We start from the raw sequence: 57,671 nt of genomic DNA, 5'->3' as shown, positions 1-57,671 counted from the left end.
CCAGCCGCAGCAGGGCCCGGCCAAAGCCGGCGACGAGGGCGGCGGCGTCATCGACGAAGGTGGTGGCGATATCGACAGCAAGGGTTTGCATTTTCCAGGTCTCCGGGTTAGATTGAACAATGTTCACATGAGTAGCTTGAAAATGAACAATGTTCAAGAAGAATCGCTGCGCGACCAGAAAAAATTTCGGCGCCGGCTCCAGATCGTCGAAATTGCCCGCGGCATCATCTCAGCTAAGGGGCTGAGATCATTGAAGGTTCGGGATGTTGCCGAGGCGGCCGGCTGCTCGGTCGGCAGCGTCTATAACGAGTTTGGCGACTTCGACGGGGTCATTCTGACGGTGAACCGGGAAACGGTTCAGGCGCTCACGGCCCGGCTCCGTGCTGTTCCCGCCGAGGATCCGGTCCGCCAGCTTTATGGGCTCGCCGAGACTTATCTCGACTTCTTCGCCGCACACGCCAATTTGCTGCGTTCCCTGTTCGAGCATCGGATGGAGGACGATCGCCCCTATCCGGACGACATCCTCCAGATGGTGATGGATGCGTTCGCGCTGATGCATCCGCCCCTGGTGCGGCTATTGCCGGATGCGGACGACGTGAAGATTGCGCTGCTGTCGCGCACGCTGTTTTCCGCCGTGCATGGCATCATCTCGCTCGGCCTCGAGGAGCGCATGGTGGCCGTGCCGTCGCAGATGCTGCGCCAGCAGATCGAACAATTCGTCGACACCCATCTCGCAGGACTTGGAATTCCGCCCCTGCGGTGACGATGCCATTACCCTCGTGCAGCGACCGCTTCGCGCGGGCGTGGCGCAACGACGACAACGTCCGATCGCCCGTTCTCGACCTGAACGCGGTTGCGGCCCTTTTCCTTGGCGCGGTAGCAGGCCGCATCCGCGCGTCGCATCGCATCCTCGAGCGTGATGTTGCCGTCGGCGATGCAGGCGACGCCGATGCTGGCGGTCACGGCAAAGCAACGGTCGTCCCAGGCGAAATTGAACAGCTCCAGCGACCGGCGCAGACGCTCGGCGATGTCGACGGCATCGAAGGGCGAGCATCGCGGCAGGATCAGGCCGAATTCGTCGCCGCCGAGCCGGGCCACCAGATCATGCGCATGCCGGTCCTGCTGCAGCAGGCGCGAGACCTGGCAGAGCAGGCGGTCGCCGGCGAGGTGGCCGCAACTGTCGTTGACGCTCTTGAACTGGTCGAGGTCGAGCAGGATGAGGGCGAGCGCACCCGCTGCGGCATTGTCCAGCTCGGCTTGCAGGCGCGCCTCGAAGGCGCGGCGGTTGGAGAGGCCGGTCAACCAATCATGCGATGCCTGCCAGGCCAGGCGCTCCTTCTCGGCATGCAAGGCGTCTTCGAAGGTCTGCCGTTGCCGCACCAGGCGCCGCGTATGCCAGATCAGGAGCAGGATCAGCGCCGCAGCCGTGATGATGTTGATGCCCGTCAGCGTCAGCTTGATCGCCCGGGATCCTTCGCCGAGGACGGTGGAGAATTGCTTGGCGTGCACCGTGAACTGGGCATTGAGCTCCGATAGCCGCGACGACAGGAATTGCAGGCGGTCGTCGTCCTGAATGGGACCTTTCTTCAGCTCGGATCGGATGACCTCGCCGAACACGCTGAGCTCCAGCAGCATGGGATCGGTGGCGGTCCATTCCCTGATCGCGTCCTGGAGGAAGCTGACGCGATTGAAATAGCGAAACAGCCAGATCAGTCCCGGGACGTCATCGGGATGGTTGCCGCCTTGGAGAAAGCCGACCTGGCGGCCTCGACGTCGACCGGATCGCGTTCCAGCGCCCAGCGCGCGAACTCATCGCCGATGGGGACGGCGAGTGAAGCCTGATATTGCGCGAACTGGCTCGGTTCGCCCGAATGCAGATAGAGATTGAGGAAGTAGACCGCGTTCTTCTGCGAGCGCGACCAGAGTGCTTCGCCGGCGACATAGGCGCGGACCGACGACATCACCTCGAGACTGAATCCGGCGATCGCCGCCTGCAGCACGACGACCATCACGAAAGGCGAGACGAGCTTGATGACGTGAAGGAGGTTGCCGCCCTCCGCCGACGCCGCTGTTCTGCGAAACACACCAGTCCCCAAGTCGATCGACGCGCCCGGCAGGGGCGTTGCGCCTGCAACGCAAAGTAGACGAGATGGTTGCTTAACTGGACCTGAAAAGTGCGAGGGATTGTGACGGAGGGTGAAGGTAATGTGACGTGGATGCGCGCAGATCGTTTCAAATGCCGCGAAATCGGAGCTGATGTGATATCGCGAACCAATGCCTTGTCATTGCGAGCGCAGCGAAGCAATCCAGCCTGCCTCCGCGGCATCATTCTGGATTGCTTCGTCGCAAGAGCTCTTCGCAATGACGACGTAGCGGCGGACGGGCGCTACACGCTCTCCGTGGACGTGTGTCCTACACCAGCACCGGCTTGCGTACGCGACCGGCGTCGCCGAACACGCGCAGATAACGCTCGATTTCCGAGGGCAGGCCGGTCGCCTTCTCCGGATTGTCGGAGAGCTTGACGGCCGGACGGCCGTCGACTGATGAGACCTTGCAGACCAGCGAGATCGGATCGAGGCTGATCGAGCCGTCCGGCGTGCAGCCGACGAAATCGTTGGTGAGGTTGGTGCCCCAGCCAAAGGAGAGCCGCACGCGCCCTGCGAAGTGGCGATAGGTGTCCTCGATCGAGCCGACGTCCATCGCGTCGGAGAAGACGAGCAGCTTGTCCTTGGGGTTGCGACCCTGCTTCTGCCACCAGGCGATGATCTCCTCCCCAGCCTGGATCGGCGGCGCGCTGTCGGGGCGGAAGCCGGTCCAATCGGCGACCCATTCCGGTGCATCGCGGAGGAAGGTCCTGGTACCGAAGGCGTCGGGCAGCGCGATCAGGAGGTTGCCGCCGTAAGTCTGACGCCACTGGTCGAGAATGCGGTAGGGCGCCCAGCGCAATTCCTCGTCGTCCCTGGCGAGCGCGGCGGCCACCATCGGCAGCTCGTGCGCGTTGGTGCCGATGGCTTCGAGATCGTTGTCCATCGCGAGAAGCACGTTGGAGGTGCCGATGAAGGAGGGGCCGAGGCCTTCCTTCACCGCCTCGACGCACCAGCGCTGCCAGAGGAAGCCGTGGCGGCGACGCGTGCCGAAGTCGGAGAGCCGCAGGTTCTCGAGCTGGCGCAGCCGTTCGACCTTGGTCCACAACTTGGCCTTGGCGCGGGCGTAGAGCACGTCGAGCTCGAAGCGGCCGCGGCCCTTCATGGCCGCACGCGAACGCAGCTCGTTGAGGATCGCAAGCGCCGGAATCTCCCACATCGTGGTGTGGGTCCAGGGCCCGTGAAAATGCAGCTCGTACTGGCCCTCGACCTTGCGCAGCTCGTATTCGGGAAGGCGGAATTCCGCCAGCCAGCGGATGAAATCCGCCGAGAACATATGGGTCTTGCCGTAGAAGGTGTTGCCGGCCAGCCAGATCAGCTCCTTCTTGGTGAAGCGGATGGTGCGGGCATGGTCGAGCTGGGCGCGCAGCTCGCCCTCGTCGATGATCTCCGCAAGGCGCACATGGCGCGAGCGGTTGATGACCGAGAAGGTCACATTCTGACTCGGGTAATCCTCCCGAATCATCTGCAACATCAATAGTTTGTAGAAGTCGGTATCGAGCAGGCTGCGGATAATGGGATCCAGCCGCCAGCTGTGATTGTAGGTCCGGTTCGCAATGTCAGTCACTGTCATGGGGGGATTTTAGCGCGGCTCCCCCTGCGCAACTAGTGGGTTTGGGAAAGGCAGTCTTGCGGAGCGCGGCGCCTGATATCAGGACATGAGAACGGCAGGTCAGAACGTGGCGGCCGTCGCCGCGACGGCCTCGAGTTGGCTCCTGACCCAGCGGTGGGCCGGGTCCTTCTGGTAGCGCTGGTGCCAGACCATGAACATCGGCAGCTCGGCCAGGGTCTTCGTGCGCGACGCCAGCGGGATCGGTGTTTGCGTAAAGCCACGCATTACGCCGGACGCGAGCAGGCTCGGCATGCTCGCCAGCATCTGTGAGCCGCGCAGGAACGACGGCACGCCGGAGAAGCTCGGCACGGAGATCGCGATGTCGCGGTGGAGCCCGTTCGCTGCCAGCCGGCGGTCGAAGTCGAGCCGCTCATTGTCGGTATAGACCACGGTGATGTGACGCGCCGCGAGATAAGCGCTGCGGCTGGCCGGCGCTGCGCGCGCTTTGGGATCGTAGTAGCAGACGTAGTGATCCCTCAGCAGCCGCTTCTGCACGATGTCGACGCCCGACGGCGGCAGCGGCGTGATCAGGAGGTCGCAGCGGTTTTCGCGCAGCATCGCGGGCGAGGGCGATTGCGAGGGGATCACGCGCAGGTTCAGGCTCTTCACTTGTGCGGCGACGTGATCGAAGAACCGCGGCAACAGCAGGTCGCGCTGGAAGTCGTTGGCGGCGATCGTCAGCGACAGCTGTGCGCGGGGCGGCTCAAAGCTGACGCCGCCGGCGAAGCTGCGCATCTCGTCGATCAGCGCGCGTGCCTTGCCGGCCAGTGCCTGCGCATGGGCCGTCGCAACGATGCCACGGCCGGACTTGGCGAACAGCGGATCGCCGGCGATCCGCCGCAGCTTGTTCAACCCGTGGCTGACGGCAGACTGGGTGAGGCCGAGCCGCGTCGCTGCCGCCGTCACCGAGCCTTCCTCCAGCACCGCCAGGAACAGCTCGAGGGCATGGCCGTCGAGCGCCAAATGATCGATTTCCTTCATGCAATTCATTATAATTCATCTATTTATTTTGAGAATAGGCTGGCTCATGCTCTCCCGATAAGCCGGCCCGATTCCGGCTCCCAGGGAGAGACAACGCCGATGAATGCCCAGGCGCCAGCCTTGCGGGATCCCCGCCTCAATCGTCCCGAGCCCTTGACGCCGCCGCTCGGCGACGGCGGCTTCTTCCAGCGCGACCGCGCGATCCATCCGCCGGCGCATGCGCCAGGCTACAAGTCCTCGGTGCTGCGCTCGCCGCGCCAGTCGCTGCTGTCCTTGGAGAACTCGATCTCGGATATCACGGGGCCGGTGTTCGGCCACAACGATCTCGGCCCGCTCGACAATGATTTGATCCGCAACTACGCCAAGGACGGCGATCCCGTCGGCGAGCGCATCATCGTCCACGGCCGCGTGCTGGACGAGACCGGCCGGGGCGTTCCGAACACGCTGGTCGAGTTCTGGCAGGCCAATGCCGGCGGCCGCTACCGGCACAAGAAGGACACCTATCTGGCGCCGATCGATCCGAATTTCGGCGGCTGCGGCCGCGCGCTCACCGACGACACCGGCTACTATTACTTCCGCACCGTGAAGCCGGGCCCCTATCCCTGGCGCAACTACGTCAACAGCTGGCGCCCCGCCCATATCCACTTCTCGGTGTTCGGCTCGGGCTTTGCGCAGCGGCTGATCACGCAGATGTATTTCGAAGGCGATCCGCTGATCCCGGTCTGCCCGATCCTGACCACGATCCCGGACAAGGACGCGCTCGACCACCTCGTGGCGCCGCTCGACCTCAACGCCTCGACGCCGTTCGACTCGCTCGCCTACCGCTTCGACATCGTGCTGCGCGGCCAGCGCTCCACCTATTTCGAAAATCGCACCGCGGGGAACTAACGCCCATGCCGCAACCGCTCAACTATCTCAAGGAAACCGCCTCGCAGACCGCCGGGCCCTACGTCCATATCGGCCTGATCCCGGCCATGGCCGGCTTCGACATCTTCGAGAAGAACTTCTCCAACGTGCTGGTGAGCCCGAACACCAAAGGCGAGCGCATCACGCTGGAGGGCAAGGTGCTCGACGGCACCGGCACGCCGCTGCGCGACGTGCTGCTGGAGATCTGGCAGGCGAATGCGGCCGGCCGCTACAACCACCCCGCCGATCGCTCCGCCGGCGCGCTGGAGGACGAGTTTCGCGGCTGGGGCCGCGCCGGCTCCGACTTCGACAGCGGCCTCGTCACCTTCGAGACCATCAAGCCGGGCGCGATCACCGACAGGACGGGGCGCAAATGCGCGCCGCACGTCAACCTCTGGATCGTCGCCCGCGGAATCAACATCGGCCTCAACACGCGGCTCTATTTCTCGGACGAAGAGGCGGCCAACGCCGCCGATCCCGTGCTCAACCTCATCGAGCAGCCGGTGCGCCGCAAGACATTGATCGCAACCCGCAGCGAGCGCGCCGGCAAGGTCGTGTATTCCTTCACGATCAATCTGCAGGGGCCGGAGGAGACGGTGTTCTTCGACGTGTGAGGTGCCGGGCGGCCGTCCTCCGATCATTCCACCCGGTCGTCGCGCCTGATCGTTCCGCGCGCGAGGAATTGCGGTGGCTGCCGCATTTCGCGCGATACCGGTCGATCGGGTGGATCGCGCCCCACTTTTGGTTTCAACTCCACCAGATCGATGAATATGTCCGCCTGCCGGCGCAGGTCGTCGGCGATCATGGGCGGCTGAGTGGAAAGTGTGGAGACGACGGTCACGCGGACGCCGCGGCGTTGCAAGGCTTCGACCAGCGAACGGAAATCCCCATCGCCCGAGCACAACACGATCTGATCGACGTGCTGGGCAAGCTCCATCGCGCTTACGGCGAGGTCCACATCCATGCTGCCCTTCACCTTGCGGCGGCCGGTAGCGGGGTCGACGAACTCCTTGGCGAGTTTGGTGACGACGGTGAAGCCGTTGTAGTCGAGCCAATCGATCAAGGGGCGGATCGACGAATATTCCTGATCCTCGATGATGGTCGTGTAGTAGAAGGCCCGTAACAGCGTAGCTCGGCTTTGAAATTCACTGAGCAGGCGTCTGTAGTCGATCTCGAAGCCGAGCGCCTTGGCGGTGGCATGGAAATTGGAGCCGTCGATAAAGAGCGCGCTCTTCCCAAGCGAAGACATTATGCACAACTCCCCAGGTTCGGCACGAAAGCCGACCGTCCAGCCGAAATGGCGCGGCGTATCGGCGGGAATAACTGAAGGCGCCGATGGCTTTGCTGAAAAGGCGGCGCAGACGACCGGACAGGGGTGGCCGCCTTGCGCCGAGGTTAGGGAGGTTCCATGCCACCAGCGCCAGGGCGCCGAATGCTGTGACGCTAGGGCGAGGGCGTGTCCCGCTCAATTGTACGGAGGTAAAGCGCCTCTATCCAAAGGATGGGGCGCTATATACGAAGGTAAGTGGCAACGAGAGACATCGCGGATCCCAGGCGCGTCGATCAGACGTGCCCTGATCCTTTGTCCGGTGGTTCAGCCTTCGCCGCCATGGAGCCGGGCGCGAAAGGCGCGCGGTGAGACCCCCGTGGCGGCGGCGTAGACCCGGCTGAAATAGGCGGGGTCCTCGAAGCCGAGGGCGTAGGCGATGGTCGAGACCGGCAGGTTGGTGTAGACGAGGTTGCGCCGCGCCTCCCGGATCAGTCGGTTGAGGATCAGATGCGAGGCGGTGTCGCCGGTCGCCGCCCGCGTGATCCGGTTGAGATGCGTCGGTGTCACCGACAGCGCCTCGGCATAGTCGGCGACGCTCCAGCGCTCCAGATGATGCTGCTCCAGCAGCGCCTCGAAGCGGCGGAACAACCCGCTTTCCGCGGTGCCGTTGCCGCCGCTCTCGCCCGTGAGCGCGCGGGCCACGAGCCCGATCATGGCCGACGACAAGGCGCGGAGCACATGCGCGCGGCCGAAGTCGCGCGCGGCGTGCTCGGCGAAAATCTGCTTCATCGTGGCGCGGATCTGCGGCGTGCCGCGCACCACCGCCGACCGCGACAGCGCACCGCGCAGGCCCTCGGCGGCGAGCAGCGCTTCGTCGAGGATCTCCGCGGCGATGGTCAACACCCAGCCTTGCGTGTCGGGCTCGAAGCGGAAGCCGTGGACGTGGCCGACCGGCACGTTGACGATCTGCATCGGCCTCAGCGGCACCACGCGCCCATCGAGCGTCGCCTCGCCGCCTCCGCGCTCAATCAGCAGCACCTGGTGCAGCCGGGCATGGCGGTGCACGGCCAGCGTCCAGTCGTGCAGCACCGAACGCGAGGCGATCGTCTCGCAATGCACGACATCGGGCAGATCGCCGGACTCGCCGAACAGATTGTAGACCCGGATGGCCGGGGCGGGGGCCGCGCTTCTCATGTTCGAATAGTACAAGACAAAGGCGAAACCCTCCATCGGCTTGCGCCTTAACGTATGCAAAAAAATGCCGACGGGAGGACGCAAAAATGAAAGTTCAGGTCTGTATCATCGGCGGCGGGCCGTCCGGGCTGTTGCTGTCCCAGCTCCTGCACCTCAAGGGCATCGACACCATCGTGCTGGAGAAATACAGCCGCGACCACGTGCTGGCCCGGATCCGCGCCGGCGTGCTCGAGCACGGCTTTGCGAAGCTGATGCGCGAAGCGCAATGCGGCGAGCGGATGGACCGCGAGGGCGAGATCCACAACGGCTTCGAGATCGCCCATGACGGCGTGCTCTCCCACATCGACCTGCACAGGCATTCCGGCGGCAATTCGGTCCTGGTCTACGGCCAGACCGAGCTGACGCGCGACCTCTACGAGGCACGCGACCGGATCGGCGGCAAGGTCGTGCACAATGCCGAGGACGTCACGCCGCACGATCTGACGTCGGATCGGCCCTATGTGACGTATCGCTCGAACGGGCAGACGCTCCGCGTCGATTGCGACTACATCGTCGGCGCCGACGGCTTCCATGGCGTCAGCCGCAAGTCGATCCCGAAGGACGTGCTGCGCGAATATGAGAAGGTCTATCCGTTCGGCTGGCTCGGCGTGCTGTCGCGCACGAAACCGGTATCGCCCGAGCTGATCTACGTGAAGCACGAGCGCGGCTTTGCACTGTGCTCGCTGCGCTCGCAGGTGCTGAGCCGCTACTACATCCAGGTGCCTTTGACCGACAAGGTGGAGGATTGGAGCGACGATGCGTTCTGGGCCGAGCTGAAGCGCCGCCTGCCGGACGAGGTCGCCGGCCGCCTGATCACCGGCCCGTCGATCGAGAAGAGCATCGCGCCCTTGCGCAGCTTCGTCGCCGAGCCGATGAGCTATGGTCGCCTTTTCCTCGCCGGCGATGCCGCGCACATCGTGCCGCCGACCGGCGCGCGCGGATTGAACAGCGCGGCGTCCGACATCTACTATCTCTATCACGCGCTGCTCGCGCATTATCAGAGCGGCGACGATGCCGGTCTCAAGGGCTATTCCGCCAAGGCGCTCGCGCGAATCTGGAAGGCACAACGCTTCTCCTGGTGGATGACGATGATGCTGCACCGCTTCCCCGACCGGATCGAATATGAGGATCGTCTGCAGCAGACGGAGCTCGACTACCTGCTCTCGTCCGAGACGGCGCAGCGTCTGCTTGCGGAGAATTATACGGGGCTGCCGTTCTGAATTCTGAGGCGAGCGATGCGGACGTTCTCTTCCTTCTCCCCTTGTGGGAGAAGGTGGCGCGAAGCGCCGGATGAGGGGTCTCTCTCCGCGGGCTTATTGAGAGAAGCGCGCGCGGAGAGAGACCCCTCACCCGTCTCGCCGCTACGCGGCGAGCCACCCTCTCCCACAAGGGGAGAGGGCAAGTACGCCCGCGGTTGACGTCGCTACTTTCCTTCCAGCGTGTTCACCGGCGTCCACTCCGGCGGCGGCGGATTGGCAGTCAATGCATTTGCGCGTTTTGCGAACAGCGCGGACGCCGGATCAACTTCCGCCACTCCCTCGAACGCGTCGGCCGCCTTGGCAAACTCCCGTGCCCGCCAGCACGCCAGCCCTTCCGCATAGGCTGCGGCGACCTTGGCCTGCTCGGCGCTTTCCGCGCCGGTTTCCGCCAGCGGCTCGAACACCCTGGTCGCCTCGCCGCGTCCCTGCACCCTGATCGCATCGAGCTCGCGCCAGGCGAAGCTATCGCCGGTCTGCGCCATCGTGGTTTCCGAGGCCATGATCGCGGTGCCGTAATATTTGTTGGCGCCTTCGAGCCGCGAGGCGACGTTCACGGTGTCGCTCATCACGGTGTAGTTGAAGCGGCGGCGCGAGCCGATATTGCCGACCACGGCTTCGCCGCTGTTGAGCCCGATACGGTGCGACAGGCCGTGACCGGCGAAGGCGGGATGGCCTTCATTGAGCTCGGCCAGCGTCTCGTGGCACTTCAGCGCAGCACGCACCGCATTGCGCGCGTGGGCGGGATCGTCGGCCGGGGCGCCGAACATGGCGACGATGGAATCGCCGATATATTTGTCGACGTAACCGCCATGACCTTCGATGATGTCGGTCATGGCGGACAGATATTCGTTCATCAGCGTCACCAGCTCGACCGGCGTCATCGTCTCGGCGATCGACGAGAAACCGCTGAGGTCGGAGAAGAACATGGTGACGTTGCGCATCTCGCCGCCGAGCGCCGGCATCTTGCCGGAGGCCACCATGGTCTCGATCACCTCGGGCGCCAGGTAAAAGGCAAAGCTCTTGCGCAGGAAGCGCTCGTCGCGGTCGGCCAGCACGAAGCGATAGCCGATCATGATCGCGAGCGCGGCAAGGCTGGCGAGCGCCGGCTCGGTCAGCGGCAGCGCCAAGGCATGGACGAATGCGCCGACGGCAGCGACCGCGTAGGCGATCGTGAGACCGAGCCAGGCGATCAGGGCGCCGCTCGGCGCAAACACGCCGGCCGCGCAGGCGATGACGGCCGCGAACGCGATCGTGAGAAGGGCGCGCGAGGGAAAGCCGAGCTCGGTCACGGCATCGCGCTCGATCAGGTTTCGGACCGCAGCGGCGTGCACGAACACACCGGCGACGTCGCTGCGGGGCTTTTGCGCGGTGCCGGCGGCCGCGGGCAGGGCACATCGCGCCGACGGCGTTCCGTCATAGCCGCCGGACAGGCGCATCGAGGTGAGCTTGCGGTCCTCGAAGTTGAGGACGGTCCCGAGCAGCACGACCTTGCCCTCGAAGGCGCGCCGGAAGAAATCGCGGTCGTCTTTTTCGACGCAGGCGCGCAGATCGGCAAAGGAGAAGGTCGGAACGTCGCGGCTGAGGTCGCGGAAGTTGAGCGTCAGCGTGTTCGGTACAGTGCTCGGGATTGCGTAGCCGGACAGCCCAGCCGCGCCGGATGGCGCCATCTCGACCTTCGCGCCGAGCGCGCGGGCGGCGAGCTCGGCCGCCATTGTGGGCACCGGCTTGCCCTCGATCGAGAAGCTGAGCGGCATCCGCCGGATGACATCGTCGGCGTCGGTGTGGACATTGAGCGCGCGGACGTTGTTTCGCACCGCCAGCCGCTGCGCACGGTAGGGCATTTCCGGATGGTCGTTGCTCAGGATCTCGCCGAGCACGAGCTTGCCGTTGTCGGAGATCTGCCGCAGCGCGATCAGGTAGTCCCGGTCAAATCCGCGCATCCGGGCGCCGAGCGGCGCGTCGCCAAAGGGAATCTCGGATTGCTCGATCGAGTTCTTGAAGATGACGTCGAAGCCGATCACCTTGGCGCCGCCGTCGCTGATACTGCCGAGCACCCGGCCGATCTCGCGCGTCCAGGTCTGCGTCGGCGATCCCTTGAAGGGCGGGGTCTCGTAGGTTTCGCCGTCGATCGCCACGACGACGACCGGCGATGCCGCGGGATCGCGGCGCTCGCCGATGAGCTTGCCGCGTAGCGCGGTGAGTATGTCGAGCGAGAGGCCTTGCAGCGTCTGCAGCGGCGGGGACGTGAAGATCGCGCCCGCAAGGAGCGCGATCAGGATTGCCGCAACGATGTCCCGTCCCCCGATCCGCCGCATCGCCCCGTCGCCAGGTCCGCCTATTCGAGCCGCAGCAGGCGGCCGATGATCGGGGTCGGCGAGGAGGTGGCGCTGGCGTCGATCTGGAAGGTGTAGCGTTTGGCACCGAGAATGGCGAGGTAGCTGCCGCCCGGGGTCAGTGTCTTTCCGGCCTTGGCGAAATCATAGAACTTGCCGCCGCCGGTCATGGCGTCGCGCTTGAGCGGCACGCTGATCGTGGGCTCCTTGCCGTCGGTGCGTTCGATCACCAGCGTGCCGCCGGCTTTGGCCTGCACCAGTGGCGAGACGCCGTAGAGCGTCGGCAGCTTGGCCGGTCCGCCCTTGGCGTCCGAGCGCACGGTGCGGAAGGTCGTTGCGGCGCTCTGGTTCGCCTCGCGCTCGGACAGTTTTGCCGCATTGGTATCGCAGGGCACCTTTTCCCGCTTGACCTCGCCCAGCTGCACGGTGCTCTGCTCGGCGCCGACCAGGACGACACCTTCGCTGATGGTCTCGCGCTGGCAGGATTTCAGGTAGCTGAGCGTGATGCTCGCCTTTGGCCCGAGCTTGATGATCTTGCCTGGCGCCACGTAATCCATGAACGCGATGCCGTCGACCTTGCCCTGGACGTCCTCGACGATCGCGGCGGGAGTCTCCGCCCAAGCGGGGGCCGCAAGGCAGAATGCGCCGACACAGGCGCCGATCAGGCTTTTCATGGGAATTCTCATCCAATTCGACGATGCTCTGGTGCCCGTCCTGGTTCGATGCCTAGCAGCAGGGCGCCGGGGCAAGTGTGACCAGAATCACTCTCAGGTCTTGGTGCCACTTTAGCAGGAACAGGTTCAAACCGGCGACCGGAGAAAAATGGTGCCGCGGCAAGATGTTGGCGGATCGATCGGGTCAGGCGGTCGGGACGCGGGATGGCGCGCGTCTGACGAGCTCGCTGCTGCACGCTCTATATCGGGAGCGGGAGGGGCCGCGGCGACCGGCAAGGGACCTGTCCGCTGACCGCCGGCGATCTCGACCACCTCGTCCCAGCGCAACAGGAAAGCCTCGACGCAGCCAGGATCGAACTGTCGCCTGGCGTTCTCGACCAGGTAGCCGCGCGCGGCCTCGAGCGGCATTGGCTCCTTGTACGGCCGTCGCGTCGCGTCGAAGTCGTGGAAACGGCTGACGACGGCATCGAATTGTTTTGACGTCGCCGCCGCCGCGTGCGGCCGCAGAAATTTAACGGATTGATTTTGCAGGGCGTTAACCGTGGCGGAATGCTCGTCGTGTCGGTCATTGTCGCGCCTCAAGCTTCGTTGCAAATACACGTGGAAATTACGGGTGGATGTTTCCATGCTGAAAGAGGGCAAATACGCGGCGTGGTTCAGAACAGCGCACGCGCAAGGCACCGGCATCGTGCATCTGGCCCAGGGACGGATCTCGGGCAGCGACAGCTTCTTCAATTATGGCGGCTCCTATCAGTTCGACAACGACCGGCATTTCACGGCCGTCCTGACCACACGGCGACATGCCGACGGGCCGCCGACCGTGTTCGGGCTGGACGAGGTCGAGGTCGAGCTCTCCGGCGTTTACAGCGGGGCGATGGCGACCTGTTCGGGAACGGCCCGCCAAGCGCCCGACGTGAGATTCGAAGCGACGCTGATCTACAGCCAGGAAGAGGCGCCGGCTCCTGACCCCCGGGGCGCGGTCGTGAAGCTCAAGGCCGACAAGCTGCCCAAGAGGCTCGACAGCCGTTCACGGCCGCGGCATCCGTTCACGACGGGCGCGCCCAAGTGACAGTGGATCGGCAACAAGCTGCGCCGGTCCACCCGGCTCACGTCTGCGCCGCGCTTAGCATTGCGTTGACGTTGTTGGCTCGAATTCGCGCTGCAGAAACTCCGCCTTCAGAAGCGAGAGCTATCTAGTCTGCGATAGATCAAGCGTGGTGGAAGAACATGCCTCAAATCTGGATGACATATGACGAGCTCGGCGCGCTTTGCGGCTGCGATGCTGTGGAGGCGAGGGACCGCGCGATCCATTTGTCGCTCGATCGTCGCAGGAGTCGCGACGGTGCCACGCGCGTCAAGCTCGATCTGGCGCTGACGGCCAAGTTCTTTGCATCCGTCCGCGAGGCGGATTTCGATCTCGACTGCGCCATTGAAGCGCTGCACGACACCCACCGGAAGATGGCCGAGCTCCTGGTTCCCTCCGAGCGTCACACGAGGCGCGGGGCGGCCTGAGCCGGCGCGTGATGCGCTTGCGATGGCTAATTCCCGCGAGCGTTGTCCCGAATCAGCATAAGCTCTGCGGTGGAATGTCCGGCAGTCCTCGGTGTTTTCATCGCGGGACCAACGAAATCCGCAGGAGGAAGTGCATGAGCAAAGCCGTGTGTCGACGGTCCGTGGCACTGTTGGGGGCATTGGCGCTGGTCGGAGGCGTCAGCGCGACGAGCGGAACGGCAGGTGCGGAGGTCGTGAAGCTGCGAGCGGAGCTCAAGGGAAGCAATGAAGTGCCGCCGAATAGCTCGACCGGGTCGGGCAAGGCGGAGGCGAGCTACAACACCGAAACGAAGGTCCTGACCTACCTCGTCACCTTTACCGGGTTGACGGGACCGGCGATAGGGGCGCATTTTCACGGCCCCGGCGAGGCCGGGAAGAATGCCGGCATCGCCCTGCCGTTCAAGACGGCGCAAAGCCCGATCGAAGGCAGTGCAACCCTCACCGAGGCGCAGGCGGCGGATCTGTTGGGCGGAAAATGGTACGCGAACATTCACACGGCCGCCAACCCAGGCGGTGAGTTGCGCGGCCAGATGATGAAGTAAGGACCGGGTCGCCCGGTCGCTCCGCCGAGGCCATGCTCGCCGTTTCAGGCAGGTGGTCTGGGCAGGAACGCCAGGATCATCTGGGCGAGCATGACGCCCACGGTGCCGCCCGCCGCCTTCTGCAGCACGTCGAGAAAGCCTGGATCGCGATCGGGTATCAACGCTTGCATCAGCTCCAACCCCATGGCGACTGCGATGACGAGCGAGCAAGCCAGGCTAAACCGTCCCGGCAGCAGGAACGACAGCAGGAAGCCGAGCAGGCCATAGGCGCTGAAGCGCTCGATCACGACGATCCAATAGGCCTCGTGGTGACCCATGAGCGCAGGCCGGCCCGACAGCTTCGCCAGCGTGGCATAGGCGATCAGCGCCAGACAGATGCTTGCGGCTGCGATGAGGTGGTTCCTGCGCATGGCGCCAACATACAAGGTTGGTCGCCGCTCCGGTTCGAAAGCCGAAAACATCGTTAGAAAGTATCGTTAAAGCCTCTGGGGGCCGGCCAGTCAGGCCACCAAAGCCTTAGCACCGGATGTCGCCGCATCCGGCTGCGCAGCCCGACGCGATTTGATGAGCTCATTGAATTTGGCGGCGGGCAGGGGCGGCGCAACCAGATAGCCTTGACCTTCCTCGACGCCGGAGGCGAGCAACGCGCGGAGCTGCTCCTCCGTCTCGATGCCTTCGGCGACCACGCTCATATTGAGGTCTTTCGCGAGCGCCACCAGCATCTCCACGATCGTGGTCGTCGATGCGTCCACCGTGATCGTGTCCACGAAGAACTTGTCGATCTTGATCGTATCGGCGCCGAGGCCCTTCAGCCGCGACAGTCCGCTATGGCCGACGCCGACATCGTCGATGGCGACGCGGAAGCCGCGGTCCCGCAGCTCGGCCACGACCGAAGCGGCGCGCGCGAGATCATCCAATTCGTCGCGCTCGGTGATCTCGACCACGATCTGGCGCGCGGAGACGCGTGCCGTCAGAACCGTGCGCCGCAGTGTTTCGACGAAGCCGGCGCTCAGGAGGTGCTTGGGGACGACGTTCAGCGACAGCTTGAAATTCTTGTCGGCCCTGAGCAATGGCCTGAGCTCGGTGAGCGCCGATCCCAGGATCTGCCAGGTCATCGCCTGGATGCGTCCGCTGGATTCGGCGAGCGGAATGAAATTCATCGGCGGGACCACCGAGCCATCGCGGCGCAGCCAACGCGCCAGAATCTCGCAGCCCTTGATCCGACCTGTCCGGAGGTCGAAGATCGGTTGGTAATATGGCTTGAATTCGCCGGCTGTCAGCGCCCGGTCGAGATCGGCCACTGGCCCTTCCATGCGGCGGTTGCGTGCCAGCAGGATGCCGAAGATCGCGCCAAGTCCGAGCGCCACTGCAAGCGTTGGCCAATAGGCCTCGGTGTTCCAGTTCGACAGCACCGCGTGCTCGAGCCGGATCGTGGCATGAAGCGGGAGCCGAGCGGACGCTCGCTCGAAGCCGATCGGCGCCGGCAGAGACTTGCCGGCCTCGGTCTGGAATTCGCCGAGCTTCTCGCCATTGCTCAAGGCGAGGATCACCTGGCTGTGCGCGCGCAGCTCGGCCGGCATGATGTCGAACAGGCTGGCATTGACACCGACAATGGCGACCAGGGCGGAGTTGCCATTGACGTCCCTGAGCACGCCCAGGGCGTCGCCGCCGAACTGCTCCACGCGGAACAGGGAAAGCGTCTTGTCGCGCGAAGGCAGCATGTCGCGGCGATCCACCCATCCCTTGTCGAATTCGAGCGTCTCGGAATAGGCCGAGCAGATCACCGAGCCGTCCGGCTTGACGAGGCGGACGTCCTTGATCGCCGAGCGCTGGTAGACGTGCAGGCGGATGGCTTGCAGCGCCGCCGGCTCGCAGCTGGCGAAATTGCGCCGCGCGAGCTCGTCCAGGCTGCCCGCAGCGAAATCGACCGCAAGCTCCGATCGGCGCAGAACCACCTCGGTGAGCTCATTGAGCTGATGCGCCTGGTGCTGGCGAATAACGGCGCCAGCGGCGAAATGACCCGCCAAGGCGAACGCCATCGTGCTCGCAAGCACGAGTGCCACAAACGGGAGGTCTGGTCGCAGCACTCTCATCCGGCTCAGGCGAAAACAGGGCGGGGCGGAAATTCAAGCAAGGCGTGGAGATTGATCCTAGCCAGCGGGGGCTAAGATAGGGTTTAACGGAAAGACCGGCCCGAAGGGCCCCACCTGAGCAGTGCCCGGCCAATGGTCTGGCGGCTCGGGGTCAGAAACAAGCATGGAAAGTTGAGCAGTATGATCAGGACGTTAAGTCTCGTGATGGCGTTGACAATCGGGAGCTCTCTGGCCTCGGCGCAGGGGACCAAAGACACGCCATCGGGCACGCAATCCACCTCCGCGACGCGCAGTGGCACGGGCACGAATTCCGGATCCGACACGATGGGCGGCGCCTTCAAGGGAACGGGGACGCCCAGCTACGGCACCAGCCCAGGGATGGGGTCCCAGAAGAGGACGCAGAATTAAGTGTGGCGGCTGGCGGGGCACCGCCGGCAACCCGCTCAATCCACCTCACCGTCCAAGACGATGGCGGACCGGAACGACCCCGGGATAAGGGCGGCTGGCCCTATCGATGCGGGGCCGTTGGACTGCAGCGGCCGTACATGAAGCCGAGGCGAGCGCCGGCACTTCTAAGATCAGCTCTTCTTTGCCGGCTTCGACTTCAAGGAAAGACCAAGCCGCAACGCCATGCGCTTGATCGCATCGGGCGAGCGCCCGAGAGCTTTCGCTGCCTGCTCCAGCGAGGTTGAAGACTTGGCCAGCTCGATGAGCCGGCGATCTTCCTTGAACGACCAGGGCCTGCGCGCCATAACCGAAATGATCCTCTCGTCGACACAACGACAAAGCCGCCAAGCGGACCCATGTTCGCTCGACGGCTTTGCTTGGGTGGGGCCGGGCTTGGGGGAGCCCGGTGCGAGATGGATAAGCAATCGCCGAAAGTTCGCAACAAACAACGCGGGTTAAGCTAACCTCTCAACCTTACCGCGATGAAGTTGGTGCATGGCGCTCCGTAGAAGCACGGATGCTTCTTCAGCGGTCTCGTCCGAGAGGCCGCTCCATACGTTCGAGAACGTTTCGCAAGACCTATCGTGCAGATCGCAACTGTGCCCGATGACAGCGCATCCGGCCGCTTCGTTCGAGGCTGCCGCCGCCGTGAACACGGGTTAACATCGCGGGCTGGATATCGCCCCCGAACGATGCGAGATTTCGTCATCCTCCGGGCTCGTGGTTCTCGCGACGGCCAAAATTCAAGCACCACGTTGCACAAACTTCATCTTCCTCTGACAAAACTTTCAGCGCCGATGATCTTGAAGTCGTCAGAACATCACGTTGAAATGTACCGGGAGGAGCGTTCCGATCATTGGGAACATTCCAAATGTTTGCAATTCTGGTTCTGATTTCGATTTTTGCAGCTGGCTTTTGCTGCGGCTACGGCGTGCGGGCATGGCGCTCGCGCAGGCGATCGGCACGATATCGTCTCTATGCACCCTACACGCCGGCAGCGATGGGCGCCAAGCAGAGTGAGCATCCATCGTAGGCACACAGCCATGTGAGCGCACACTGATCCTGCCGTGCGGCCGGGTCGGATAACCATGCGCAGTTAGGTTAACGTGGTGCGGCGCTTGAGAGCTTCGGAAAGGCAACCTAGAACGTAGCAATTCATGGTGAGAGTTTAGCCGCCTGTATTTTCGCGGCTCGCATAGGTGGGCGTGAATGGCGTATTTGATTGCTTTGCTGGGCGCGACTTGCGTCCTCGTTTTGATCGCGTTTGTTCGTGGCTTTGAGCGGCGGCTGAAGGATCGTCCGGGGCCTTGGATCATGAACGTGGGCCCTGCGAATGACTGATCAAAGGCACAATGCGCCGCGCAGATATTTCGTCAACCCCCGGGGGCATCGCGTTCTGATCGGCCTGTCTCCGGAAGAGACGGCGGAGTTCGAAGCGCTGGATCTCGCATCGAACGAGACAGGGCAATTTACATCCGAGGTCCGCGCGCGAAAAGGAGCCGCTGCCGACGGCGAGATCCGCTGGCACGAGCTGTATTCCAAGCACGCGGGAGCTTGGCGGGCATGGATTGCACAAAGCCAGACCGCACGGGCGCCGGATTCAGGATTTGTTAACTACGACTGACCGATGGTACCCGCCTGGATCTCGTATGTGGGATGGCCCGGATGTTTCAGCTGTTCCTGAGAGCGCGCGCACACAATCTTCTCGGCTCCCGCCGCGAGGACAAAACCTTCAAGGCCCGCTCGGCCGAGCGTGATGCGGAGACCGACCGCGGGCGGATCGGTGCCGTTTTGGCCGCGATCGAAACCGCCTTGCAGGAGGCGGAGAGGGAGCAGGCCGGGCTCAACCGGCGTGTCGACGATGCGCTTGCGCGTGCCTCCGTCACCTTCGGGAACGGCACCGACGAATATCTCGAGCGGGAGCCGCTCGACAATCATCATCAGGATCTCTTCGCGGCCGACATCTCGAACGGCCAGCGCCGGCTCAAGGAATTGGCGAGCAGCATCGCCCACTTGAAGTTCGTCAAGACGGCAATGCTCACGCGCTTTCCGGATTTCAAGCCGCCGCAGCTGAACAGCTAGGAGCGGTGATATTTCTGCGCGCTCTGCGGCCGTGCTTCGAGACGCGGCTCTGGAGCATGGTCCGAACAAGTGCGCAGTCACAATTCAGCGCGCTTTGCCGTTTGGCGCCTCGTTCCTTTTTGGTATGGTCCGGCAAGCATTCACCGAGTGAAGGAGCAACGACGTGCCGGTCAAGAATTTGCGGACATTGGTTGGGCTGGCATTCGCTTTGACATTGGCCGTGCCGGCGACGGCGTCGGCCATCACTGCCGAAGTGGCGCGGGCATGTGACGCCGCGGTGGCCAAGGCCTTTCCGCCCAGGCAGATCGGCAACCCCGCAGCGGGGAGTGCCAAGGGAACGGGCAAAGACCAGCGCGAGTACTTCCAGAAATGCGTCGCCAACAACGGCAAGGTCGACGACATGCCGGCGGATGCGCCAAAGGACAGCAAGCCGGCCAAATAGGAAACAAAGGCTGCGTTATCGCCGCGGCGGCGGGCAGGGCGAGTAGAACGCGCCGTTCGCCGCATTGATGCGCTCGACGCATTGGTTGGGATCGGTGATCGTCCCAGCGATGGTGAAGTCATAGCCCATGCCCCTGACCACCACGATGTAGCGGCCGGGCGCGAGCGTGAAGCCGTCTTGCTCTGGTTGCAGCAACAGCATTCTCGACTGGTCGTCGATCGGACCTACCTTGTAGGGGTAGGACATGCTGCGGATGACCCAGGAATCGCCGGCGCTGACCATGGTGGCTTTCCCGCTGGCATCGACGCCCATCGCTCGCGAGACTTTTGCGATCACCCGAACTTCGGTCCCGCTGGCGTCGATACCCCCGTCGGGCCTGAACACGATGAATTTGACGTCGCCGTCCATCAACGTGGTCGCGCTCGGCGTGTTGATGGCGGCCGAGATCGCGACCCGCCGGTCCGGAATTTTTCCGGGAACCGGCTTCAGCTCGTGGAGCTGGCCCTCGCTCAAGGCGTAGACGCCGAACGTCGTTGGCAAAGGCATCGAGGGGTGCGCCGCCGGCGCCGGCTCCTTTGCGCTCTCCGGGATTCGTTCAGCGGTCTCGCTGGCCGAGGGAGTCGGAATCGCGGTCAGCTGAGGCTCCGGGCCCTTGGCCGAACGTTCGGGCTGCGCCATCTGCGACGATGCCGTCAGTTGTGCCTTCAGCCGCGGCCAATACACGACCGCGGTGCCGGCGCCAGCAATGAGCAGGAGGATCGCGGTCAATCGAACGAGAGACTTGAAAGCGCCGCTCCGTTTGGGTTGGTCGGGCGATCCTGGCGGTGCGGCAGGACGCCGCGGCGTCTCGGCAGCCATCGGAATGGCTGATGACGCCGAGGCAGCGAGCGTCGGAATGGGCGGGGGGACGGGAACGTTCGCCGGTGGAGAATTCGCCACGGGAACCGAGGCATCCCTGGTCGGTGAAGACTTCTCGCTTCGCTCAAAGGCGCGTTCGACCTCTCGAATGGCGCGTTCGAGGACTTGCTGGAGCTCTCGCGCTTCCCGCGCATCGGCGTGGGTGAATTGTTCCAGAAGCTTGACGCGAGCCAGCTCGTAGACGACATCCCGCATCTGCCTGGGGTCGCCGGAGACTTCGCGGATCCGCTCTGACAACAGGCGGACGAGCCCGGCCTTGATCTCTTGCGCCTGCGAGGCGTTGGCTGCGGTGTCGCCGGTCTCGGTCATCAAGAGCGATCAACTAGCCCGGATAGTGCTGTTTCGCTAGGCTTTTTCACCCGGATCGCGTCGGTTGCGGTGAAACACGCTGATGCTCCGGCCGCAAAGGTCCTGCGCGGTCGTTTCGTAGCGCTTGCTTTTGGGCGGAAACCTGTGACATTTCGACCGGCTCCTTCCTCCGGTGTGTGACCATGCGCGGCATTTTGACAGCAATCATGTTTTTGGCCTTTCTGGTTCAGTCTGCTTCTGCACAAGGGACCAAGGATCAGGCCAACACGACTAGCTCCAGCATCGTGACGACGACCGACAAAAAGAAGCAGACCACCCAGACTGCCTCGCGGCCTACGGCTGTCCGGAACGTGGGTAGCGGTTCTACCGGACAGGCGGCCCAAGGTGTCTGGAGGAATGGCAAGCTGATCGCGGTGCCTCGCTGAGGTCACCCGTACCGCGGTGAGGTCGCGCAACGAACCGTGATGCCGTCGTGAAGGAACGGTCTTCGCCTCCCTGACGTTCTTGCTCGGGAGATATCGCATGAAACGAATAGTCTTGATCACACTCGCCCTTGTGGTGCCTGCGGGCGCCTGGGCCCAGGGCGTCAGCGATCCGTCGACGCCCAACCGCAATGTGATCATCGTCAACCCGTCGCAGCCCGCGCGTCCCAACGCGACGCCGAATATCCCGAGCCGGATCGAGCCTCCCGTGACGACTTACGGACGGGCCCGGCCCTATCACGGGAATACAACCCGGGGCAGCGGGTCGAGCCGCCGTTACTAAAGCGTTTTCGAGCGAAGTAGATACCCCTTCGCGCGTCGTGGGCCTGCCTATTGCGGGTTGACTTCGACCTCCAGAGTCGACGTCCCGGGATCATGACGGTTCTTGCCCGAAATCAGCAGCGTGAACTTGTCGGCGCCTCGCGCTTCCCTTTCTGCCGAATAGCGAAAGCCGGACCCGACCACCGCCAATTGTCCCCGCGATGGCCCGCTCACGACCGACACGCTGAAGATCTGCATATAAGACCAACGCAGTCCCTGAATGCAGTCGGCGCCAGGCGCGATCGACATCGTCCATTTCACCGTGTCGTGCGACAGCGCGAACGGTGTCCGCTCCTTGATGCAGATGGGGCTGGCGTGAGCCGTGAGGGCGGACATGGCATACGCCGCAACGGCAACACGCAACAACGATACCAGGCTTGCACGCATTCTCGCCAACTCCATCGACAGATGCCGAAGTCTAGCAGCGATGGTCTAACGAGGCCTTAGAACGACGCTATTGTCCTTGCGGCGCTCATCCGATGCCGATCGCAGATAGGTCGATCATCGCTCGGCCTCTCTCCGGATCATGCCATACTAGACCTGTTTTGCCCGACGGATCAAGCCGGATTTCGGGAAATACGTAAGTCATTGATTCGGTTGGTGCCGGCTACTGTGCATGGGGTTGTTTTTCGCTTTTTGAAGGGACGGCCGCTGCGTTCCGAAAATGTTGCAATTGGCAGCCGCATCAGCTGAAGTTGCGGCTGCCGCTCGGCCCCATTGGAGTCATCGGAGTGCGACCCGTCCGCTGCAAGTCCCTGTCAGACCGCCGGAGACCGGCGCGTGCGCCGGTTCAGGCGGCCGTGGCGGCCGCTGTCGGATTGGCTCTTTACGCCTGCCCGCTCTCGTGCCGTGCGCAGACCGAGCCGGAGCCGTCCATCAACGACTATCTTCCGCCGAGCGAGCCGGAAGTCTCGCGCGACGAATGGCGGCAGCGCATCGAGGATGCGCGGCGCCGTGCCAAGGGGGTTGCGCGCGAGCGGCGCGAGCATCCGGAGCTCTACAAGCCGATTCCGGAAGATCCGGATATCGTCGCGACCGAACGTCTGCTTCGCGACGACAGCCTGCAGCGAGGCGACATCGTCGCCACCAAGAAGGGCATGTTCGTCTACCAGGGGCGATCCGATCAGCCGCGCCGCGATCAGGACTTCGTGCCGGTCAATCCGAAATCGGTCCGCTGATTTAGTACCGCCGCAAGATCTCGTTGAATCTGGGATCGGTCACTTTCGTCGTCTCCAGCAGCAGCGACTTGCCTTGCGGCGTTGCCTGCACATAGGCCGCGATCAGCAGCGGCTCGTAGCGCGAGCGGTTGGCCAGCGCCGACCGGATGTCGGATTGCGCCAGCAGCTTGATCTCCTCGTCGGTTGCCGCGGCGCTCGAGGTCACGGTGCGGACGCGTGAGAAGGCAACGTCGATCGGCACCGACCCGGTCAGGTACGACATCTTCACCGCAGGCGTGACCGCCTCGCCGGCCTGGGCCTGTAGCGTGCCGAGCGTGAGCCAGAGCGCCGGCCTGATCGGCGAAACTTTCAAGGCTGCCACGACAGCGGCTTGGGCCGTCTTGTTCTCGCTGGCCCTTCCGCCTGCCTCGGCCGACGGACGATGCAGAACGTCGGCGGCCATTGCCGCCGCATGATTTGCCAGGAGGTCGCCATCCCACGAAAAGGATGCCAGGCTGCCTGCCGCCGCGAGCTTGGCCTTGTCCGGCGGAATCTCGCCCGAGAACAAGTCGCTGGCGCGAAAGTTCGGCCGTACGAGATCGCCATAGAACGTCATGCCGGCGTGGAGCGCCAGCGCGATCGCGGTCAAGATGCCAATGGCGCGAAGCGTGATCACCGAAGTTGCGGCCTGAGCTTTCAAATTGCGAGAAGACTATCGCCTTGGATCGTCAACAGGGTCAAGTTGCCGGTCGCATAAGCGCCGGTGTCGATGTTGATGCGATTCGACCGGATATCGGGCGCGCTGACCGGCGTATGGCCGTGCACGACATATTTGCCGAAGCGCTCCTCGGAGGCGAGGAATTCCTCGCGGATCCAGAGCAGGTCCTCATCCTTCTGGCGATCGAGCGGGACGCCCGGTTTGACGCCGGCATGGACGAAGAAGAAGTCGCCGCAGGTAAAGGACGAGGGCAATTGCTGGAGGAAGGCGAGATGCTCCGGCGGGAGCGCACGTCTCAGTCCCTCGATCAGTTCGACCTGCTGCTCCGCGGAAGGGTTCATCGTCGGCGTGACGCCATAGGAGACCAGCGTCAGCAGGCCGCCATAGTGGCGCCACTCCTGCAGGCGGGTCGGGTCCTTGAGCACCTCGAGCAGGAAGACCTCGTGATTGCCCTTCAGACAGACCGTCTCGTGCGACTTCGAGCGTTCGATCAGGAGATCAAGAACGGCGCGTGAGTCCGGGCCGCGGTCGACATAGTCACCGAGAAAGACCTGAATGGCGCGTTGCGGCGCCGAGCGGGCCAAGTCGGCGTCGATCACGGTTAACAGCGATTGAAGCAAGTCGGCGCGGCCATGCACGTCGCCGATCGCATAGACGCGGACGCCATCGGGAAGCCGCGGCTTGGTCTTCTTGCGAAAGCGGGAGGAAAGGCCCATCGGGTCGGTCGAATCGCATCCAGCGTCACGAGCGGAAGTCGTGACCGCTCTTAGCAGAACAAGTCACACATCGGTATTCTTAATTGTTTCCAATCGATGAGCCCGCATTTTGATTAAAGCCTCGCGTGGCCTTTGAGCCGTATTTCAAGAGGTCTCGCGTAGCGTCTCCCCAACAAGAACGGGGAGCGCGACATGCGCAAAGTTGTGAAGTTCCTGGCGGCCGTCGCCGCCATCGTCGTTGCTGCGGGGGTGCAGCAGAAAGCGGAAGCCGCCTTCGTCGGGGCGCCCCTGGGGCTGCGTGGTGCCATCCACTACATCAAGTTCGACCAGCCGACGCTGCCGCCGATGGCGTTCACGCTCTTCTGCCTGAAGTACAAGGACGAGTGCAGGCCGCGGCCGCAGCGGATCGTCTTCCGGGGCGGCCGCCTGAAGCTGACGGCCGAGCGCATGGCGCAAATGCAAGAGGTCAACCAGCGGGTCAACACCGCGATCCGTCCCGAGGCCAATCTGGAAGGGCTGCGCGGCGAGAAATGGCTGCTGCATCCGGCAAGCGGCGACTGCAACGACTATGCCGTGACAAAACGCCACGATCTGATCGCCAAGGGCTTTCCGGCGCGCTCGGTGCTGCTGAGCGAGGTCGTGACCAGCTGGGGCGAGCATCATCTCGTGGTCGTGGTGCGCACCTTCTCCGGCGATCTCGTGCTGGACAATCTCTCCGGCCACATCATGCCGTGGTCGAAGAAGCCCTATCGCTGGGTCCGCATTCAGTCGCCCAAGAATCCGAACTACTGGGCCTCGCTCGGCGACCGCGCGGTCTGATCACCCGCGCGCTATCGTGATCCGGATTGGCTGACGCTCTGCGATAGCCCCAGTCCCAAGATCACCGAAAGGCAAAGGATTGCTGCCGGGTGCAGCAATCCGGGACCGGCAAAGCTCTGAACCAGCGCAAACAGGACGCAGGCCGCGGCCGCCGCCGGAAAGAACGAGTCGCGTCCGCGCTGCAGGGCGCCGACGAACAGGCGGACCAAAGCGAGCAGGCTCACCGCGATCATGGCGACCAAGCCGACCCAACCCATCCCCGCGAACACCGATGTGGCCGCCGAGGGCGCCGTCAGGACGGCGCCGGCATCGCTCTGATAGATCCTGCCCACCGCAGGAAAAGTCCCGGCACCGGCGCCGAACCAGCGTGTATCGGCCAGCATGCGCTCGAGGGCGGCCTTGGTCTCGGTCCCCATCTCCGGAACGAGCCGTAGGAGGATCGGTCCGGAATTCTTTTCGAAGAGGAAGGTCAGCACGATCGCCGCGCCGATCAGGGCTGCCACCGACAACGCGCTCGCGGCCAATGGCGACAGATCCAGTCTGCGGATCACGAGGATCAGCAGGATCAGCACGACGCCAAAGGTCGCCGCGATGGCGCTGTTGGTCCCGGACAGCCCAAAGATCGCGGCGGCACTGACCAAGGCTCCGACCAGACCGCAAAGTCCGATCGCGACCGAGCGAACGATCGAATGATGCGTCTCCGCCCGTTCAGCGGCGAGCTGCATCACCGCCAGATTGAGCATGAGGCCGAGCCCGGCCAGGCTCGTCGTGAGGTCATGGGGGACGGATCCGGCAAGCGCCGGCGAGAGCCGATGCAGGTCCAACATCAAGGCGGAGATCGCGGTTACGCCGCTCAGCACGAACAGAACCAGCTCGGCACGGCCGCGGTTGCGGACCACCAGGATCGCGACGCCAAGCAATGAGATCGCGGCCAGCGCCAGCAGCAGCGCATTCACCGTCAAGCCGATATCGGCCGTGATCGGCCCGAGCGACAGGCCACCGATTATCTCGTGAGCGCTGGCCCAGATCGGATGCGCAACGCGCAGCGGAAGCGGAGCGAGCTGGGCCGCGATGCACAGCGGAATGGCGAGCAGAATCCAGCGGCCCCAGGAGGTCGCACGAAGATAGTGCTCGTAGTCGGCCTTGCGCGAGCTCGAGGCCGCGGCCAGCAGGCCTAGCGCTGCGGCGATCGACCCCAGCTGCGCGCCCAATGAGGCGCCGGCGATTTCGAGAGCGGAAGCGGAAACGATGGAGACGATGAGGGCAAAATAAGCGAGGGACAAACGGCGCGCTCGAAGCGAATCCTGAAACGGTCAGGTCACCATACAAGCGGGCGGTGCGTTTTCAAACAGAGGCTTGCGTTGCGATCAGCGCGTGGCCTTGACCGGCCGACCGAAGACGCGGGTGGCGCGTGCGGCGGCAAGGGCAAAGCGCGCCCCCGAGCCGAAGAGGTAACCGCCTTGGAGGGCGATGGCGGCGAACGCCGCAGCCTTTATGCCGTCAAGGAAGCCCAGGCTGGTCATCATGCTGACCGGCAGCATGGTGAGCACCAGCGCAAATGTGACCGGCAGGAGCACGAACACGCGAAAGCGTTGGCCCAGCACGGCACCTGTGAGAAAGCTGAAAATCAAAAAGGCGGTCATCCGAAACACTCTCCGTGCTCCGGACCCTAGATTCCCCGCCTAAAAAGACCCTTAAGTTGTATGGCTAAATTTAGCCTATTGGCCGCAATTTGCCAGCAGCGCATGATAGGCCTCCCGCAGCCCGTTGAGCGCCACCATACCCTTGATCTCGCTGTCGCCTTCCCTGACCACCACGGACAGGGAGGCCGTCGTCTGCCACTTTCCGGCAGCAAAGGCCGAGACCTCGTCGGGCAACAGCACGGCTGCTCCCGCGGCCGCCATGCTTCCCTCGAAGCTCAGGGTGCCGCCGCCGCTCGCCGCGATGGTCACCTTGGGGCGGCTCCGGGGCGGGAAGGGCCGGATCAAGGCCACCAGCACATCGACCTTGCCCTTCGGGGCGCAGCGCACGATCAGGCCGGCGAAGTCCGGGTCCGATTGGGTGGTGTCGGCAGTCTTCATGATGGCCGCGAAGCTCTCGCCGTCCTTGGCCCCTTGGGTCCGGGTGAATTTCCAGACGGACGTGGATGCAGGGGCGGCGACCTCAATAACGGCGCCGCGGCACAACGACCCCGCGCTGCCAAGGCAGGGGACAGCGGCGCGATCGGCGGCGCCAAAGAGGGAGCCCGCCAACAGCGGGATCAGAAGGAGGCCAGACACGGGGTTCCTATCCTTAACAAAAGCCTTGCACTCGACACACTACGCCTCGACAGGGGCTCATTGCCCTCTGACCGGGCACACGAAATACAACAAATGGTCACAAAGACTTAAACCAAGCCCCAAAGAGTGGCCTGCACGCAACACTGGCCGACGGATCGCTCCGTTAACCACCGGGAACCCTTGTCGCACCACCCCCTAGGCCGTACCAATTCACGTCACTTGGGGACCCACGGGCGCGATTCATGTCATCTATTGCCAAGACCTATGTGTTGAAGCCAGCTTTTCTGCTGGCCGCTTTAGCGCTCGGGGCCTGCTCGACCAATCCCGGCTCGGGACCGCTCACCGACGACGTCAACAACAAGATCCAGACGGAAAACGCGCCGGCCTACGAGCTGGTGCCGCTCAATCCGGCGACCGTGAAGATCCTGCACACCCATGAGCCCAAGGGCCTTGCAGGCGTGTTCACCGACCGCCGCCCGCCTGCCAGCATCGTGTTCGGCATCGGCGACGTCGTCAGCGTCACCATCTTCGAAGCCGCGGCGGGCGGTCTGTTCATCCCGGCGGAAGCCGGTGTCCGCCCGGGTAACTATGTGACGATCCCGGATCAGTCGGTCGATAATGACGGCTTCATCACCGTGCCCTATGCCGGCCAGATCAAGGCCGCAGGCCTGACCGCGGTCCAAATCCAGCGCGCGATCGTCGAGAGGATCGGCAACCGCGCCATCGAGCCGCAAGCGGTCGTGGCGATGTCCTCGCAGCGCACCCAGCTGATCAGCGTGCTCGGCGAGGTCAATTCGCCCGCGCGTTATCCCGCGAGCGCGGCGGGCGCGAAGGATCGCGTGCTCGATGCGATCACCCGCGCCGGCGGCATCAAGGGCCAGGGCTTCGAGACCTGGGTCATGCTGGAGCGTGGCGGACGGCGGGCCACCGTGCCGTTCGAGAATCTCGTGATGGCGCCCGAGAACAACGTCTATGTGCGGCCCGACGACAGCATCTACGTCTATCGCGAGCAGCAGAAGTTCCTGGCGTTCGGCGCCAGCGGCCAGAGCGGCGAGTTCAACTTCGACGCCTGGCGCATCAATCTCGGCGAAGCGGTCGGCAAGGCTGGCGGTCTCCTGGACGGCCAGGCCGATCCGGCGGCCGTTTATCTCTATCGCCGCGAGCCGCGCGAGGTTGCGGCCCAACTCGGCATCGACGTGAGCAAGTACACCTCGGAGACGATCCCGGTCATCTTCAACGTGAACTTCCGCGATCCCGGCGGCTTCTTCCTCGCCACCAAGGTCATGATGAAGAATGGCGACATCATCTACGTCTCGAACTCGCGCAACGTCGAAGTTGCCAAGTTCCTGAACTACCTGCGTGTGATCATGGCGACCGGCTCGGATGCCATCAATGTCAGCAACGATGCGCTGATCTTCCGCAACAACATCAAGCTGGCGCCGTAAGACGCCGACTTGATCGACCAAATCGATGGCACCGGGGCTTTGTCCCGGTGCCATTTTCGTTTAGCAATCGAGGCGGTTCTGCTGCGCCGACAAGCCCGGGATCTGGATCAAGGCGCCACTCGGCACGGGCGCGCCGGTCATCGGTCACCCCGCGGCTTTGCAAGGGGCTTCATGCGCTTTCGAACATTTTGCCGTCTTCTGGCTCTCGTCCCGCTTACCTTCGCGCTTGCACCGGTCGGGCCGGTGCTCGGCGCTGCCGCAGAGATGGGCGTCCGCCATCGCATCGATGTGATGGTTTCCGCTGAGCCGGATGCTCCCGTCCTGTCGCGCCTCAAGGGCGCCAGGGGCGAGCTGTCCTTCACGGTTCGCCTCTCGGCGAACTCCAAGGAGAGCAAGTTCTTCGGGATGCTGCGCCCGTCCTTCCCCGACATCGTCGTACCCGATGGCCCGGGCAAGCCACTGGTGCAGCAGACCAAGCTCTGGGAGGAGGATGTCTGCCATCAGCGCCGCGGCCTGCCGAAGGTTACCGTGACCCAACTCGGCGGGCATTTTGCGCAAGGGGAGGGGCGGATCGAGATTTCCGCCATCAACCGGCACATCGGCGTCCTGGTCCCGCCAGACGAATTAACCCCCGGAATAAAACTCGATCAGGGGAGTGATAGCTTTGGATTATTCTACGCATTCCGAGCGCAGAGCCGGAACAGCCGCCTCAACGTGGATCTGAAGATCTATCCGATCGATTGCTTCCTCTAAGCCCAAGAGCAAAGCTCGCAAGACATAACGATGCGCCTTCGGCTTCCCAAGATTCGCTGGTCATGGAGCCTACCCGCGGTCTTCATCCTGTTCTTCGTGGCCGCCGGCGCGCCGTTTCCGTTCGGCTCGACCAATGATCTGTCGATCGCGTTCTGGTGCCTGTGTCTCGGCATCGCGGTGATCTTCGCGCCGACGCGCGATCTGCGCAGGCCGCATCTCTGGCTGCTTGCGGGCATCGGCGTGATCGTTGCCGCCTATGCCTTCGTGCTGCACGAGCAGCTTTCCGATCATCCCTTCCTCGCGCCGTTCCAGCCGATCTGGAAGCAGGCCTCGGATCTGCTCGGCGTGCCGATCGCCCCGTCCGCTTCCATCGTCAAGAACGAGGCGTTCTTCGCGCTCGGCGCGCCGCTTGCCAACATCCTCGCCATCGTGCTCGGCATCACCGTCGGCGCCGATCGGATGCGCGCGCGCCGCCTGCTCTGGGTGATCGCGATCTCGGGCGCGGCCTACGCGCTCTATGGCGTAGCCTCGTTCCTGATCGAGCCGACCATGATCCTGTGGCGGGACAAGACGGCCTATCTCGGCAGCGTCACCGGCACCTTCATCAACCGCAACACGGCGGCGGCCTATTTCGGCTCCTGCGCGGTGATCTGGATGCTGCTGATCCTGGAGGACGTCCGTCGCCGCCTGCCGGAGCGGCACATCGAGTGGCGGCGCCTGTCGCTCGACCTGCGCGCGATCCCGCCAAGAGAGATCCTGCCGCAGCTTAGCTGCCTGCTGATCTGCCTGATGGCGATGTTCATGACGACCTCGCGCGCCGGCGTCGGCCTGTCGCTGCTGGCGATGATCGTCGCCTTCACGCTGTTCCTGCGCAAGGACCTGCCGCCGCGCACGGGCATCTGGATCTCGCTCGGCTCCGGCGCCGCCGTCGCGCTCGGCCTGTTGCAGCTGCTCGGCGGCCGCGTTTCCAGCCGCTTCGACAGCCAGGGCCTGGTCGACGAGGGCCGCATCGAGGCCTGGAAATCGACGCTGCGGATCATCGCCGACAATCCCTGGTTCGGCACCGGCATGGGCACCTTCCAATGGGCCTTCCCGCCGTACCGCAGCCCCAACATCTCGATTCGCGGTGTCTGGGATGCCGCGCATTCGACGCCGCTGGAGCTTGCCTCCGAGGTAGGCATCCCCATGGCGCTGCTCGTGGCGCTCGGCTGGGTCATCATGCTGCTCGTTCTGGCCATGGGCGTGTTCGGGAGGCGGCGCGATGCCATCATCCCGCTAGCGGCAGCGGCGACCGCGACGCTATCCCTGCTGCACTCGTGCCTCGACTTCACGCTCCAGGTGCCCGGCTACAGCATTCCGTTCTTTGCGCTTTTCGGCGTCGGCTTGGCCCAGTCTTTCTCAAGCCGGGAGGCCCCTGCCATTGCGGACGCCGGCGCCGTGGCGCCGCGAGGCGAGGGCCGCTCCGCAACCGTGCCTCCAGCCCCGCGCGCTCAGCCCGAGCTTTACAAAACTGTCTAGATTTGAAGCAGTTGCGCTGTTTACGAAGTTTTTAGTATAAATAGACAGCCCTTCTTTCTTTCGCTAGGTTCTTGCACTGCACAGCCATTTTGCCCGGGCCGAGGAAGCAGATCGGGGCAGCTGATTTTTTGGAGGTTGTTTTATGAGCGTTATCAGAAATGCGCTTCGCATGGCTGCCGCCGCGGCGCTTGCCGCCACGATCACATCGGCCGCCAACGCCGCCATTTACCCGCCGCAGCGCCAACTGCCGGCCATCGTAATTTCCGAGTTCAAGGCTTCCCCCAATAGCCTGCTGCAGCAATATCCGACCGGCGGCCCGCAGCTGATCTCGCGCGTGCGCGACCTCGGCGCCTCCGATCCGACCACGCTGCCCGGCCTGATCGCTCTTCTGAAGGATCCTGCGACCACCAAGGACCAGATGAACGCGATCGTCGCCGGCCTTGCACAGGTCGCCCGTATGGCCGCGCAGCAGGACCAAGCCTATGCCAATGAGATCCAGACGGCGATTGCCGGTACCGGCAACCCCGACGTGATTGCCGCCTACCAGGCAGCGACCGGCGACGTCGCAATCGCCGCAGCCGGCGGCGGCGCAGGCGGTGGCAGCGGTTCAGGCGGACCGACGGGCAACGGCTTCCCCACCGGCGGTGGGGGCGGCGGTATTGTCGTGTTCGGCAACAACACGACGCCCAACAACGGCTCCGGCATCGGCAGTGGGTCCGTTGGCGGCACCACTGTCAATCAGGTAAGTCCACGCTGAGCCGTGGATCAGTGAAGTCCTTGTGAAACTTCCTGTAGCAGAGCGGCGCCATCGAGCGCCGCTTTTACGTTCGGGGTCGTTAACGTTCACGCGAATTGTCCGGTGAAAGCCGCGTTGCGCTGCATCAACGGCGTTCAAGTTCAGATGACCCTGTGCTACTTTACGTACAGCGACGGAGCAGGGGGCTTGCTTCCGAGGCCTGGAGGCAATGGCCAAGCCTCCAATCAAGCCTCTATTCCTAAATATGCAGATCGCCGGATTGATTTCAGGAATCGATAGATGTTGCAGGTGAACAAGCCGACCTCGGAGATCAACCATGATTTCGCCGAGGCCGACGGCTCTGCGTCGGAGACGCTGACCTCCTATCTCGACATCATCCGCCGCCAGTTTCCGACCATGGTCGCGATCGTCTCGGCCTGCGTGATCCTGGCGCTACTCTATCTCTTCACCGCCGCGCCGCAGTTCACCTCCGACGCCTCGATGGTGATCGACACTCGTAAGGTACAGCTGTTCCAACAACAATCCGTGCTCGGAGACATTGCGGTTGATGCGGCCACTGTTGAGACTCAGGTCGAGATTCTCAAATCAGAGAACATCAGTCTCGCTGTGATCCGCGACCTTCGTTTGATCGAGGATCCCGAATTCACACGTAACGGCGGGGGGGTGCTCGGTGCCACTCTCGATTTCGTCTCGGCTCTGATATCCGATGGCCGCCCACTCTCTGAGTTTGAACTGACTCGCAAAGCGTTGGAGCGATTTGAAAAGAACCGTACCATAAAACGACTGGGTATGACCTACGTAATGGAGATCGGTTTCACATCTCTTGATCCGGTGAAGGCTGCCAGGATCTCCAACGCGATCGCAGATGCATATATCGTTGACCAACTTGAGGCGAAATACCAGGCAACTCGCCGTGCCAGTGTCTGGCTGCAGGACCGCATCAAGGAGCTGCGTACCCAAGCCTCCGCTGCGCAGAAAGCAGTCGTGGATTTCAAGATTGCTAACAACATCGTGGACAGCGGCGGGCGGCTGATGAATGAACAGCAGCTAGCTGAGGTCAACAGTCAGCTCGTAATAGCGCGTGCGGCCACCGCTGAGGCCAAGGCACGGCTTGACCGCATGAACGACATCTTGAAGCAAGAGATTCCTGATGCAAACGTTGCAGACGCGCTGAAGAACGAAACGATTGTCAAGCTGCGCGCGCAATATGTCGATATGGCCTCTAAGGAGTCGATCTGGGCAGCGAAGTACGGCCATGACCACTTGGCAGCCGTCAACCTGCGACGCATGATGGCCGAGATCAAGAAGAATATTACGGACGAACTGAAGCGAATCCAGGAGTCCTACAAAAGCGATTATGATATCGCCGTAACACGCGAGGAAAGTGTCAAGGGAAGTCTCGCCAACGTTGTCTCAGAATCTCAGCTTACGAGTCAGGCGCAGGTCCAGCTCCGTGAACTGGAAAGCAACGCGCAATCCTATCAAGCCATGTACGACAACTTCTTGCAGCGCTACATGGAGAGCGTGCAGCAGCAGTCTTTTCCGATCACGGAAGCGCGGGTGATCAGCGCGGCAACGACGCCACTCAAGAGCACTTATCCAAAGCCTCTGATCATCCTCGCGGCTAGCCTACTCGGTGGGTTGATGTTGAGCTTCGGCGTTGCCATTGTGCGCGAGTTCACCGACAGAGTGTTTCGCACCACTAGTCAGGTTGAAGATCTATTGCGTGCCAACTGCATCGGCATCCTGCCGGCCCTCGGGGCGACCGTACCTGCTGGCGCTAAGCTAGGCCGTCGCAAAGGCAATCCCCAGCCTGATCTTCTGCGACACGTCGTCGAGCATCCATTGTCGCGGTTTGCTGAAGGCATACGCTCCCTGAAGGTCGCAGTTGACCTTAATTCCGTCGTGCGCGAGAACCGAGTGCTGGCGGTTACCTCCACGCTCCCCAATGAGGGCAAGAGCACGCTCTCCACCAATCTCGCGCAGCTGATCGCGCATTCCGGCTCTAAGGTGATTCTCATCGACTCCGACTTGCGCAACCCGTCACTCTCGCGCGCGCTGGTGCCGACAGGTGCGGTGGGCTTGGTCGACGTGATCGCACAGAAGGCGCGGCTTATAGATGCCATTACTGTCGATCCGCAGACCGGACTTGCCGTGTTGCCTGCGGGCGGCACCTCCAAGTTGCTGCACACGAATGAGATCTTGGCGTCAAAGGCAATGCATGCGTTGGTGACGCTGCTTCGGTCGCAATATGACTACGTCGTGCTGGACATGCCACCGATGGCCCCGGTCGTGGATGTACGCGTTACCTCATTGTTCGTCGATTCCTATATCTTTGTTGTGGAGTGGGGCAAGACGGGTATTGACGTTGTGAAGCACAATCTGATGAGCGCGCCTGAGATTCACGATAAGCTTCTTGGCGTCGTCTTGAATAAGGCCGATACTAAGGCGCTGTCGCGCTACGAGTCCTATCACGGGCGTTACTACTACCAGAAATACTATGCCCGGTATGGGTATGTGGAGTGACTGGAATAGCGATTGGCGGGCGTGGAATTTCTGCCTGCGTTTCGCCCTGCTGCTGTGTGGGATAACCGCTTCGTGGTGGGCTGCGACGGTCTGGCCAGAGATCGCGAGGGCCCACCCCTTGAGCAGCGCGGCTAACCGAATCCTCCGCGACGATAAGTTCAAGTCGGGGATCCTGGCTAACTTGCCAACAATGCAAGACTTCTCGGCTGACCGGCCGACCGTCCTCGCAACTCTTGCCCGTGCGACGGCGATCATTAAGCTGCGCGATAGCGAAGAGTCGTTGCAGCGTGCCGCAACAGCGAGCGGCGATCGCGAACTCGCTGCGGCGGATGATGCGGTTCGCTTCTCGTTGACACGTAATCCGGCGGACGCCCTGCTTTGGCTATGGCTGTTTCGGCTAGAAAACGATCGCAAAGGATACGAACATTCACATCTTGCCTTCTTGGAGCGGTCGTATGCTGCAGGTCCGCGCGAGGGTTGGATCTCGCTCCGGCGCAATCGGATGGCATTGATGGTGTTCGATCAGCTCAGTGAAAATATCCAAAATACGATCGTAGCAGAATACGCTGGAATGGTAGATGCAGGGTTCTTCCGTACCGCCGCTCTTAACTTGGCTGGTCCGGGTTGGGTAACGAAGGATCGGTTGTTGGCCGGGCTAGCTCAAGTCGATCTGGCATCTCGGCAGGCTCTGTCGAGGCAATTCAGCCGAGAGGGTGTTCAGATCACCGTTCCCGGCGTTCCTGAAGAGGAGTACCGGCCTTGGCGGTGATTGCGCAAGCAGTTGAGATGAACGAGCCAGATCTAATCTATCGAAGGAAGTTTTTCAGGTGTTTCATGCTTGGTTTGGCGGTGTTCTTAGTCGGCAACAGCCAATGCCGAGCTCAGAGTGATTTCTCAAGGATCACGAATGTTGGGCCGGCCGAGAGATCAAATAGCCCGGTAGTTCGTGACTCTCTAGGACGCGTGTGTCTGCGAATACAGGCTGCGGGGAAGGCGCATGTGGTCAATCCGAACATGATTGACCACATAGTGAGTGTTAAGAACGAATGTTCGAGATCGATAACCGTTCGAGCGTGCTATGCCGGTTCGGACCGCTGCAATGAGCTTAATGTCGGACCTTACCAGAGGGTAGACACCATATTAGGCACGATGTCTAAGGTTGGTTTCTTCAGATACACGATCTCGCAGAAATAGCTCTATCGGATTTGAAGAAGGGAATGCTTCAACTCACTCGTCGTGAGTGAGTCTCAGCGCCGATCTAGTATGGTTTAGATAAATGCATCATCCGAACGCTCGCTCCCCAACTAGAAGCTTTGACGGTGCATCCTATCTTCTGGTCATGCTTTTGAGTGTTACCCTCTCTGGATTAGCAGCAAACGTGGTTCTTACTGTGGGAACCAGCATAAAAGGTTTTGCGGCGATACCATATGTCAATCTGAGCACGACATTCGCAGCGATCCTCGTGCAGGCGTACTATTTTCGTCGGCTAAGCGGTAACCTGCATGGCCCTTTGGGCTTCGTCTATGTTCTCAATTTTGCCTTCGTGATCCTAGCGCTGATCATCGGGCTACTCTACGAAAACAGTCTGATACATATTTTAGCCTGGACATGCTATTTCCTCATCAATGTGGTGTCATTGCTGATTCAAGGATCTATGAATCGTTACGAAGTCTCCGAACGTCACTTTCTTAATGTTCTTTGCATCGTTTCACTTCTCATTGTAGCTGGAAAGCTTTCCACTAAGTTTTTGGATATGTCGGCATCAGTCGATAACGTGATGCTGCTGACCATGGCGGTTTTTTTTCTTGCCGCATCGGTACCCTTATCCTATCGGCTTTTTGGAATTTTGTTGCTGGTTTCCTCGCTGGTTGGCTTCACGAGCGAAGGCAACTTTCGTCTCGAAGGCAATCGAGCCGGCTTCTTAGCGATCTACGTCGGACTGACAGTCGCGGCTTTGTGTCGAGGAAAGCATCTGCGTTTAGTGCCCCTGGCCTTAATTCCAGTTGTCTTCTATATCGCGGCTTTGTCGCTCGACCGCTCCGTGGTCAATGGGATCTCTTCGCGCAATATTAGAGAAGCAATCCTTTTGATCCAAGGGGATGACATATCACACCATGTTGCTACTCTGCAGCGCTTCTACGAAGTTGATAAGGTGCTCGAAGATCTCGATGATCAAGGAGATCCATCCTATATATTCGGACTTGGACTGGGTCGGACAATCAACATGTCCTCTTCGCTTGACGAATCTGTGCAGGGAGCGTCCATCACCGGCGCCGACAAGGTAAACAATATTCATTTCCTATTGTTTGCGCTTCTTCATAAATTCGGAGTCGTCGGGATCATGGCTCACGCATTCATGTGGGCTATGGTGGCGCGGTACTTGTTTCACCTGTCGCTTCACCGGATGGGTCGGTTTCCCACGTTTGGCTTCATCTATCTGTTTGTCTGCATCACTTACTCGAGCTCGGCATCGATTACCTATTTTAGTAGCCCATATATCGGCATTCTATTTTCGGTTGTCGAGTTCAGCTTTGTGCGTTCGCGTCGCGCTGCGCCATCCCCATTTCGATCAATGGCCACGAGCCGTTTTCTGGCTCGAGGGCAGAACTAAGTGACGTCAAACATCTTCCAATTAGTCATATGCTCAAAAAGATAATCAGTTCCTTGAGAGCTCCTGACCCCGCACAAACCGCTTCAGCTGTTCAAACCGCTTCCTGCCCAATAGTCTGAGCAAGTTCTGACGCGTTATACTGCGAAACTGCGAGCGAGCATTGTTGGTCAGGCTTGTGATCGACAATTGATCCGGGCGGACCAGTTGCATTTGCTCAATTGAGAAAACGGGTTTGCCGCTGATCCGAGCGATCTGAACTGCTTGGCTGAACTCACTTTCAATAAATAGCCGAGCACTGGATTCTTTATAGAAGTTGCCCTTAAACGAGCCGTGAGAGGCGAGAAGCTGCCGCGTCTTCATGTCCGGCAAATCCAACATGATCAGCCTATCGTACTGTATTCCATGCCGGGCTAGCCAAGTCTCCGTTTGGCTCCTGTACTTTTCAAGCCGGCTTGTGACCAATGCTCCGATACGCTTACGCGGCGTATGCAATGCGGGCGCTGAAAGCAAAAACTCGATGTAGTTAGCGCCATCGTCATTCTGTCTATCGGTTGGATCGTGACATAGCACCCCATCGATATCGACACATGCTTCAGCGAGCAGCGGGTGATTCATAATATTCCATTCAAAGAAGCGGGGTTGAGGAACCTGCTCAAGGATTGTGACGGAAAAATCCAATCCCGCTTCACCATAAGCTGCACAATAGGTAAAACGCTTGTTGGGCCAAGCCCGCTCAAGAAGCACCCTAGCTTCTGCCATCGAGCCGCCAGATGCAACGCTATCATCGAAAACGAGAGCGTGACGGCAGTCCGCGACGGTTATGTCCAATGATGGCACGCGGCGGGTACGTCCAGCGGAAAGTACTCTACCTTCGCAGAAACCCTGTACATCTGCCAGAGGCAACTGTTTAGCTAGGGCAACGAGGGCAGCCGCCATCAATCCGCTACGTGGAATACCGACGACGATGTCCAGATCGTCTGGCAGTCTGTGCAATGAAGACACAATTAGCTTCTGAAGATCTGACACTGATCGAAACTGCACGACTTTCTCCTTTAGCGCACCAGGCAACAAGATATGCAATCGAAGCACATTTCGTTCGATCCCGAATAATAGGCAGGCAGTGTTGCTCAGCTATTCGGTGTTGGCACGACTGTTCGATCTGCTCGATCTGCCTAAAATCTCAGTCCAGTAGGGCCGAAGGAGGATAACGTGAGCAGCGGAGATGACAAGCTCCGTTCCTACTCTTGATAGTGCCATGCCAAGTGCGCCAAATATCGGGATCGAAGCTGCCGCCAGTGCAAGATTTACTATGGCGCCCAGTATGAATATGAAAGCGATGTGCCGATCTAACCTTAATGGCACCATCAGATTGTTCCCCAATACCTGACTCACCGCAATGACGGGTAGCATTATTGATAACGTCTGCAGGATTGGCGTCGATTGAAAGAACCGGTCTCCGAAGGCGTGGATAACAATCCATGGAGCCCAGAAGATTAGAGCGAACGCAAAGACCGAAAAAATGGAGGTCGTGAGAATAAGTGCAATGCGCGACAGTCTGAAGGCAGAAACCCGATCTCGAGTAAGCTGCTCGGCAATTCGAGGCATGATTACCGACCCGAGGGGCCTAAACAACATTGTTGACGCCGAAGATACTCTTTCGGCCGCGCTGTAAAGCGCCGCTTCGGCTGTTCCTGCAAGAGCCGAAACCAACAAAACCGAGGCGCTAGTGTAAATTGCAATGGCACTGCGGGAGAGAAATATCGAGAATCCTTCCTGCAACGTACGGATAGCAGCGCTCATGCTGGAGGGCACGATAGGTACGTTCCGAAACATCAAGAGGTGGCCAACCAGAACGGCGCTCCAGATGCCGGTTGCTTGCAACGATATTGCCAGCACTACATCCGACGGCTGTCGTACGGCTAGGATGATGACCACCATGGCGATCACTTGGCCCGTAATTTCAAGTGCAACCGATAGGCCAATCTTTCTCAGGCCTTGGAAGAACCAGGAGACGGTCGCCCCTTGGCCGAGGCCGAGTAAGATTGCAGCCGCCGCGACCGCAAGGTTTGATCGAAGTATCGGACTTGTGGCTGTCAAGAATATCCCGACAGCAACTGCTATCGGGACAAGCAGCGCCTTCGCGAAGATAACCCGCATGACCAATGTTCCGCGAGCCTTCACATCTGGGGCAGCCGCAACCTCTCTAGCGGCCGTGAGAGCAAAGCCGTACTCTGTGATTACTGAGAGCACTAGAGCGGCGGAGTAGGCGGTTGCATATATTCCAAAACTCTCAAGCCCAAGGCTTCGGGTCAGGAATGGATACAGAATAAGTGGCGAAACAAACCGGAAAGCATAGCCTAGGTAAGCCGCACCGAGATCGAGAAGCACACCGATAGGGTGATTTGTAGATTTCATCTGAGTCGAGCGTCATACCGGATGGGCTTTGTCATCTGCTCATTGAGGGGCGACATCATCCCATAGGCGACTATCATTTGCTCAGCAGCCATTTCCCAACTGAACGGCTGGACGAGCTGCTTAGCGTTCGTTCCCATCGTCCGAAGCATTTCACTGGGAGTCTTCGCCATCTTAGCCAGTGCTTTTTCAATGGCGTTTACGTCGTTGGCTGGAATGATCCAGCCAGCGCAAGCCGAAGCGATAGACTGCCAAGGTGTCTGATCGGTGGTTATGATTGGAAGCGAGCATGCCATGGCTTCCGCGATCGACATGCCAAAGTTCTCGAATTGAGTAGGCAAGACAAAAGCATCGGAGGCCGCAAGAGTATCGATTTTGCGCCCGCCTTCAATATGTCCAAGCCACACGATTGACGGTTCCAAACCCAGCGCCGACGCTCGATCGCGCAATTGTCGTTCGTACCTTGAATCGTCGGATGCGCCAGCAATAAGACATCCCCAGCCCAACTCGTAAATTTTGGCTTTTGCCCATGCTTCGATCAATAGATCGGGACCCTTCCGGGGATGCAAACGTGACAGAAACAGAACCCAATAGCGCTGGGGGTCAATACCAATGCTCTCACACGCCGTGTGGCGATCTATAAGTTTTTCGGAGATCGAGAGGTCGATTCCGTTTGCAGCTGTGGCAACGGGGCTGGGCAGTCCAAGTGAGGAGATGGCGGACTCTTCCCGAGATTCAGTCGCATGTAGGAGGTTGGCTTTTGCGAGCGCTGCGCTGATGCCAAGAGGCCAAACAAGTGCCTTAAGCAGCCGGCTTTTTCTCATTGACTCGACGTAGAGCTCTGAGCGGGGAGATACCACCAAGCGGCAGCCGGTTTTTCGTGCGACACGATGCGCCGCCACGAGTGGATAACCCCATACAGTGTGGACGTGTATTGTGTCAGCTTCTATTTCCTGAACGGCAGCCGAGATCATTGAGGTAAGATTTGGGGAGTAATAGCCCTTTTTGATTGGACCAGGCCGTGCCTTCAGCCATGGGAGCGTTGTGGACTCGATAAGCGCATTCAATGGGTTCGCGTCAATGCTAACCAAGATCCCCCTTATCCCCCTCCTATCTAACGCGGCCGCTAACGATGGTACAGAAACCGCTGGCCCTCCATAACTCACGTCAAGCGACGGAACCACGTGAACCACAGCCTTCGGGAGCTTCTTTACATCCGGTTTCATACATGACGACTTTGATTTCATCTGCAACTAGGAGCTGAAAAGGAACGCGGCGTAAGCGCAATCACTATTCGGCTACTGCCTTGTAATGCAGCCGGTTGAGTATTTCGCCTTCAGGTTTTAGCGCAACGAATTTGCTGTCAACCGTACGTACCATCTGTAGAATCTCTCCTAAGTCGTGTGACGAGGAGGTATTTGTCACCAATTCTTCGTTCTCTTTGACAACTGAAGAGGCCAAGGCGGCTGCGGACGAGCCGAAGAGAAGCTGCCCACCAAAAGCAACATTTGCTTCGAATACGTTACCTCTCGGAAGCCATGGCGGATCAGCTGCTCTCTGGATTTCTGGATACGTTTCCCGGATTTTGGGATGAGATAAAGCTTCTTCATAGCTGGAAATGAGACTTCGGCCCGCTTCGGAAGACGGGCCTTGCCAAGTCGCGCCCCTGTCGTCAATTCGTATAGCGACGTTACCATCCAAGAAGAATTTGTTTCCTTGAACTAAGTTATCGCGACCTCCTCCAATCAACACAGGGATGCTGCACCGGCTGAACAAATTTCCTCGGATCGTGACACCACTGAATTGGTCGTCCAAGTAAATGCCTGCTGCTAAGCGTTGGGCAACATTGGGATCGCCAATATCGTGTAGATAGTTGCCTTCGATGAGATTTCCTCGGTTGGCCCAATTGCGCCCCATGTAAATGGCGCCAGCATCGTCCGTTGCGCGAACGACATTTCGGATGTGGTTCCCTAACAGCTTGTGTTCTATTCCTTGAAGAGAAATCGCCGAATGCGGTCCGTTCGAAATAATTGAATTTTGCACTATATTTCCGACGCCGCGTACCTGTACACCCGGTCGATAGCTCAAGCTATCCACTCCGAAGTTCGCTATGAGAGAGTTGTCAATTTGATGATTCGCTCTCCTTAAGTCAGCAAGGTCGCCTCCAATCAACGAGACGCCAATTTCTGAGCTGTCTGTTACCAAGCATCGCTTTATAGAAACGTCGCCGCCGTCCTTCACGACTATGCCCGTCGAGCCCGAATGACCGACAAAACAATCTTCTAAGGTAATGTTTGTGGAGTTCAATACTTCTACGGTATTTGAAAGGGTCTGTTCTAGGGCGAGGCGCTCTACTCGAATGTTTCGCGCGTCTTCGATCTTGAGTAGGCCCTTCGCCACTGCAAGTTCGAATACATCGCTCGATCTCCCATTCAATAGGAACAATCGCTTGTTGCGGCTGTCAATTGCGTAGCTCTCGGTGTCATTCAATTCGCTGTAAATGTTGAAGAGAAAATAGCGAAAGGCATCGGATTTTTTTGAACTCACTTCGACGGCCAGCGCGAGTTCACCAAGCTGCTCCGATGCAAGTTTTATAGCGGATGTTTCGTATTTATAGTCTGCGCTCCAAAAGCCACCTATCCAGGCTTCGGGCTCTCTTTTTATGTGATCAAAAAGTTCGTTTGAGAGCTTTATTCGGAAGTCGCGAGATGAGGAGTTCGCTCTCCTGAATCCCAATATATCGCGACTGAATCCCTTCTTTGGCCATCTAGCCAGTCTTAATCTTTTTCCATTTCTATATAGATCAATCCGACTAGAGGCGCCTACGTGGAGCATTCCACGAGGGGTAATGCCTATGTCGATGCCAGGTAGGTCGGTGGAAATTTGACGGACTTGAGTTTGGATCTGATCGCTAAAATATTCGAGCGTGTCTGCTTGGGGCAATTTCTCGTCCGAAACAACTATTGATCCCCGCAGCGTTGTCGTTGCCGGTCGTTCAGCTCCACGAATGATTAACGGGGCGTCGTCTTTGCCCGAATCTCGATTATCCAAACTTATCGAATTTTGTAATCGAAACACTCCCGGCGGCATATCAACTATTATCGTATCGTCAGGATGATTTGACCTGTGCTGGCGAGCACGCAGCAAAGCGTCTGAAAATGCCGCCGAGAAATCGCTGTTAGCATCAAGCTGAACGCTTACGTGGTGCTCTGCACTCCTGGCGGCCGAACCACTCAACGCAACCGTTGTCACGGCCATCAGAAGTAGCTTAGCGGCGCAACGAAGAGTCTTCATTCATACTCCCGCAGATCAGGTATCCCGGGAGTTGCTGGAGGACGGATTCTTATAATCTAATCCGGCCTGCTTTTTCCCGCTGAAGTAGGGCTTGTGTTGGCGCACGATTTCTCAATACGCGGTGGGTTTGGCGAGAGTAAGCACGATCGTCCCCAGCATGATCCTCACATCCAACCACAAGCTCCAATTATTGATGTACCACAGATCATACTCCACGCGCTTCTGCATCAGGTCGAGCGTGCGGGTTTCTCCGCGATAACCATTAACCTGGGCCCAGCCGGTGATGCCGGGCTTGACGTGGTGGCGGAAGGCGTAGTTGCCGATGATCTGCTCATATTCGGTGTTGTGGGCGGCCGCGTGCGGGCGGGGGCCGACCAGCGACATGTCGCCCTTGAGCACGTTGAGGAGCTGCGGCAGCTCGTCGATCGAGGTCTTGCGCAGCCATTTGCCGATGGGCGTGACGCGCGGGTCGTTCTTCTGCGCCTGCAGGATTGTCGGGCCGTCCTCGAGCACGCGCATGGTGCGGAACTTGAAGATCCTGAACGCGCGCCCGCCAAAGCCGTGGCGGGTCTGGCGGAAGAACACCGGCCCCGGCGAAGTCAGCTTGATCAGCAGCGCGGTCACCAGCATCACTGGCGCGAACACGAGCAGCGCAAGGCTGGCGCCGGCAAGGTCCAGCGCGCGCTTGAGCGCGCGTTCGCGCCAGGTGAGCGGGGCCCGGCGCAGCTCGGCGGTGAAGGTGTTGCCGGTGCCGACAAGCGGATAGCGCAAGAAGCGCGCGGTGTTGGGGTCCGGCACCAGATGCACCGGGAGGGGGAGGATCTTCAGCACATCCAGAATGCTGTCGATCGCATGCTGCCTGCTCCAGTTGATCAAGAGGAAGACATGCTCGATCCGGTGCTCGCGGGCGTAATTGATCAGCTCCTCGAAGCGCGGCGCCAGCGAGGACAGCAGCAGGGGCGAAGCCAGCTCCTTGGCCGGGATCTCCATCACGCGCATCAGGCGGTAGCCGTGCTGGCCGAGGTCCTCGACCGCGTTGGACGAGGTGGCAAGGCCGAACTCGGCGATCAGCAGCGCCCGTCCGTTGGCGAAGGCGCCGGTGCGCAAGGCATGCGCGGTCCAGCGCGCCGCCACGATCTTCCAGGCGAGCAGGGCGGCAAGGCCCACCAAATAGAACGAGATCGTGGTGCCGCGGGAGAACTCGTCGCTAACCTTCATCGTGAAGGCGATCGCCAGCAGCGCGCCGAACAGGCCGGTCCACGTCGCCAGCGTCATCCGGAACGTGCGGGGCAGGTGGGTGACCGTCTTGAGGCGATAACCCTGCTGCACGATGGTCAGCAGGACGAAGTTGATCGCCACCAGCACGCTGGCGGCCGCATACACGTCCGCCTTGCCGAGCGTGCCCGCCGTGACGACGTGATACCCGACCGCGCAGCCGATGCCGCTGACCACGATCAGCGCCGCATCCACCACCGCCAGCAGCCGTTCGACCACCACAGGTCGCAGCCAGCTCGGCGCAAAGCCTCCGGATGTGGGCGCGACCGGCTCGACCACACGAATTTCCGTCGCAGAATCAGCGACGGGCACCGGCCGAGTGGAAACAATTGTCATCCTGCCAAACCCATTGACGCAAAATTTATTTAGCCCAAACAAGCCGTGCTATCGGGCAAAATCGCTGTTAGAACAAGGCGAAGGAAAAATTAACCTTACCGCACAAGCCTGCATTGTAGCCCATCTCGCCTCGACTGATATGCTAAATTTCGCAACCCGTTAGGAAGTCCTCGTTGCCTCGCACCCAGTCCCGGCGGCGGACCCGGCCGAGAGGGAAGCGCTACCTCGCCATTGGCCTTGCGGCCGTCGCTTTGGTGGGACTCGTGCTTCTCCTTCTGCGCCCCGATGCGGCGCCCATCCGAGCTCCAACAGCGTCCAGGCCCGTCGCCATCAAGCTCCTCCTTGATGGGCCCTATGGCGCGCGGTTTGCCGGCGAGCTCGCTGCATCCAGGCAGGGATATTTCTCCTCCCGCATCGAGGTGTCGGCTCAGCCCGAAGGTCCTGACTTCGTCCAAACCATTGCACGCCAACATGCCATCGGCGTGACGAGCGGCCAGAACTTCCTGCTGGCGAGCTGGCGCGGCATCCCCGTGACTGCGTTTGCCGCAAGCTTCCTCGATACCTCTGTCGCGATCTTCACGCTCGAAAACTCCGGCTTGCGGCGGCCGGCCGATCTGGTCGGAAAGCGGGTCGGATACCGCAGGGCGAGTGAGGGAGACGTCGTCTTCGATGCCATGATGGCACAGCTCGGCCTGCCGCGAAGCCAGATTACCAAGGTCCCTGACCGCGACAGCTTCGAAGCCCTGCGGGCCGGGGAGGTGGATGCGATCATTGCCGTCATCGACGCGCAACCGGATCCCACCAGCTCGACCTTCGTGAAGCTGAACGTCATCAAACCGCAAGACTATGGTATCCATGTTCCTGGCCTAGTCTACTTCGCGAGCAATACTCTCGTCCATGAACAGCCATCCATGATTGCCGATGTCCTCCAGGGCCTCATTCGAGGATGGCAATTCACCTACGCGGACTATGCACGGAGCGTGCCCGTTCTTACGGGTACCGGACCGGCTGGCCTGAACCCGGAGCGGCTGAAATTCGAGCTGCAGCAGCAGCGCCCGCTGGTATTGCCAACGGGCGGCCGCATCGGCGACTACGACGAAAGCCGCTGGCGGACGCTCCGGGATATCCTTCTCTTCGCCAAGCTGGGCGAGGAAGACGTGCCTTTGGCTCAGACGGTCAGCTACCAGTTCCTGCGGGATGTGTACCGCCGTTCACCCGACCTCGCGGCTCCAGGCGCGTGGAGCCAGGACAAATAGGATAAAAAAATAGGACCAAGAAGCCACACTTGCGCGCTATATCGCCCCAAAAGGCGCCCGGCCGCCCCGGCATCGGTTGCATTTCCGCCGGTGGGCTTGGTAAAGTTCGGTTCACTATTTGGGCTAGTCGCGGAGTGGCTTTACGGATCGTGACGTTGGTCGGCTGGGGTCTGACGAGCGCGGGTCGGGGATCAAATCCGCAGGGGCGAGGAGCTTTTTGGATGTTTAACACATTGATGCGAGCAGGTCTTTTGGCTGCAACTGTTACCTTCTGCGCAGCGAGCGGAGCGAGCGCCGCCATGCAGATGCCCGCGCCGGCCGCCCTGCTCGCAGGCGAGAGCCAGGTGACGCCCGTTACGTTCTGGGCGCAGCCGTATCCCTATCGATATGTGCCGCGGCGCCAATGTCCATTGGTGCGGGTCGAGACGCCCTATGGCTGGTACATGGATCGCGTTTGCGCGCCTGTCGGACCGGTCCTGCGCCGAGCATACTGAGGTCGACTTAAATCGGGCGGCGGCTGCCGTTTTTCAACGATTCTTCAAGGCAGCCGTGATGCGGCTGCCTTGCTCGTTTTTGGTTCATTTTGTGCTGATCATTTGTGCGCGCAACGCAGGTTCACCATGAATATCTTTGTCGGGCCGGGGCAGGCTGTCGCATGGTGAAGATTGTGTTAGCAGATTGGCGCGGCTGCATTGGCAGCGTGATTGCGTAATGTGATCGGGTCACCGGATCTTCCAGAGCAATGGTGATCCGGCCAACCGGATACTGACTGAGGATTACGATGACAGGGGTTTCAACCTACGATCTCACGGGCAAACGTGTCTTCGTCGCGGGTCACCGCGGCATGGTGGGATCAGCTGTCGTCCGCCGGCTGACGTCGGAGAATTGCACCGTGCTCACGGCTGATCGGCGCGAGCTGGACCTGACGAAGGAAGAGCCCACGCTCAGATGGCTCGAGGCCAATCGCCCGGACGTCGTGGTTCATGCCGCCGCAAAGGTTGGCGGTATCGCAGCCAACAACAATTTCCCGGTCGACTTTCTCTGCGACAACCTTGCGCTGGAATTGAGCGTGATCCGCGCAAGTCACGCGGTTGGTGTTCGGCGCCTGCTGTTTCTCGGCTCGTCCTGCATCTATCCCAAGCACGCCAAGCAGCCGATCGCCGAAAGCGAATTGCTGACCGGGCCGCTAGAGCCGACCAATGAGTGGTACGCAATCGCCAAGATTGCCGGCCTCAAGATGTGCCAGGCGTATCGTCGGCAATATGGCGACGATTTCATCTCGGTAATGCCGACCAATCTCTACGGCCGCGGCGACAATTATCATCCGGACCATAGTCATGTGCCGGCCGCATTGATCCGACGTTTCCACGAAGCCAAGCTCGCCAATGCACCCAGCGTTTCGGTGTGGGGCACCGGCACGCCGCTGCGCGAATTCCTCAATGTCGATGATTTTGCGGATGCCTGCGTTTTCCTTCTGAAGAACTATTCGAGTGACCAGCCCATCAATGTCGGCACGGGCGACGAATTGTCGATTGCCGAATTCGCGACCACAGTCGCGGAGGTGGTGGGCTACGGGGGCAAGCTCGCGTTCGATACATCCAAACCTGACGGGGCACCACGCAAGCTGCTGGATAGCTCGAGAATCCGAGCACTTGGTTGGCAGCCGAAAGTTGCCTTGCGGACCGGCCTTGCAGCCGCCTACGCAGATTATCTTCATGGCTACGGGCGTCATCTGGAAGTCGGCGCAACGCGCTGAGTAGACTAGTTAGATTGCTAGAGATTTTTTTATTCTGAAGTTTGAACTGGGGCGGGCTTTATGCGTGTTCTCTTGGTCGGCATCAATTATGCTCCCGATCTGATCGGTGTGGCGAAATACAACGCCGAGCTCTGCGAAAGTCTGGTCGCCGAAGGCCATGAAGTCAGAGTGATTACGGCGCCTCCCTATTACCCCGCCTGGAAGATCCCTCCTGCATTCAAATCGTCGTACTTCAGATCGAGAGATATCAATGGAGTTCGAGTAACGCGTACGCCGATTTATGTGCCCGAACATCCCTCTGGCGTCAGACGGCTGGTTCATCACGCTTCATTCGCGCTCACGAGCTCGGCCCCGGTTCTTCTTGAGGCGCTATCCTGGCGGCCCGACGTCATGATCGCTGTCGCGCCGTCGCTGATGTCGGCAGCCTTCGTCTCTTTCGTCGCTCGTCGCGTCGGCGCCAAATCATGGCTTCACGTGCAGGATTTCGAGGTGGATGCGGCGTTCGATCTTGGTTTGCTGCGCAATCCCTCTTTGCGAAAATGGATGCTTCGAATCGAAGCGGCGATCCTCAAATCGTTCGACAACGTTTCAACCATCTCTCAAGCGATGGTAGAGCGGTTGAGGATCAAGGGATTGCGGCCCGACAAAACCGCGGAAGTGAGAAACTGGATCGACACCACTGCGATCTGCCCGGGATCTCGAGCGACCAAATACCGTCAACAGCTGAACCTGGCCGAGGGCGATATCGTTGGACTTTATTCCGGCACGATGTCCAACAAGCAGGGCCTTGAACTCGTGATCGAAGCCGCGATTGGCCTGGAGCGAAGTCATCCGCATATCCACTTCATCCTTGCAGGCGAAGGGCCTCACAAGATGAGGCTCGAGCAGCTTGCAGCCGGGCATCGCAATATCTACTTCCTGGGGCTTCAGCCCAATGACAGCTTCAATCAATTGATGGCCACGGCCGATTTCCATCTGATTCCGCAGAAGGCCGAGGCCGCCGATCTAGTGTTGCCCTCGAAGCTCGGGGCGATCTTCGCATCCGCTCGGCCGGTCATTGCGATGGCCGAAGAAGGCACCGGCCTCGCGGCGGAAGTCACGAACGCGGGCCTCGTGATTCCGCCAGGAGATTCGTCGGCTCTCGAAATCGCAATTTGCCAGCTCAGCGACGCGCCCGCCCTGCGTGAGCATTACGGCGAAGAAGGAAGAAGGCGAGCTCTTGATCGCTGGGATCGACGCACGATCGTCCGTCGGTGGTCGGAGGCCATGACAGGGCAGGGTATTGCGGCAGGGCAGACGAATGCCGGCCTGACGGGCGCTGCCAAGGACATTGGGCTTCCGGTGGAGGATGCCGTTCGGTCGCCCTGAGGGAGTGGACGATCGCCTCTGGCATCTTGGCATCGGCCCGCCCCGCCGATATCTCGCGTCTTTTAGGGGAGCAGACCGCGTGTTCAGACTGCCCTTCATATTAGCCATTTCATTCTTCACACTGACCCGTACCTCAACCAGCGAGGCCGAGGAAATGCAGGTCCGCTTCTCGTTCGCACCGCCCCGCGCCTGCAGCACCGTTTTTCCCAATCCAGAAATCAAACTGACGCATATTCCGGCGGATACGCGCTCGATTCTCGTCAGATTTCGCAGAGGGACGAGTTCCGAGTTGGGCGGTCAGGAGATCCCGCTTCCAGAAAATGGGATCGTAAAGGCAGAGAGCTTGCGGACGTGGGGACCATGCAATCCGGATCTCTATACTTACGAAGTCATCGCGAAATCTAGGACGGGAGTCGTTTTGGCGAAGGCTGAATGGTCGGAGCCGTATCCTCCTTAGCGTGAGAGAAGTAGCCGGGAGCGGCGGCCCGCCTAAGAGGAGTGGACATTAACACTGAATCTCCGATGCTATGCGACTACATTGCCGAGACGTCAGCCATGAGATATCAATTCTGGACGATATCTGCACTGCTTATACTTCTTGCATTTTTGGGGTCGGTTTCGCTGTGGGTGGCGCCAGAGGGCGGTACCGCCGCAGGCGACAGAGGCTTCAACGCTCTCGCATCTGAGTTACCCTAATTCCAGAACGTACCCCGGAAATCTGGGACCGAGCCCGGCATTACCTTAGGATCGGTTGAATTTCGAATTAACGGTAGACCTATGGAAATTTCCAAACCCCGCACTTTTGGCGGCGTCGACCTCGTCAGGTTCCTTTCGGCAGCGATGGTGATGCTTTTCCACTATGGCTTTTGGGTATGGGCTTATCCAAAAGGCCAAATTGCGAAAGCCGCGGGTTCGGTGCCATCGACGAATTCCTTCTTCAGCTATGGTTGGATTGGCGTTGAAATCTTCTTCGTAATCAGCGGCTTTATCATCGCCTTCAGCGCTCAATACTCCACGCCGACTAAGTTTTTCGAAGCCCGGGTGAAGAGGCTGGTTCCGGCCGTCATCATTTGTGCGCCGGTGACGTTTGCGGTGATCGCATTTTGCGGGATCGAAACCATTCAGCACAACCTATTCGTCCTGTTTCGAACGTTAGTTTTTTGGCCCTTCGGGCCATGGATCGATTCAGTTTATTGGACCCTAGGCATTGAGATCGCCTTCTATGGTATCATCTGGCTTTTGCTGCTCCTCGGACGCTTCAGCAAAATCGAGGTCGTTGCCTCAGGCATTGGCTTGCTGAGCTGCATTTACTGGATCACGCTTTTTACCTTCGGTCTAAAGATCGGAGCGGAAAGTAGGTTGCTGGATCTACTCCTCATCCACCACGGCTGCTTTTTCGGGCTGGGCGTAACGATTTGGCTGTTGCGTTTCCAGAGCCGCAATTTGATGCGCCTCTTGCTATTCGCATTCTTCTCGCTGGGATGCGCACTCGAAATCATTAATGCCGCGAGCGTGATGGCCTCTAAAGTGTCCATGCAGATCAGCTACGTCGTCCCGCTTGTCACGTTCTTTTCGGCCGTCGCGTTCATTTGTTGGACGCTGATGACGCGCCGGCTCGAACATAAAGCTCTGCGGCCGATCGGCCTGATGACGTATCCGCTCTACCTAATCCACAGCGTCGTCGGAGGTTATCTCCTGGGCCGTCTAATCAGCGCGGGGCTTTCTTATCCAGCGGCGATATTTTATGTCAGCGTAACGATGGTCGGGGTGAGTTGGGCCATCGCGATCTATCTTGAGCCGATCCTAAAGAACGCCATCGGCCGTTTTTTCCGCAAGAGCGAACGTTTCCTGCCGGAAGGCGCAAGATGATCTAGACCGTTATTCCCTTGGCCGCGACTGCTGTTCGAGCCCTCTGTTCGGCCGCAGGGATCAGGCTGTCGTCGATCTGCGAATAGATGGCAGCGTAAGCGATTTTTCCGTCAAGGCCATCGGCCACGGTCGTTGTCCACCTAGCTCCGAGCATCGTCCTAGTGGGGTTGTACGAGTTGATGGACGACGTCAGGGTTCCGGTCCCGACCGATGCCCCTGCTTGGCGCAGTTGCAGCGATGCCGTCCATCTTGGCCACGACCAGAGCCCAAGCGCCCGCCGTCAGCGTCGCGGACGATGCAGCTAGCACCTGATTTCCATTGCCGTTGACGAACTGCAACACTCCGGCAGTCTGACGAAATTGGAAATGCTGCGGCGATCCGATCGCGTCGCTGCGCGTGATGATTTGCCGGGTGCCTGAGATGCTGTCGAGCTTAACTACGGCCACCAGCATAAAGCTCGTGAGGTCGAATATCGGATTGTAAGGTACGGCGATGACCTGCTGCGGCGTGAAGTCGGGACCTTCTGCCGTCCATGCCGTCGACGTCGCTGTCCTGATCGTCGGCGAGAACGAGCACCCTGCGCCTGTCCGCACCCCCAAGGTAGTGACGGGCAGCCCTGAGGCATTCGACAGCAGTTGGATGCGGTCCGAAAGGCGTGAGCGCCCTGATGGGCGCTCATTTGGCCAGGCTTGGTCGCCTTGCTGGCCGTCCCACAAGAACTACTCGTGGCGCGGATAGTATCTAAACCCGTGCTGCTTGATGAGTTCGTCGCGTTTTGCGGACTCGAGATCTTCCTTCATCATTTCTCGAACCAGGCTTTCGAACGAGGTCTTGGGCTCCCAACCAAGTTTCTGCTTGGCCTTTGACGGGTCACCAAGAAGCGTCGCGACCTCGGTGGGGCGGAAATAGCGGGGATCGACCGAGACGACACACTTGCCGGTCTTGGCGTCATATCCTTTCTCGTCGACGCCACTTCCTTCCCAGCGGACCGTCATGCCGACTTCGTTTGCAGCGACATTGACAAAGTCTCGGACAGAATGCTGCACGCCAGTAGCGATCACGAAATCTTCAGGCTTGTCCTGCTGCAGCATTAGCCATTGCATTTCGACGTAATCCCGCGCGTGTCCCCAATCGCGCAAGGCATCCAGATTACCCAGATAAAGCCTTTCCTGCAGTCCCAAATGGATGCGCGCCAAAGCACGCGTGATCTTTCTGGTCACGAAGGTCTCGCCGCGGACCGGAGATTCGTGGTTGAAGAGGATGCCGTTGCAGGCATACATCCCATAGGCTTCGCGGTAATTGACCGTGATCCAGTAAGCATACAGCTTGGCGACCGCGTACGGTGAGCGCGGATAGAACGGCGTCGTCTCCCTTTGTGGGATCTCCTGGACCAATCCGTAAAGCTCGGATGTTGACGCTTGATAGAAGCGCGCCTTCCTCTCCAGGCCGGTAATACGCATGGCCTCGAGGATGCGCAGGGTGCCGAGACCGTCGGAATTGGCTGTGTATTCGGGCTCTTCGAACGAAACGGCAACGTGGCTCTGCGCCGCAAGATTATAGATTTCGTCTGGCTGCACTTGGCCAACGATCCGGATCAGGCTCGAAGAATCGGTCAGATCGCCGTAGTGAAGCCGGAAGGGCGGGTCGGGCTCGTGCGGGTCGAGATAGAGATGATCGATGCGGTCGGTATTGAAGAGGGAGGTCCGGCGCTTGATGCCGTGGACCTCGTATCCCTTCTGCAGAAGAAGTTCAGCCAAATAGGCGCCGTCCTGCCCGGTGACGCCGGTAATAAGTGCTCGTTTCTTTGTCATAATAATCTCAAGGTTCGGTAGGCCGTTCGTACTCGAAAACGAAGAGAATAGGGAGATGGGCTGGGTCAAAAAAGCAAGCTTAGATTAACAGCGTTGACGTCTGCGCAATAGGCAACAGAGTCCTGCTAAGGCTATTTCGAATTTGTGTTCTCAACGGTGAAGTTCTGGCCTTATGAATGTTGTACGATTTGTGAATTGAAGTTGGCCTGGAGCTTCAGCCTGGGGGAAGACGACATCATCCGGATTGAAGACGACTATCAAAGAACCTAAGCAACACCCGAAGTGCGCATTGCGATGATCGGCCCGAGTATGTGAGTCTGATGTCCCGCGACTGTTTGCGGATTTCGGTCAGTACGTGATCTGCGTCCACAAGGACGAGGAGATCGCCGCGATCCCGATCTGCTAACATGGGTCTCGACGAGATGGTGGCGGACACTGTCAAAGCTAAGCGCCTTGACCATTGACCTGACTAAGCCGACCGCCGCGACCGATGCCGTTTTCATCGCGGTCGGCACGCTCTCTCGATAGCGCAGCCTCACACCGGCGACCGTGGTGGTAACGAGACCGACGGTGCCGGTCGGCACCGGACCAGGCGCTCCCAAAGTTCGTGCGTGGATTGATAGGAAAAACTCAACGGTTGATTGCGGCCACAACTTCTCCGAGAGTGCAGTTGACGCACTGGAGGGTGCTTTGCCGCTTCCTCCGGGAGTTTAGCTTGTCTGCATAATCTCATGGAGGGAGACCAGTCGATCTGAGCTACGTACTTTTGTAAAATTGCTGACGCGGCACTTTGAGGCGAACGAGTTCAAATGGGATGGATATATCAGCCGCGAGGGACAACGCCTATTGATCGCCATACCGATTGCGTCGTAGATCGGAGCGGGCTGGAGGCGAGCCGAAGGAACGGCTGATGCCAACTACTCTCCAAGAACAACTGGATCAGGTCGAACGCGACATAAAGTTATACATGGAGTTTGATGCAAACGAGAAAGATCGTTTCAATCGCGAGTCTTACTTGTGGACTGCAGAGGATCGCATCGAGTGGCAGGAGATACAATCTGACAATGCTCAAAGACTCCGAGAACTGCTCGAGGAGCGTGACCATTTGCGCAGCCGGTTGGGCCTATGAAACGACAGTAAGATGATTGCCGTAGATCGCAAGTGCGAAAGATCGCAGCTGCTTCGAAATTTCCCTCGAAACTATCAGTTCGCCGAGACTGAAGAAGCGTCTATGACCGCGTTCGCTCTCGTGGCAATTTGCTTAGCGACCGCGCCGTAACATGCATTCCCAATAGCGGAACCATCTGTTTGGACACGCTGAAACCAATTGTTTTCATGACAGAAGCAATCCGCGCCCGGGCGATATGGGAGATTTGTAACCGCAAATGATCGCGGGCGAGTTCTTCGTCAAAGAACGGCAGTGCGGGGCCATCATGTATGCTACCATCCGCAGCAGCTTGATTTGATGCTGTAGCGGCGATTGTTTCATCTCCGAATCGAGAAAGCGCTGCGTCTCCCTTGACGGCAACACGAAGGGTATCGATGTCGCGACCAATGTTTCGGTCCCTGAAGTAGAAAACCGAAGTTCAAGGGATAGTCGCCAAGTTGTACAGCCCCGAGCGTAATTGCTGGCTCGTACTAAGATCATAGGACGACACCACGTCGATCAAGCCTTGACGTCGGGGTCATCAGTTTATCGAAGCCATCGTCGTAGCCGGGTAGCTTACCAAGCGGCCTAACCGAGCCCGATTTGAATCCAAATATTGGGGGCATGCCGATCGCCATCAAAAAGGCTTGGGGTGGAAATAGATCGCGGTCGTTAGGATCAGCAACGTAAATCTTATCAAAAAGTAAGAAGTGCTCGCCTCAGTTCATGAGAGGAATTCGGACATTCGGTAGGCGCTAAAAATGCTTCGTAGATCATGTTGCAGCGTCCGTACTACGGGTCCGAAAGGCTTAATATCGGATTCGCAAAATTCCCGGTCATTCTGACCTTCCGCAACCAAAAGTCGAGCCCCGTCCGCTCCTCAGGGAGCTTCGGCCAGCGTCCCTTCAAGTAGAGGCTTATCCGAACCTTTGACTTGGACGACGCCTAGAGCCAAGCCGAGCGGTTGAAAGGCCAAGCTGATAGAGCCGCCGCCGCACGGCGTTTTCAGTTCGGCAGAGGGTCGCGGCGATTTCTAGGATGGACTGGCCATTGATGATTGCCGATCTCAGCGCGTTATCATCTTCGGGCGCCCACGTGCGACTTGAGTTTACGCTATTCATAACCGGGAATGTCTTTTTTTGGTCCAAAGCGCGCAGCCAACCACAGCCTGAAATGACTGTCCACTCCCTCGTCCCTTTCAGTGCGCAGTCGTTATGCGGTCGGAGCAAGAAGGAGGGCTGCTTGTTACGGGGGGCAGCAGCGTGGTGTCTGGACCACCGCCGAGGAGATGGTTCAATTTTGTGCGTGAGCGCCTACTATATCGCGTGGCCCCTTCGGGGGAGCGGATGCATACTGTCCGAGTTGAAGATGCCTTCTTGACCCCGACGTCGGGTCTCACGCTGCCTCGATTTTAATCGCTTAATTCCGTTAATTGACCGCGGGCGCGCATAGTCACGCAAAATACTTAGGTGTCGATTGCCAGAAGAGAGGTTTGAAGTGCTAGACGCGCTTCGCGGCTTCGCAGCCATTGGCGTCCTGTTCTTTCACCTTTCAATCGTCGGTGCGCCGCAGTTGGCACCTCATGGCTATCTGGCGGTGGATTTCTTCTTCATGCTTAGCGGGTTCGTACTTTCGCACTCGTATGCGATGCGTCTTCAGTCTGGCAGGCTAACAGTTGCCAAATTCCTGCAAATTCGCATGAAGAGGTTATTGCCGCTTAGTCTGTTGGGACTCTTATTGGGAACAGGGTATTTCTTACTCCGTTTGGCGTTTCAGAAACATTCGCAGTACGCACTTTCTGACATCCTCGGCGGGACGGCCTTCAACGCGGCTTTGCTGCCTAAGCCCTGGGTAAGTCAGGCTCCCACAGACACGACATTCCCCACCAACACCCCGATGTGGTCGTTGTCATTTGAAATCGCCGTCAACTTACTTTGGGCGGCGCTGATATTGCGGGTAGATACGAAGTGCGCCTGGGTGATCACCGCTGTCACTGGTGGACTCCTTGCCCTAACGATCCTTAAACACGGTACCGCCGATCTTGGGGCTACGTGGACTACTTTTTTCGGAGGTGCTGTTCGCACCCTGTTCGGCTTCTTTACCGGCGTTCTGGTTTGGCATTACCGCCCCAAACCATTCCTGCCCACACTTCTACTTTGGCCAATGATCCTTCTGCTCGCGACCGTCTTTTGCCTTCCGATCCGAAGCTCTGTTTTCGATGCTGTTTCGATCGTCCTTATCTTTCCACTCCTATTGTATCTGTCCGTCGCTTGCCATCTCCAGCAAAAGCAGCGTCTTCTTAGTGTGCTAGGCCGCCTTTCGTATCCACTCTACATCGTTCACGTTCCAATCCTTATGACGACGGTCGGTCTGCTAAAGGCAACTCATCTTGAGCAGGCACCCTCTTGTTACCTCTTTGCACTAGTACCAATTTGCATTCTGCTGGCGATCGGTCTGGACAAGTATTACGATTCCCCGATCACATCGGTTCTTGCAAAGCACAGGGTCAGGTCTCTGTAGCTTCAGAGCCTGCCAGCGCCACCGGGCAACCCGAAAGTGCGCGTCATATTCTAGGCACTCGCTGCACAAACCTAAGTCAGCTTCTCTGAGAACCTTTGTCGCGAAAACCGAGCGAGCTGCACTTGCGCCGAGCAGGCGGCACCAGGAGCTTCTGCTCGCGACGCATCTAATTTGCTAGTCGCGCTTTCAGAAATGCGCTTCAATAATCCAATACATACCGGGTCACTGGATGGTCGCTGATGACGAACAGCCTTGACGAGGCGCGGTACGATGCAGTGGTGTTGGGCGCTGGAATCAGCGGCCTTGTAGCGACATCGATCTTGCTGCGCGACGGTGCGAGGAACGTCCTTGTCGTCGACGAGTACGCCTGGAGCGGTGGAAACCACATCGATTGCAAGGTCGGCGACTACACCTTCGATGTCGGCAGCTACATCTTTCAGGACGATTCGCCGTTATTGGCGCACTTTCCTGAGTTATTACCGCTCTATATTCAAATCTACCCGTCGTGGGGGCGTCTCACTCCGCAAGGCGCAGTAAGTCACTATCCGCTATCCATCAAGGACGATCTGCTTTCAGCCGGTCCGTTGGAATGGCTTTGGATGGTGAGCTCGATCATCTTTGCCCGAACCTTCCGCCGCAGGATCCGAAGTGCCAAGGACTTTGCAACTTTTTGGATTGGAAGGCGGTTACTGGAGCGCACAGGCCTCGGCTATTATCTGAGCCGGTTCTACGGATTTCCCGCCGATCAGGTCGACGTCAAGTTTGCAGAGAAAAGGATGCTTTGGATTAAGGAGCACGCGACGCTGCGAAACCTTGTTGGGCGGGCCTTTCGTCGTGCCCCCAATGTGGCTCCCAATCAACAACTCGTTCGACCGCGGGAGGGCTTCGGATTCCTGTATCGCAAGGCAATGGAGCGGCTCGAAGGCCAAGGCGCGGGCTTTGTGCTGGGGACCAAGATAGCTCGCGTTCAAAGGCAGAACGGTGAGTTTTCGATTGTCCTGGCGAACGACCGTGCGATCGTCGGCCGTCGCCTGGTCTCGACCATTCCCCTAGCACGCATCCAAGATCTGTGTGGTCTGCAAACGCATCGAGAGCTGAAAACCGTGACGTTGCTGACGTTGTTCTATAGCTTTTCCGGTGAGAGAGGCTTCAAGCAACCGATCCTGTACAATTTTTCAAGCGAAGGGGCGTGGAAGCGCCTCACGATTCATTCCGATTTTTACGGCAGGTGCCACGGCCGAGAATTCTTCTCCGTCGAAGTCAATGCTGAGCACGTGGCGCACGACATTAGTACGGCAGATAGCGACTTTAGAACTCACACCTGCGACAACAGACTGTTTTTGGGCGACCTTCGGCTTGAGGGCACGCATATGCTTGGCAATGCCTACCCGATCTACACCGACCAGGCCGACGAACACGCGGCAAGCACGGTGGCCGCACTGCGCAAGTTAGGCATCGAATCGATTGGACGGCAAGGCAGATTTGACTATCAACCGACCGCTCGCGACTCCACCTTAAAAGCCGAAGCCGCGCTTCGTTCGGATCAGCGTCGGTCAGACCTGGTCTAGATCAGATGCGAGGGCCGCGCCCTCGACTTCATCAGGTAGATTCCAACATTTTGTACAGGGCCTGTTGAAGACGCGATCAACGGGTATTCGGGCAACAAAGGAGCCTTCGGAGCGGAAATTGGGCGTCACTCAGTGGCGGTCGAGCAGGGTGGGGGTTGGGG

General features: G+C 60.1%; 51 protein-coding genes and 2 pseudogenes (1 of these 53 running past the window's edge). 27 read left to right on the top strand and 26 right to left on the bottom strand.

Translation table 11 applies throughout. The features are described 5' to 3' along the window. Positions 1-91, bottom strand: the start of a protein-coding gene (locus tag I6F31_RS36715; protein WP_074448103.1) for a hypothetical protein. 176 nt of this gene lie to the left of the window's left edge; 91 of the gene's 267 nt are visible here — the first part of the coding sequence; the start codon lies at positions 89-91; its stop codon lies off the left edge, out of view. Between the two features lie 51 nt (positions 92-142). Here I6F31_RS36715 and I6F31_RS15495 point away from each other — a divergent pair, with 51 nt between their 5' ends. Continuing rightward, entirely contained in the window at positions 143-763 is a 621-nt protein-coding gene (locus I6F31_RS15495; RefSeq protein ID WP_225147065.1) for a TetR/AcrR family transcriptional regulator, read from the top strand. Positions 764-771: 8 nt separating this feature from the next. Here I6F31_RS15495 and I6F31_RS15490 read toward each other — a convergent pair. The 3 genes and pseudogenes from I6F31_RS15490 to I6F31_RS15475 form a co-directional block, all read right to left on the bottom strand. Continuing rightward, positions 772-2,084: pseudogene (locus I6F31_RS15490) on the bottom strand (GGDEF domain-containing protein). A 328-nt stretch (positions 2,085-2,412) separates the two neighbouring features. Then, positions 2,413-3,717, bottom strand: a complete 1,305-nt coding sequence (gene pncB, locus I6F31_RS15480; protein ID WP_036011351.1) for a nicotinate phosphoribosyltransferase — start codon at positions 3,715-3,717, stop codon at positions 2,413-2,415. A gap of 99 nt (positions 3,718-3,816) precedes the next feature. Next, complete coding sequence (locus tag I6F31_RS15475; RefSeq protein WP_225146976.1) at positions 3,817-4,746, bottom strand: LysR family transcriptional regulator; 930 nt, start codon at positions 4,744-4,746, stop codon at positions 3,817-3,819. A 90-nt stretch (positions 4,747-4,836) separates the two neighbouring features. On the opposite strand from I6F31_RS15475, the gene pcaH reads away from it, so the two are divergent. Next, positions 4,837-5,625 carry a protocatechuate 3,4-dioxygenase subunit beta gene (pcaH, locus tag I6F31_RS15470; protein WP_225185673.1) on the top strand — a complete coding sequence of 263 codons (789 nt, stop codon included), beginning with the start codon at positions 4,837-4,839 and terminating at the stop codon, positions 5,623-5,625. A gap of 5 nt (positions 5,626-5,630) precedes the next feature. Continuing rightward, on the top strand, positions 5,631-6,257 hold the full coding sequence (gene pcaG, locus I6F31_RS15465; RefSeq protein ID WP_109145103.1) for a protocatechuate 3,4-dioxygenase subunit alpha: 627 nt from the start codon (positions 5,631-5,633) through the stop codon (positions 6,255-6,257). A gap of 23 nt (positions 6,258-6,280) precedes the next feature. Here pcaG and I6F31_RS15460 read toward each other — a convergent pair whose 3' ends face one another. Next, entirely contained in the window at positions 6,281-6,892 is a 612-nt protein-coding gene (locus I6F31_RS15460) for an NYN domain-containing protein (protein WP_109145102.1), read from the bottom strand. Positions 6,893-7,237: 345 nt separating this feature from the next. Further along, a complete protein-coding gene (locus I6F31_RS15455) occupies positions 7,238-8,143 on the bottom strand; it encodes a helix-turn-helix domain-containing protein (RefSeq protein WP_109145101.1) in 906 nt (301 codons plus the stop codon). Between the two features lie 50 nt (positions 8,144-8,193). On the opposite strand from I6F31_RS15455, the gene pobA reads away from it, so the two are divergent. Beyond that, entirely contained in the window at positions 8,194-9,366 is a 1,173-nt protein-coding gene (gene pobA, locus I6F31_RS15450) for a 4-hydroxybenzoate 3-monooxygenase (RefSeq protein WP_225148881.1), read from the top strand. A gap of 203 nt (positions 9,367-9,569) precedes the next feature. On the opposite strand, the gene I6F31_RS15445 is transcribed toward pobA, so the two are convergent. From I6F31_RS15445 to I6F31_RS15435, 3 genes and pseudogenes are all read right to left on the bottom strand, one after another. After that, on the bottom strand, positions 9,570-11,720 hold the full coding sequence (locus tag I6F31_RS15445) for an adenylate/guanylate cyclase domain-containing protein (RefSeq protein ID WP_225185672.1): 2,151 nt from the start codon (positions 11,718-11,720) through the stop codon (positions 9,570-9,572). Positions 11,721-11,740: 20 nt separating this feature from the next. After that, positions 11,741-12,412 carry a hypothetical protein gene (locus I6F31_RS15440; RefSeq protein WP_036035538.1) on the bottom strand — a complete coding sequence of 224 codons (672 nt, stop codon included), beginning with the start codon at positions 12,410-12,412 and terminating at the stop codon, positions 11,741-11,743. A gap of 126 nt (positions 12,413-12,538) precedes the next feature. Then, positions 12,539-12,844, bottom strand: a pseudogene (locus tag I6F31_RS15435) (hypothetical protein); the annotation flags it as partial. Between the two features lie 193 nt (positions 12,845-13,037). On the opposite strand from I6F31_RS15435, the gene I6F31_RS15430 reads away from it, so the two are divergent. The 3 genes from I6F31_RS15430 to I6F31_RS15420 all read left to right on the top strand — a co-directional run bounded on the left by I6F31_RS15430 (position 13,038) and on the right by I6F31_RS15420 (position 14,505). After that, entirely contained in the window at positions 13,038-13,481 is a 444-nt protein-coding gene (locus I6F31_RS15430; protein WP_036011297.1) for a hypothetical protein, read from the top strand. 158 nt (positions 13,482-13,639) lie between these two features. After that, on the top strand, positions 13,640-13,924 hold the full coding sequence (locus I6F31_RS15425) for a hypothetical protein (RefSeq protein ID WP_036011293.1): 285 nt from the start codon (positions 13,640-13,642) through the stop codon (positions 13,922-13,924). A 134-nt stretch (positions 13,925-14,058) separates the two neighbouring features. Then, a complete protein-coding gene (locus tag I6F31_RS15420) occupies positions 14,059-14,505 on the top strand; it encodes a CHRD domain-containing protein (RefSeq protein ID WP_036026578.1) in 447 nt (148 codons plus the stop codon). Positions 14,506-14,549: 44 nt separating this feature from the next. On the opposite strand, the gene I6F31_RS15415 is transcribed toward I6F31_RS15420, so the two are convergent. The 3 genes from I6F31_RS15415 to I6F31_RS15405 all read right to left on the bottom strand — a co-directional run bounded on the left by I6F31_RS15415 (position 14,550) and on the right by I6F31_RS15405 (position 17,470). Beyond that, positions 14,550-14,915 carry an antibiotic resistance protein VanZ gene (locus I6F31_RS15415; RefSeq protein ID WP_036011287.1) on the bottom strand — a complete coding sequence of 122 codons (366 nt, stop codon included), beginning with the start codon at positions 14,913-14,915 and terminating at the stop codon, positions 14,550-14,552. A 90-nt stretch (positions 14,916-15,005) separates the two neighbouring features. Further along, entirely contained in the window at positions 15,006-16,544 is a 1,539-nt protein-coding gene (locus I6F31_RS15410; protein WP_225185671.1) for an EAL domain-containing protein, read from the bottom strand. Between the two features lie 632 nt (positions 16,545-17,176). Continuing rightward, complete coding sequence (locus I6F31_RS15405; RefSeq protein ID WP_156446746.1) at positions 17,177-17,470, bottom strand: hypothetical protein; 294 nt, start codon at positions 17,468-17,470, stop codon at positions 17,177-17,179. Between the two features lie 1,240 nt (positions 17,471-18,710). On the opposite strand from I6F31_RS15405, the gene I6F31_RS15400 reads away from it, so the two are divergent. Then, a complete protein-coding gene (locus I6F31_RS15400; protein ID WP_036011274.1) occupies positions 18,711-19,127 on the top strand; it encodes a hypothetical protein in 417 nt (138 codons plus the stop codon). Between the two features lie 163 nt (positions 19,128-19,290). Next, positions 19,291-19,569: a hypothetical protein gene (locus I6F31_RS15395; protein WP_225112340.1), complete on the top strand. Its 279-nt coding sequence runs from the start codon at positions 19,291-19,293 to the stop codon at positions 19,567-19,569. A 15-nt stretch (positions 19,570-19,584) separates the two neighbouring features. Here I6F31_RS15395 and I6F31_RS15390 read toward each other — a convergent pair whose 3' ends face one another. Continuing rightward, positions 19,585-20,796 (bottom strand): hypothetical protein, encoded by a 1,212-nt coding sequence (locus tag I6F31_RS15390; protein ID WP_225174010.1) that lies wholly within the window; start codon positions 20,794-20,796, stop codon positions 19,585-19,587. 182 nt (positions 20,797-20,978) lie between these two features. Here I6F31_RS15390 and I6F31_RS15385 point away from each other — a divergent pair, with 182 nt between their 5' ends. Further along, entirely contained in the window at positions 20,979-21,221 is a 243-nt protein-coding gene (locus I6F31_RS15385; protein WP_225185670.1) for a hypothetical protein, read from the top strand. 97 nt (positions 21,222-21,318) lie between these two features. Continuing rightward, a complete protein-coding gene (locus I6F31_RS15380) occupies positions 21,319-21,561 on the top strand; it encodes a hypothetical protein (protein ID WP_128262894.1) in 243 nt (80 codons plus the stop codon). Between the two features lie 47 nt (positions 21,562-21,608). Here the strand turns inward: I6F31_RS15380 and I6F31_RS15375 are convergent, their stop codons facing one another. Next, positions 21,609-21,986: a hypothetical protein gene (locus I6F31_RS15375; RefSeq protein ID WP_225142431.1), complete on the bottom strand. Its 378-nt coding sequence runs from the start codon at positions 21,984-21,986 to the stop codon at positions 21,609-21,611. A gap of 413 nt (positions 21,987-22,399) precedes the next feature. Here I6F31_RS15375 and I6F31_RS15370 point away from each other — a divergent pair, with 413 nt between their 5' ends. Beyond that, on the top strand, positions 22,400-22,777 hold the full coding sequence (locus I6F31_RS15370; protein ID WP_225185669.1) for a hypothetical protein: 378 nt from the start codon (positions 22,400-22,402) through the stop codon (positions 22,775-22,777). 1 nt (position 22,778) lies between these two features. On the opposite strand, the gene I6F31_RS15365 is transcribed toward I6F31_RS15370, so the two are convergent. Together I6F31_RS15365 and I6F31_RS15360 are read right to left on the bottom strand one after the other, a co-directional pair. Further along, positions 22,779-23,432, bottom strand: coding sequence for a hypothetical protein (locus tag I6F31_RS15365; protein WP_036035501.1), 654 nt, complete (start codon positions 23,430-23,432; stop codon positions 22,779-22,781). A gap of 20 nt (positions 23,433-23,452) precedes the next feature. Then, positions 23,453-24,190, bottom strand: a complete 738-nt coding sequence (locus I6F31_RS15360; protein WP_057026183.1) for a metallophosphoesterase family protein — start codon at positions 24,188-24,190, stop codon at positions 23,453-23,455. 192 nt (positions 24,191-24,382) lie between these two features. Here I6F31_RS15360 and I6F31_RS15355 point away from each other — a divergent pair, with 192 nt between their 5' ends. Beyond that, the gene (locus I6F31_RS15355) at positions 24,383-25,009 is read left to right on the top strand and encodes a transglutaminase-like cysteine peptidase (protein WP_057026184.1); all 627 of its coding nucleotides are present in this window, start codon (positions 24,383-24,385) and stop codon (positions 25,007-25,009) included. A gap of 11 nt (positions 25,010-25,020) precedes the next feature. On the opposite strand, the gene I6F31_RS15350 is transcribed toward I6F31_RS15355, so the two are convergent. The 3 genes from I6F31_RS15350 to I6F31_RS15340 form a co-directional block, all read right to left on the bottom strand. Next, complete coding sequence (locus I6F31_RS15350; protein WP_225142435.1) at positions 25,021-26,292, bottom strand: hypothetical protein; 1,272 nt, start codon at positions 26,290-26,292, stop codon at positions 25,021-25,023. A gap of 84 nt (positions 26,293-26,376) precedes the next feature. Further along, positions 26,377-26,652, bottom strand: coding sequence for a hypothetical protein (locus I6F31_RS15345; protein WP_225112347.1), 276 nt, complete (start codon positions 26,650-26,652; stop codon positions 26,377-26,379). A 75-nt stretch (positions 26,653-26,727) separates the two neighbouring features. Continuing rightward, a complete protein-coding gene (locus I6F31_RS15340) occupies positions 26,728-27,288 on the bottom strand; it encodes a hypothetical protein (protein ID WP_225142437.1) in 561 nt (186 codons plus the stop codon). A 242-nt stretch (positions 27,289-27,530) separates the two neighbouring features. Between I6F31_RS15340 and I6F31_RS15335 the strand changes: the two genes are divergently transcribed. From I6F31_RS15335 to I6F31_RS15305, 7 genes are all read left to right on the top strand, one after another. Next, positions 27,531-28,733, top strand: a complete 1,203-nt coding sequence (locus I6F31_RS15335) for a polysaccharide biosynthesis/export family protein (RefSeq protein ID WP_225128234.1) — start codon at positions 27,531-27,533, stop codon at positions 28,731-28,733. A gap of 9 nt (positions 28,734-28,742) precedes the next feature. Further along, positions 28,743-29,486: a hypothetical protein gene (locus tag I6F31_RS15330; protein WP_225185668.1), complete on the top strand. Its 744-nt coding sequence runs from the start codon at positions 28,743-28,745 to the stop codon at positions 29,484-29,486. A gap of 30 nt (positions 29,487-29,516) precedes the next feature. After that, positions 29,517-31,004: an O-antigen ligase family protein gene (locus I6F31_RS15325; RefSeq protein WP_225185667.1), complete on the top strand. Its 1,488-nt coding sequence runs from the start codon at positions 29,517-29,519 to the stop codon at positions 31,002-31,004. A 169-nt stretch (positions 31,005-31,173) separates the two neighbouring features. Continuing rightward, a complete protein-coding gene (locus I6F31_RS15320; protein WP_225185666.1) occupies positions 31,174-31,761 on the top strand; it encodes a hypothetical protein in 588 nt (195 codons plus the stop codon). Positions 31,762-32,040: 279 nt separating this feature from the next. Beyond that, positions 32,041-34,287 (top strand): polysaccharide biosynthesis tyrosine autokinase, encoded by a 2,247-nt coding sequence (locus I6F31_RS15315; protein WP_225185665.1) that lies wholly within the window; start codon positions 32,041-32,043, stop codon positions 34,285-34,287. Positions 34,288-34,405: 118 nt separating this feature from the next. Beyond that, positions 34,406-35,056 (top strand): hypothetical protein, encoded by a 651-nt coding sequence (locus I6F31_RS15310; protein ID WP_225185664.1) that lies wholly within the window; start codon positions 34,406-34,408, stop codon positions 35,054-35,056. A gap of 507 nt (positions 35,057-35,563) precedes the next feature. Beyond that, complete coding sequence (locus tag I6F31_RS15305) at positions 35,564-36,898, top strand: hypothetical protein (protein ID WP_225185663.1); 1,335 nt, start codon at positions 35,564-35,566, stop codon at positions 36,896-36,898. A 45-nt stretch (positions 36,899-36,943) separates the two neighbouring features. Here I6F31_RS15305 and I6F31_RS15300 read toward each other — a convergent pair whose 3' ends face one another. The 5 genes from I6F31_RS15300 to I6F31_RS15280 form a co-directional block, all read right to left on the bottom strand. After that, positions 36,944-37,939 carry a phosphoribosyltransferase gene (locus I6F31_RS15300; protein WP_225185662.1) on the bottom strand — a complete coding sequence of 332 codons (996 nt, stop codon included), beginning with the start codon at positions 37,937-37,939 and terminating at the stop codon, positions 36,944-36,946. A 90-nt stretch (positions 37,940-38,029) separates the two neighbouring features. Further along, on the bottom strand, positions 38,030-39,313 hold the full coding sequence (locus tag I6F31_RS15295; RefSeq protein WP_225185661.1) for an oligosaccharide flippase family protein: 1,284 nt from the start codon (positions 39,311-39,313) through the stop codon (positions 38,030-38,032). After that, positions 39,310-40,536 (bottom strand): glycosyltransferase, encoded by a 1,227-nt coding sequence (locus tag I6F31_RS15290; protein WP_225185831.1) that lies wholly within the window; start codon positions 40,534-40,536, stop codon positions 39,310-39,312. Before I6F31_RS15290 ends, I6F31_RS15295 begins: the two co-directional genes overlap by 4 nt. A gap of 64 nt (positions 40,537-40,600) precedes the next feature. Further along, the gene (locus I6F31_RS15285) at positions 40,601-42,604 is read right to left on the bottom strand and encodes a right-handed parallel beta-helix repeat-containing protein (RefSeq protein ID WP_225185660.1); all 2,004 of its coding nucleotides are present in this window, start codon (positions 42,602-42,604) and stop codon (positions 40,601-40,603) included. Between the two features lie 111 nt (positions 42,605-42,715). Beyond that, on the bottom strand, positions 42,716-44,158 hold the full coding sequence (locus I6F31_RS15280; protein ID WP_225185659.1) for an undecaprenyl-phosphate glucose phosphotransferase: 1,443 nt from the start codon (positions 44,156-44,158) through the stop codon (positions 42,716-42,718). Between the two features lie 320 nt (positions 44,159-44,478). Between I6F31_RS15280 and I6F31_RS15275 the strand changes: the two genes are divergently transcribed. The 5 genes from I6F31_RS15275 (at position 44,479) to I6F31_RS15255 (ending at position 50,464) form a co-directional block, all read left to right on the top strand. Further along, positions 44,479-45,471: an ABC transporter substrate-binding protein gene (locus I6F31_RS15275; RefSeq protein WP_225185658.1), complete on the top strand. Its 993-nt coding sequence runs from the start codon at positions 44,479-44,481 to the stop codon at positions 45,469-45,471. A gap of 221 nt (positions 45,472-45,692) precedes the next feature. Continuing rightward, positions 45,693-45,965, top strand: a complete 273-nt coding sequence (locus I6F31_RS15270) for a hypothetical protein (RefSeq protein WP_225185657.1) — start codon at positions 45,693-45,695, stop codon at positions 45,963-45,965. Between the two features lie 287 nt (positions 45,966-46,252). After that, entirely contained in the window at positions 46,253-47,227 is a 975-nt protein-coding gene (locus I6F31_RS15265) for a GDP-L-fucose synthase (RefSeq protein WP_225185656.1), read from the top strand. A gap of 60 nt (positions 47,228-47,287) precedes the next feature. Then, positions 47,288-48,595, top strand: a complete 1,308-nt coding sequence (locus I6F31_RS15260; protein WP_225185655.1) for a WcaI family glycosyltransferase — start codon at positions 47,288-47,290, stop codon at positions 48,593-48,595. A 777-nt stretch (positions 48,596-49,372) separates the two neighbouring features. Then, the gene (locus I6F31_RS15255) at positions 49,373-50,464 is read left to right on the top strand and encodes an acyltransferase (protein WP_225185654.1); all 1,092 of its coding nucleotides are present in this window, start codon (positions 49,373-49,375) and stop codon (positions 50,462-50,464) included. 158 nt (positions 50,465-50,622) lie between these two features. Here the strand turns inward: I6F31_RS15255 and I6F31_RS15250 are convergent, their stop codons facing one another. Both I6F31_RS15250 and gmd read right to left on the bottom strand, forming a co-directional pair. Next, positions 50,623-51,180 (bottom strand): hypothetical protein, encoded by a 558-nt coding sequence (locus tag I6F31_RS15250; protein WP_225185653.1) that lies wholly within the window; start codon positions 51,178-51,180, stop codon positions 50,623-50,625. A gap of 3 nt (positions 51,181-51,183) precedes the next feature. Then, positions 51,184-52,275, bottom strand: a complete 1,092-nt coding sequence (gene gmd, locus I6F31_RS15245) for a GDP-mannose 4,6-dehydratase (RefSeq protein ID WP_225185652.1) — start codon at positions 52,273-52,275, stop codon at positions 51,184-51,186. Positions 52,276-54,919: 2,644 nt separating this feature from the next. On the opposite strand from gmd, the gene I6F31_RS15240 reads away from it, so the two are divergent. Further along, positions 54,920-55,942 (top strand): acyltransferase, encoded by a 1,023-nt coding sequence (locus I6F31_RS15240; RefSeq protein WP_225135117.1) that lies wholly within the window; start codon positions 54,920-54,922, stop codon positions 55,940-55,942. A 239-nt stretch (positions 55,943-56,181) separates the two neighbouring features. Further along, on the top strand, positions 56,182-57,510 hold the full coding sequence (locus I6F31_RS15235; protein ID WP_225151571.1) for an NAD(P)-binding protein: 1,329 nt from the start codon (positions 56,182-56,184) through the stop codon (positions 57,508-57,510). Positions 57,511-57,671 lie beyond the last annotated feature (161 nt).

It is taken from the genome of Bradyrhizobium sp. NBAIM01 (genome assembly GCF_020194115.1).
Lineage (GTDB): Bacteria > Pseudomonadota > Alphaproteobacteria > Rhizobiales > Xanthobacteraceae > Bradyrhizobium > Bradyrhizobium yuanmingense.
This window is presented reverse-complemented; position numbering and strand designations above follow the sequence as displayed.

Coding starts and splice junctions, on each gene's coding strand:
- I6F31_RS15495 (WP_225147065.1), top strand. CDS start 143: ATGAACAATGTTCAAGAAGAATCGCTGCGCGACCAGAAAAAATTTCGG.
- pncB (WP_036011351.1), bottom strand. CDS start 3,717: ATGACAGTGACTGACATTGCGAACCGGACCTACAATCACAGCTGGCGG.
- I6F31_RS15475 (WP_225146976.1), bottom strand. CDS start 4,746: ATGAATTGCATGAAGGAAATCGATCATTTGGCGCTCGACGGCCATGCC.
- pcaH (WP_225185673.1), top strand. CDS start 4,837: ATGAATGCCCAGGCGCCAGCCTTGCGGGATCCCCGCCTCAATCGTCCC.
- pcaG (WP_109145103.1), top strand. CDS start 5,631: ATGCCGCAACCGCTCAACTATCTCAAGGAAACCGCCTCGCAGACCGCC.
- I6F31_RS15460 (WP_109145102.1), bottom strand. CDS start 6,892: ATGTCTTCGCTTGGGAAGAGCGCGCTCTTTATCGACGGCTCCAATTTC.
- I6F31_RS15455 (WP_109145101.1), bottom strand. CDS start 8,143: ATGGAGGGTTTCGCCTTTGTCTTGTACTATTCGAACATGAGAAGCGCG.
- pobA (WP_225148881.1), top strand. CDS start 8,194: ATGAAAGTTCAGGTCTGTATCATCGGCGGCGGGCCGTCCGGGCTGTTG.
- I6F31_RS15445 (WP_225185672.1), bottom strand. CDS start 11,720: ATGCGGCGGATCGGGGGACGGGACATCGTTGCGGCAATCCTGATCGCG.
- I6F31_RS15440 (WP_036035538.1), bottom strand. CDS start 12,412: ATGAAAAGCCTGATCGGCGCCTGTGTCGGCGCATTCTGCCTTGCGGCC.
- I6F31_RS15430 (WP_036011297.1), top strand. CDS start 13,038: ATGCTGAAAGAGGGCAAATACGCGGCGTGGTTCAGAACAGCGCACGCG.
- I6F31_RS15425 (WP_036011293.1), top strand. CDS start 13,640: ATGCCTCAAATCTGGATGACATATGACGAGCTCGGCGCGCTTTGCGGC.
- I6F31_RS15420 (WP_036026578.1), top strand. CDS start 14,059: ATGAGCAAAGCCGTGTGTCGACGGTCCGTGGCACTGTTGGGGGCATTG.
- I6F31_RS15415 (WP_036011287.1), bottom strand. CDS start 14,915: ATGCGCAGGAACCACCTCATCGCAGCCGCAAGCATCTGTCTGGCGCTG.
- I6F31_RS15410 (WP_225185671.1), bottom strand. CDS start 16,544: ATGGCGTTCGCCTTGGCGGGTCATTTCGCCGCTGGCGCCGTTATTCGC.
- I6F31_RS15400 (WP_036011274.1), top strand. CDS start 18,711: ATGTTTCAGCTGTTCCTGAGAGCGCGCGCACACAATCTTCTCGGCTCC.
- I6F31_RS15390 (WP_225174010.1), bottom strand. CDS start 20,796: ATGACCGAGACCGGCGACACCGCAGCCAACGCCTCGCAGGCGCAAGAG.
- I6F31_RS15385 (WP_225185670.1), top strand. CDS start 20,979: ATGCGCGGCATTTTGACAGCAATCATGTTTTTGGCCTTTCTGGTTCAG.
- I6F31_RS15380 (WP_128262894.1), top strand. CDS start 21,319: ATGAAACGAATAGTCTTGATCACACTCGCCCTTGTGGTGCCTGCGGGC.
- I6F31_RS15375 (WP_225142431.1), bottom strand. CDS start 21,986: ATGCGTGCAAGCCTGGTATCGTTGTTGCGTGTTGCCGTTGCGGCGTAT.
- I6F31_RS15360 (WP_057026183.1), bottom strand. CDS start 24,190: ATGGGCCTTTCCTCCCGCTTTCGCAAGAAGACCAAGCCGCGGCTTCCC.
- I6F31_RS15355 (WP_057026184.1), top strand. CDS start 24,383: ATGCGCAAAGTTGTGAAGTTCCTGGCGGCCGTCGCCGCCATCGTCGTT.
- I6F31_RS15345 (WP_225112347.1), bottom strand. CDS start 26,652: ATGACCGCCTTTTTGATTTTCAGCTTTCTCACAGGTGCCGTGCTGGGC.
- I6F31_RS15335 (WP_225128234.1), top strand. CDS start 27,531: ATGTCATCTATTGCCAAGACCTATGTGTTGAAGCCAGCTTTTCTGCTG.
- I6F31_RS15325 (WP_225185667.1), top strand. CDS start 29,517: ATGCGCCTTCGGCTTCCCAAGATTCGCTGGTCATGGAGCCTACCCGCG.
- I6F31_RS15320 (WP_225185666.1), top strand. CDS start 31,174: ATGGCTGCCGCCGCGGCGCTTGCCGCCACGATCACATCGGCCGCCAAC.
- I6F31_RS15315 (WP_225185665.1), top strand. CDS start 32,041: ATGTTGCAGGTGAACAAGCCGACCTCGGAGATCAACCATGATTTCGCC.
- I6F31_RS15305 (WP_225185663.1), top strand. CDS start 35,564: ATGCATCATCCGAACGCTCGCTCCCCAACTAGAAGCTTTGACGGTGCA.
- I6F31_RS15295 (WP_225185661.1), bottom strand. CDS start 39,313: ATGAAATCTACAAATCACCCTATCGGTGTGCTTCTCGATCTCGGTGCG.
- I6F31_RS15290 (WP_225185831.1), bottom strand. CDS start 40,536: ATGAAACCGGATGTAAAGAAGCTCCCGAAGGCTGTGGTTCACGTGGTT.
- I6F31_RS15285 (WP_225185660.1), bottom strand. CDS start 42,604: ATGAAGACTCTTCGTTGCGCCGCTAAGCTACTTCTGATGGCCGTGACA.
- I6F31_RS15270 (WP_225185657.1), top strand. CDS start 45,693: ATGTTTAACACATTGATGCGAGCAGGTCTTTTGGCTGCAACTGTTACC.
- I6F31_RS15265 (WP_225185656.1), top strand. CDS start 46,253: ATGACAGGGGTTTCAACCTACGATCTCACGGGCAAACGTGTCTTCGTC.
- I6F31_RS15260 (WP_225185655.1), top strand. CDS start 47,288: ATGCGTGTTCTCTTGGTCGGCATCAATTATGCTCCCGATCTGATCGGT.
- I6F31_RS15255 (WP_225185654.1), top strand. CDS start 49,373: ATGGAAATTTCCAAACCCCGCACTTTTGGCGGCGTCGACCTCGTCAGG.
- gmd (WP_225185652.1), bottom strand. CDS start 52,275: ATGACAAAGAAACGAGCACTTATTACCGGCGTCACCGGGCAGGACGGC.
- I6F31_RS15235 (WP_225151571.1), top strand. CDS start 56,182: ATGACGAACAGCCTTGACGAGGCGCGGTACGATGCAGTGGTGTTGGGC.